At 35.3% G+C, this 55,815-nt stretch carries 65 protein-coding genes (2 of these 65 running past the window's edge); 40 read left to right on the top strand and 25 right to left on the bottom strand.

Translation table 11 applies throughout. The annotated features are described in order from the left end of the window. From FKR84_RS09515 to FKR84_RS09595, 17 genes are all read left to right on the top strand, one after another. Positions 1-440, top strand: partial view of a Na(+)-translocating NADH-quinone reductase subunit A gene (locus tag FKR84_RS09515; protein WP_141422076.1) — the end only. It extends 910 nt beyond the left edge of the window; the window shows 440 of its 1,350 coding nt (coding positions 911-1,350); its start codon lies off the left edge, out of view; its stop codon occupies positions 438-440. A gap of 10 nt (positions 441-450) precedes the next feature. After that, positions 451-1,620: an NADH:ubiquinone reductase (Na(+)-transporting) subunit B gene (locus FKR84_RS09520; RefSeq protein ID WP_141422077.1), complete on the top strand. Its 1,170-nt coding sequence runs from the start codon at positions 451-453 to the stop codon at positions 1,618-1,620. Beyond that, complete coding sequence (locus FKR84_RS09525) at positions 1,620-2,375, top strand: Na(+)-translocating NADH-quinone reductase subunit C (protein ID WP_141422078.1); 756 nt, start codon at positions 1,620-1,622, stop codon at positions 2,373-2,375. Before FKR84_RS09520 ends, FKR84_RS09525 begins: the two co-directional genes overlap by 1 nt. A gap of 81 nt (positions 2,376-2,456) precedes the next feature. After that, on the top strand, positions 2,457-3,149 hold the full coding sequence (locus FKR84_RS09530) for an NADH:ubiquinone reductase (Na(+)-transporting) subunit D (RefSeq protein ID WP_394348482.1): 693 nt from the start codon (positions 2,457-2,459) through the stop codon (positions 3,147-3,149). A gap of 24 nt (positions 3,150-3,173) precedes the next feature. Next, positions 3,174-3,791 carry an NADH:ubiquinone reductase (Na(+)-transporting) subunit E gene (gene nqrE, locus FKR84_RS09535; protein WP_141422080.1) on the top strand — a complete coding sequence of 206 codons (618 nt, stop codon included), beginning with the start codon at positions 3,174-3,176 and terminating at the stop codon, positions 3,789-3,791. A 16-nt stretch (positions 3,792-3,807) separates the two neighbouring features. Beyond that, positions 3,808-5,100, top strand: coding sequence for an NADH:ubiquinone reductase (Na(+)-transporting) subunit F (gene nqrF, locus FKR84_RS09540; protein ID WP_141422081.1), 1,293 nt, complete (start codon positions 3,808-3,810; stop codon positions 5,098-5,100). Between the two features lie 273 nt (positions 5,101-5,373). Then, a complete protein-coding gene (locus FKR84_RS09545) occupies positions 5,374-6,417 on the top strand; it encodes a 3-oxoacyl-ACP synthase III family protein (RefSeq protein ID WP_141422082.1) in 1,044 nt (347 codons plus the stop codon). Further along, complete coding sequence (locus tag FKR84_RS09550; protein WP_141422083.1) at positions 6,417-6,650, top strand: acyl carrier protein; 234 nt, start codon at positions 6,417-6,419, stop codon at positions 6,648-6,650. The genes FKR84_RS09545 and FKR84_RS09550 overlap by 1 nt, the downstream gene beginning before the upstream one ends. Then, positions 6,650-7,705 carry a ketoacyl-ACP synthase III gene (locus tag FKR84_RS09555; protein ID WP_141422084.1) on the top strand — a complete coding sequence of 352 codons (1,056 nt, stop codon included), beginning with the start codon at positions 6,650-6,652 and terminating at the stop codon, positions 7,703-7,705. Before FKR84_RS09550 ends, FKR84_RS09555 begins: the two co-directional genes overlap by 1 nt. Further along, a complete protein-coding gene (locus tag FKR84_RS09560; protein ID WP_141422085.1) occupies positions 7,702-8,448 on the top strand; it encodes an SDR family NAD(P)-dependent oxidoreductase in 747 nt (248 codons plus the stop codon). Before FKR84_RS09555 ends, FKR84_RS09560 begins: the two co-directional genes overlap by 4 nt. Position 8,449: 1 nt before the next feature. Further along, complete coding sequence (locus FKR84_RS09565) at positions 8,450-9,358, top strand: glycosyltransferase family 2 protein (RefSeq protein WP_141422086.1); 909 nt, start codon at positions 8,450-8,452, stop codon at positions 9,356-9,358. Next, positions 9,355-10,011: a hypothetical protein gene (locus tag FKR84_RS09570; protein WP_141422087.1), complete on the top strand. Its 657-nt coding sequence runs from the start codon at positions 9,355-9,357 to the stop codon at positions 10,009-10,011. The genes FKR84_RS09565 and FKR84_RS09570 overlap by 4 nt, the downstream gene beginning before the upstream one ends. Before the next feature lie 9 nt (positions 10,012-10,020). Continuing rightward, on the top strand, positions 10,021-10,563 hold the full coding sequence (locus tag FKR84_RS09575) for an SRPBCC family protein (RefSeq protein WP_141422088.1): 543 nt from the start codon (positions 10,021-10,023) through the stop codon (positions 10,561-10,563). An 11-nt stretch (positions 10,564-10,574) separates the two neighbouring features. After that, positions 10,575-11,669, top strand: a complete 1,095-nt coding sequence (locus FKR84_RS09580; protein ID WP_141422089.1) for a cupin-like domain-containing protein — start codon at positions 10,575-10,577, stop codon at positions 11,667-11,669. Positions 11,670-11,705: 36 nt separating this feature from the next. After that, positions 11,706-12,281 (top strand): chalcone isomerase family protein, encoded by a 576-nt coding sequence (locus FKR84_RS09585; protein WP_141422090.1) that lies wholly within the window; start codon positions 11,706-11,708, stop codon positions 12,279-12,281. A 53-nt stretch (positions 12,282-12,334) separates the two neighbouring features. After that, on the top strand, positions 12,335-12,646 hold the full coding sequence (locus FKR84_RS09590) for a hypothetical protein (RefSeq protein WP_141422091.1): 312 nt from the start codon (positions 12,335-12,337) through the stop codon (positions 12,644-12,646). Then, the gene (locus FKR84_RS09595) at positions 12,643-14,589 is read left to right on the top strand and encodes a tetratricopeptide repeat protein (RefSeq protein ID WP_141422092.1); all 1,947 of its coding nucleotides are present in this window, start codon (positions 12,643-12,645) and stop codon (positions 14,587-14,589) included. Before FKR84_RS09590 ends, FKR84_RS09595 begins: the two co-directional genes overlap by 4 nt. Here FKR84_RS09595 and FKR84_RS09600 read toward each other — a convergent pair. After that, entirely contained in the window at positions 14,586-15,581 is a 996-nt protein-coding gene (locus FKR84_RS09600; protein ID WP_141422093.1) for a sulfotransferase family protein, read from the bottom strand. The genes FKR84_RS09595 and FKR84_RS09600 overlap by 4 nt on opposite strands. A gap of 88 nt (positions 15,582-15,669) precedes the next feature. Here FKR84_RS09600 and FKR84_RS09605 point away from each other — a divergent pair, with 88 nt between their 5' ends. Together FKR84_RS09605 and FKR84_RS09610 are read left to right on the top strand one after the other, a co-directional pair. After that, entirely contained in the window at positions 15,670-16,026 is a 357-nt protein-coding gene (locus FKR84_RS09605) for a Na(+)-translocating NADH-quinone reductase subunit F (RefSeq protein ID WP_141422094.1), read from the top strand. 4 nt (positions 16,027-16,030) lie between these two features. Further along, the gene (locus FKR84_RS09610) at positions 16,031-17,032 is read left to right on the top strand and encodes an FAD:protein FMN transferase (RefSeq protein ID WP_233357728.1); all 1,002 of its coding nucleotides are present in this window, start codon (positions 16,031-16,033) and stop codon (positions 17,030-17,032) included. On the opposite strand, the gene FKR84_RS09615 is transcribed toward FKR84_RS09610, so the two are convergent. The 11 genes from FKR84_RS09615 to pepE all read right to left on the bottom strand — a co-directional run bounded on the left by FKR84_RS09615 (position 17,029) and on the right by pepE (position 24,985). Beyond that, a complete protein-coding gene (locus FKR84_RS09615; protein ID WP_141422146.1) occupies positions 17,029-17,799 on the bottom strand; it encodes a class I SAM-dependent methyltransferase in 771 nt (256 codons plus the stop codon). The two genes, FKR84_RS09610 and FKR84_RS09615, sit on opposite strands and share 4 nt — an antisense overlap. Continuing rightward, positions 17,799-18,377: an HNH endonuclease gene (locus FKR84_RS09620; RefSeq protein ID WP_141422096.1), complete on the bottom strand. Its 579-nt coding sequence runs from the start codon at positions 18,375-18,377 to the stop codon at positions 17,799-17,801. The genes FKR84_RS09615 and FKR84_RS09620 overlap by 1 nt, the downstream gene beginning before the upstream one ends. Then, the gene (map, locus tag FKR84_RS09625) at positions 18,358-19,164 is read right to left on the bottom strand and encodes a type I methionyl aminopeptidase (RefSeq protein WP_141422097.1); all 807 of its coding nucleotides are present in this window, start codon (positions 19,162-19,164) and stop codon (positions 18,358-18,360) included. The genes FKR84_RS09620 and map overlap by 20 nt, the downstream gene beginning before the upstream one ends. Continuing rightward, positions 19,145-19,585 (bottom strand): BT0820 family HAD-type phosphatase, encoded by a 441-nt coding sequence (locus tag FKR84_RS09630; protein ID WP_141422098.1) that lies wholly within the window; start codon positions 19,583-19,585, stop codon positions 19,145-19,147. Before FKR84_RS09630 ends, map begins: the two co-directional genes overlap by 20 nt. Positions 19,586-19,606: 21 nt before the next feature. Continuing rightward, the gene (locus tag FKR84_RS09635) at positions 19,607-20,140 is read right to left on the bottom strand and encodes a TlpA family protein disulfide reductase (protein WP_141422099.1); all 534 of its coding nucleotides are present in this window, start codon (positions 20,138-20,140) and stop codon (positions 19,607-19,609) included. Beyond that, positions 20,137-21,654: a 2,3-bisphosphoglycerate-independent phosphoglycerate mutase gene (gpmI, locus tag FKR84_RS09640; RefSeq protein WP_141422100.1), complete on the bottom strand. Its 1,518-nt coding sequence runs from the start codon at positions 21,652-21,654 to the stop codon at positions 20,137-20,139. The genes FKR84_RS09635 and gpmI overlap by 4 nt, the downstream gene beginning before the upstream one ends. 85 nt (positions 21,655-21,739) lie before the next feature. Continuing rightward, the gene (locus tag FKR84_RS09645; RefSeq protein ID WP_141422101.1) at positions 21,740-22,474 is read right to left on the bottom strand and encodes a M15 family metallopeptidase; all 735 of its coding nucleotides are present in this window, start codon (positions 22,472-22,474) and stop codon (positions 21,740-21,742) included. Next, positions 22,467-22,901, bottom strand: a complete 435-nt coding sequence (locus FKR84_RS09650; RefSeq protein WP_141422102.1) for a GNAT family N-acetyltransferase — start codon at positions 22,899-22,901, stop codon at positions 22,467-22,469. Before FKR84_RS09650 ends, FKR84_RS09645 begins: the two co-directional genes overlap by 8 nt. A 4-nt stretch (positions 22,902-22,905) precedes the next feature. Beyond that, positions 22,906-23,193: a GNAT family N-acetyltransferase gene (locus tag FKR84_RS09655; protein ID WP_141422103.1), complete on the bottom strand. Its 288-nt coding sequence runs from the start codon at positions 23,191-23,193 to the stop codon at positions 22,906-22,908. Between the two features lie 171 nt (positions 23,194-23,364). Beyond that, positions 23,365-24,279, bottom strand: coding sequence for a glutaminase (locus FKR84_RS09660; protein WP_141422104.1), 915 nt, complete (start codon positions 24,277-24,279; stop codon positions 23,365-23,367). 1 nt (position 24,280) lies between these two features. Continuing rightward, positions 24,281-24,985 carry a dipeptidase PepE gene (pepE, locus tag FKR84_RS09665; RefSeq protein WP_141422105.1) on the bottom strand — a complete coding sequence of 235 codons (705 nt, stop codon included), beginning with the start codon at positions 24,983-24,985 and terminating at the stop codon, positions 24,281-24,283. 113 nt (positions 24,986-25,098) lie between these two features. On the opposite strand from pepE, the gene FKR84_RS09670 reads away from it, so the two are divergent. The 6 genes from FKR84_RS09670 to FKR84_RS09695 all read left to right on the top strand — a co-directional run bounded on the left by FKR84_RS09670 (position 25,099) and on the right by FKR84_RS09695 (position 30,578). Continuing rightward, the gene (locus FKR84_RS09670) at positions 25,099-25,893 is read left to right on the top strand and encodes a carboxypeptidase-like regulatory domain-containing protein (protein WP_141422106.1); all 795 of its coding nucleotides are present in this window, start codon (positions 25,099-25,101) and stop codon (positions 25,891-25,893) included. A gap of 33 nt (positions 25,894-25,926) precedes the next feature. Next, on the top strand, positions 25,927-26,676 hold the full coding sequence (locus FKR84_RS09675) for a peptidase associated/transthyretin-like domain-containing protein (RefSeq protein ID WP_141422107.1): 750 nt from the start codon (positions 25,927-25,929) through the stop codon (positions 26,674-26,676). Positions 26,677-26,779: 103 nt separating this feature from the next. Then, entirely contained in the window at positions 26,780-27,277 is a 498-nt protein-coding gene (locus FKR84_RS09680; protein ID WP_141422108.1) for a DUF6702 family protein, read from the top strand. Positions 27,278-27,309: 32 nt separating this feature from the next. Continuing rightward, entirely contained in the window at positions 27,310-29,631 is a 2,322-nt protein-coding gene (locus FKR84_RS09685; protein WP_141422109.1) for a M1 family metallopeptidase, read from the top strand. 81 nt (positions 29,632-29,712) lie between these two features. Continuing rightward, positions 29,713-29,991 carry a Sec-independent protein translocase subunit TatA/TatB gene (locus FKR84_RS09690; protein ID WP_141422110.1) on the top strand — a complete coding sequence of 93 codons (279 nt, stop codon included), beginning with the start codon at positions 29,713-29,715 and terminating at the stop codon, positions 29,989-29,991. An 8-nt stretch (positions 29,992-29,999) separates the two neighbouring features. Beyond that, positions 30,000-30,578 carry a phosphatase PAP2 family protein gene (locus FKR84_RS09695; RefSeq protein WP_141422111.1) on the top strand — a complete coding sequence of 193 codons (579 nt, stop codon included), beginning with the start codon at positions 30,000-30,002 and terminating at the stop codon, positions 30,576-30,578. Between the two features lie 365 nt (positions 30,579-30,943). Here FKR84_RS09695 and FKR84_RS09700 read toward each other — a convergent pair whose 3' ends face one another. The 5 genes from FKR84_RS09700 to FKR84_RS09725 form a co-directional block, all read right to left on the bottom strand. Then, positions 30,944-31,585 (bottom strand): O-methyltransferase, encoded by a 642-nt coding sequence (locus FKR84_RS09700; RefSeq protein ID WP_141422112.1) that lies wholly within the window; start codon positions 31,583-31,585, stop codon positions 30,944-30,946. A gap of 5 nt (positions 31,586-31,590) precedes the next feature. Beyond that, complete coding sequence (locus FKR84_RS09705) at positions 31,591-32,673, bottom strand: amidohydrolase family protein (RefSeq protein WP_141422113.1); 1,083 nt, start codon at positions 32,671-32,673, stop codon at positions 31,591-31,593. A gap of 329 nt (positions 32,674-33,002) precedes the next feature. Then, a complete protein-coding gene (locus FKR84_RS09710) occupies positions 33,003-33,644 on the bottom strand; it encodes a DUF4230 domain-containing protein (RefSeq protein ID WP_141422114.1) in 642 nt (213 codons plus the stop codon). A 12-nt stretch (positions 33,645-33,656) separates the two neighbouring features. Beyond that, on the bottom strand, positions 33,657-34,409 hold the full coding sequence (locus tag FKR84_RS09715) for a cyclase family protein (RefSeq protein WP_141422115.1): 753 nt from the start codon (positions 34,407-34,409) through the stop codon (positions 33,657-33,659). A 339-nt stretch (positions 34,410-34,748) separates the two neighbouring features. Then, positions 34,749-35,822, bottom strand: a complete 1,074-nt coding sequence (locus tag FKR84_RS09725) for a branched-chain amino acid aminotransferase (RefSeq protein ID WP_141422117.1) — start codon at positions 35,820-35,822, stop codon at positions 34,749-34,751. A gap of 108 nt (positions 35,823-35,930) precedes the next feature. Here FKR84_RS09725 and FKR84_RS09730 point away from each other — a divergent pair, with 108 nt between their 5' ends. The 4 genes from FKR84_RS09730 to FKR84_RS09745 all read left to right on the top strand — a co-directional run bounded on the left by FKR84_RS09730 (position 35,931) and on the right by FKR84_RS09745 (position 38,590). After that, on the top strand, positions 35,931-36,452 hold the full coding sequence (locus FKR84_RS09730; RefSeq protein WP_141422118.1) for a DUF4920 domain-containing protein: 522 nt from the start codon (positions 35,931-35,933) through the stop codon (positions 36,450-36,452). Then, positions 36,452-36,907, top strand: coding sequence for a hypothetical protein (locus FKR84_RS09735; protein WP_141422119.1), 456 nt, complete (start codon positions 36,452-36,454; stop codon positions 36,905-36,907). Before FKR84_RS09730 ends, FKR84_RS09735 begins: the two co-directional genes overlap by 1 nt. Positions 36,908-36,912: 5 nt before the next feature. Further along, on the top strand, positions 36,913-37,590 hold the full coding sequence (gene mnmD, locus FKR84_RS09740; RefSeq protein WP_141422120.1) for a tRNA (5-methylaminomethyl-2-thiouridine)(34)-methyltransferase MnmD: 678 nt from the start codon (positions 36,913-36,915) through the stop codon (positions 37,588-37,590). A gap of 97 nt (positions 37,591-37,687) precedes the next feature. After that, complete coding sequence (locus FKR84_RS09745) at positions 37,688-38,590, top strand: TIGR01777 family oxidoreductase (RefSeq protein ID WP_141422121.1); 903 nt, start codon at positions 37,688-37,690, stop codon at positions 38,588-38,590. A gap of 55 nt (positions 38,591-38,645) precedes the next feature. Here the strand turns inward: FKR84_RS09745 and FKR84_RS09750 are convergent, their stop codons facing one another. Beyond that, complete coding sequence (locus FKR84_RS09750; protein ID WP_141422122.1) at positions 38,646-39,329, bottom strand: YceI family protein; 684 nt, start codon at positions 39,327-39,329, stop codon at positions 38,646-38,648. A 160-nt stretch (positions 39,330-39,489) separates the two neighbouring features. Here FKR84_RS09750 and FKR84_RS09755 point away from each other — a divergent pair, with 160 nt between their 5' ends. The 7 genes from FKR84_RS09755 (at position 39,490) to FKR84_RS09785 (ending at position 46,333) form a co-directional block, all read left to right on the top strand. Further along, the gene (locus FKR84_RS09755; protein ID WP_141422123.1) at positions 39,490-40,098 is read left to right on the top strand and encodes a nucleotide exchange factor GrpE; all 609 of its coding nucleotides are present in this window, start codon (positions 39,490-39,492) and stop codon (positions 40,096-40,098) included. A 32-nt stretch (positions 40,099-40,130) separates the two neighbouring features. Continuing rightward, positions 40,131-41,255, top strand: a complete 1,125-nt coding sequence (dnaJ, locus tag FKR84_RS09760; RefSeq protein ID WP_141422124.1) for a molecular chaperone DnaJ — start codon at positions 40,131-40,133, stop codon at positions 41,253-41,255. 179 nt (positions 41,256-41,434) lie between these two features. Beyond that, positions 41,435-42,364: an ABC transporter ATP-binding protein gene (locus FKR84_RS09765; RefSeq protein ID WP_141422125.1), complete on the top strand. Its 930-nt coding sequence runs from the start codon at positions 41,435-41,437 to the stop codon at positions 42,362-42,364. Continuing rightward, positions 42,357-43,652 (top strand): ABC transporter permease, encoded by a 1,296-nt coding sequence (locus tag FKR84_RS09770; protein ID WP_141422126.1) that lies wholly within the window; start codon positions 42,357-42,359, stop codon positions 43,650-43,652. The genes FKR84_RS09765 and FKR84_RS09770 overlap by 8 nt, the downstream gene beginning before the upstream one ends. 104 nt (positions 43,653-43,756) lie before the next feature. After that, on the top strand, positions 43,757-44,650 hold the full coding sequence (locus tag FKR84_RS09775) for a DUF6268 family outer membrane beta-barrel protein (protein WP_141422127.1): 894 nt from the start codon (positions 43,757-43,759) through the stop codon (positions 44,648-44,650). A 2-nt stretch (positions 44,651-44,652) separates the two neighbouring features. Next, entirely contained in the window at positions 44,653-45,816 is a 1,164-nt protein-coding gene (locus FKR84_RS09780) for a sigma-54-dependent transcriptional regulator (protein WP_141422128.1), read from the top strand. Position 45,817: 1 nt separating this feature from the next. Continuing rightward, a complete protein-coding gene (locus FKR84_RS09785; RefSeq protein WP_141422129.1) occupies positions 45,818-46,333 on the top strand; it encodes a hypothetical protein in 516 nt (171 codons plus the stop codon). Here FKR84_RS09785 and FKR84_RS09790 read toward each other — a convergent pair. Beyond that, positions 46,330-46,929 (bottom strand): hypothetical protein, encoded by a 600-nt coding sequence (locus FKR84_RS09790; protein ID WP_141422130.1) that lies wholly within the window; start codon positions 46,927-46,929, stop codon positions 46,330-46,332. The genes FKR84_RS09785 and FKR84_RS09790 overlap by 4 nt on opposite strands. Positions 46,930-47,169: 240 nt before the next feature. After that, positions 47,170-47,382, bottom strand: a complete 213-nt coding sequence (locus FKR84_RS09795) for a hypervirulence associated TUDOR domain-containing protein (RefSeq protein ID WP_141422131.1) — start codon at positions 47,380-47,382, stop codon at positions 47,170-47,172. A 621-nt stretch (positions 47,383-48,003) separates the two neighbouring features. On the opposite strand from FKR84_RS09795, the gene FKR84_RS09800 reads away from it, so the two are divergent. Then, positions 48,004-49,536, top strand: a complete 1,533-nt coding sequence (locus FKR84_RS09800; RefSeq protein WP_141422132.1) for a GH3 family domain-containing protein — start codon at positions 48,004-48,006, stop codon at positions 49,534-49,536. A gap of 61 nt (positions 49,537-49,597) precedes the next feature. Here the strand turns inward: FKR84_RS09800 and FKR84_RS09805 are convergent, their stop codons facing one another. Further along, positions 49,598-50,206 (bottom strand): hypothetical protein, encoded by a 609-nt coding sequence (locus FKR84_RS09805; RefSeq protein ID WP_141422133.1) that lies wholly within the window; start codon positions 50,204-50,206, stop codon positions 49,598-49,600. Between the two features lie 132 nt (positions 50,207-50,338). Here FKR84_RS09805 and FKR84_RS09810 point away from each other — a divergent pair, with 132 nt between their 5' ends. Genes FKR84_RS09810 through FKR84_RS09820 form a run of 3 tightly spaced genes read left to right on the top strand, consistent with a single transcriptional unit; the run spans position 50,339 to position 52,500 of the window. After that, positions 50,339-51,697: an MATE family efflux transporter gene (locus tag FKR84_RS09810; protein ID WP_141422147.1), complete on the top strand. Its 1,359-nt coding sequence runs from the start codon at positions 50,339-50,341 to the stop codon at positions 51,695-51,697. A gap of 11 nt (positions 51,698-51,708) precedes the next feature. Next, positions 51,709-51,936, top strand: a complete 228-nt coding sequence (locus FKR84_RS09815; RefSeq protein WP_141422134.1) for a hypothetical protein — start codon at positions 51,709-51,711, stop codon at positions 51,934-51,936. Positions 51,937-51,939: 3 nt separating this feature from the next. Continuing rightward, positions 51,940-52,500, top strand: coding sequence for a phosphatase PAP2 family protein (locus FKR84_RS09820; RefSeq protein WP_141422135.1), 561 nt, complete (start codon positions 51,940-51,942; stop codon positions 52,498-52,500). Here the strand turns inward: FKR84_RS09820 and FKR84_RS09825 are convergent. From FKR84_RS09825 to meaB, 4 genes are all read right to left on the bottom strand, one after another. After that, positions 52,497-54,026 carry an ArnT family glycosyltransferase gene (locus FKR84_RS09825; protein WP_141422136.1) on the bottom strand — a complete coding sequence of 510 codons (1,530 nt, stop codon included), beginning with the start codon at positions 54,024-54,026 and terminating at the stop codon, positions 52,497-52,499. The two genes, FKR84_RS09820 and FKR84_RS09825, sit on opposite strands and share 4 nt — an antisense overlap. A gap of 82 nt (positions 54,027-54,108) precedes the next feature. After that, positions 54,109-54,744 carry a lipid-A-disaccharide synthase N-terminal domain-containing protein gene (locus FKR84_RS09830; RefSeq protein WP_141422137.1) on the bottom strand — a complete coding sequence of 212 codons (636 nt, stop codon included), beginning with the start codon at positions 54,742-54,744 and terminating at the stop codon, positions 54,109-54,111. Next, positions 54,737-55,453, bottom strand: coding sequence for a glycosyltransferase family 2 protein (locus tag FKR84_RS09835; RefSeq protein WP_141422138.1), 717 nt, complete (start codon positions 55,451-55,453; stop codon positions 54,737-54,739). Before FKR84_RS09835 ends, FKR84_RS09830 begins: the two co-directional genes overlap by 8 nt. A 232-nt stretch (positions 55,454-55,685) precedes the next feature. After that, a protein-coding gene (meaB, locus tag FKR84_RS09840; protein ID WP_394348481.1) for a methylmalonyl Co-A mutase-associated GTPase MeaB crosses the window boundary here: on the bottom strand, positions 55,686-55,815 show its end. It continues 956 nt past the right edge of the window; the window shows 130 of its 1,086 coding nt (coding positions 957-1,086); its start codon lies beyond the right edge, outside the window; the stop codon is at positions 55,686-55,688.

The following is a 55,815-nucleotide window of genomic DNA, read 5'->3' on the forward strand; positions in this document are numbered from 1 at the left end:
ATGTATTGACAGGAGATCGTATTCAAAACGACCAGTATATTGGTTTTTACGATAATACGGTAACGGTTATTCCGGAAGGGAACAATTATAGAATGTTTGGTTGGGTGCCATTTACCTACAATAACATTCCTTCTATGTCTAAAACTTCGTTTTCTTGGCTATTCCCTAACAAGAAATACGAGGTGAACACCAATCTAAACGGAGAAGAACGTGCTTTGGTAGTAACCGGCGAGATGGAAAAAGTAATGCCGTTAGATGTTTACCCGATGGAGCTTCTTAAAGCTTGTATGGCTGGAGATATAGAGAAAATGGAGAACTTAGGAATTTATGAAGTAATTCCTGAAGACTTTGCTTTAATAGATTATGTAAACACTTCTAAACTAGAAGCACAAGAAGTAATTCGGCTTGGTTTAGATCTAATGATTACTGAAGTAGGATAAAAGTAATAATATGAGGTGGATTAGACAACGACTCGATAAAATTAAGGAGCCTTTTTCTAAAGGAAAAAAATTAGAAAAATACGCTCCGGCAGTAAATGCCTTAGATACTTTTTTGTTTGTACCTAACGAAACAACCAAAAAAGGAGCCCACATACGAGATGCGGTAGACTTAAAACGTGTAATGATAACTGTGGTGTTAGCTTTAATTCCAGCCCTTATTTTTGGGATGTGGAATGGCGGTTATCAATACTTGTCACAAATACAAGCTGAAGTAGGTTTTTGGGAAGCTTTAGGCCACGGCGCTAGTAAAATAATACCAATGATTTTGGTTTCTTATGGCGTAGGTTTAGGAATAGAGTTTGCCTTTGCTATCTTTAGAGGGCACGAAGTAAACGAAGGTTATTTGGTAACCGGTTTACTTATACCTATGATTATGCCAATAGACATCCCGTTATGGATGGTAGCAATTTCTGTAGTTTTTGCAGTATTTATAGGTAAAGAAGCATTTGGAGGTACGGGAATGAATATTTTAAATCCAGCATTAACCGCTAGAGCTTTTGCTTTTTTCGCTTATCCAACCTATATGTCCGGTACGACAGTTTGGGTTAGTAATGCAGATAAAGTAGATGCCGTTTCAGGAGAAACTATTTTAGGTTCTTTAGCAGCCGGTCATCCGGTAGAATATAGTTCTATAGATATGTTTTCAGGTTTAATTCCTGGGTCTATTGCAGAAACTTCAACAGCTCTGGTGCTATTGGGCGCCTTGCTGCTCATCTTTACAAAAGTTGGGAGCTGGCGTATAATTGTAAGCGGTTTTGTAGGTGCGGCAATAATGGCCTTAATTTTTAACGCCTTGCCATCTATGGGTATTCAAGGTAACGAGCTTACCAACTTCCCGTGGTATAATCATTTAATTATTGGTGGCTTGGCATTTGGTATTGTATTTATGGCAACAGATCCTGTTTCTGCAGCGCAAACTACAAGAGGTAAATGGATTTACGGATTTCTTATTGGATTATTTGCCGTTATGATTAGAATTTTTAATCCGGCGTATCCCGAAGGAATTATGTTGGCTATTCTGTTAATGAATGTTTTTGCACCAACTATAGATTATTACGTAGTGCAAGCCAACATTAAAAAGCGTAAAAAACGAGTAAGTCAAGTAAAAACTGTAGCGTAATGAATAAAAATAGTAATACATATACGTTTATTTTTGCCGTATTAATGGTGTTGGTAGTCGCATCGGTCTTAGCTTTTACAGCTACTTCTTTGCAACCAACCCAGGATAGAAACGTACGGCAGGAAACTATGCAAAATATCCTATTTACTGTCGGTGTAGACTCTGTAGAAGTTGATGGTAAATTAGAATATTTATCTCGCCCATTGGCAGAAAATAATTTTGATAAGTATATAAAAGAAACTATCGCTTTAAATCCTGATGGCTCTGTAAACGAAAGCGTAGATGCTTTTAATGTAGATCTTTCTAAAGAACTCAATAAGCCGGTAGATAAGCAGGTTTACCCTCTTTATATTGCAGAGGTTAAGCAAGAAAAATATTATATTGTCCCTTTACGGGGAACAGGACTCTGGGGGGCAATATGGGGATACATTTCATTAAAAGACGATGTTAATACTGTAAAAGGCGTTATTTTTGACCACAAATCAGAAACAGCCGGATTAGGTGGCGAAATCACCAAGATGTGGTTTAGACAACGTTTTGAAGACGAAAAAATCTTCGACTCTAATGGCGAGTTGGTTGGTGTTTCTGTAGTAAAAGGCTACAGTGGCGGTGGCGACAAAGATGATAATAAAATTGATGCTATTTCTGGTGCAACTATTACTGGAGATGGCGTTTCCGATATGATTTCAGAACGATTAAAACATTATCTACCTTATTTCAAAGAGCAAACTGAAATGAAAGTAGCAACAAAGTAAAGTTTTATGGCTAAAGATAAATTACATAAAGAAGTAGAGAATTCTTCAACACAAGAAGAATTGGATGCAAAGAAAAAAGAAATGATTCTTTTCTTATCTAGTTCAGAAGAAAAAGAACATTTTCTTTCTAAAGCAAATAGGAAGCTATTAACAGATCCGCTTGATGACGATAACCCTATTACTGTGCAGGTATTAGGTATATGTTCTGCATTGGCAATTACGGTGCAGTTACAACCAGCAATAGTAATGACCTTAGCTGTTATTGTTGTAATGGCATTTAGTAATATGATTGTTTCTATGTTGCGTAACTTGATACCAAGTCGTATTCGTATTATCGTGCAATTGGTAGTGGTAGCAGCCTTGGTAATTTTGGTAGACCAAATTTTAAAAGCCTACGCCTACGATGTTAGTAAGCAATTATCGGTTTTTGTTGGTTTAATTATTACCAACTGTATAGTAATGGGTCGCTTAGAAGCTTTTGCTTTAGGAAATGGGGTTTATAAATCTTTCTTAGATGGGGTTGGTAACGCTGCCGGTTACGGTGTTATCTTAATTATAGTTGCCTTTTTTAGAGAGCTCTTAGGTTCTGGAAAATTATTTGGATATGAAGTTCTGGGCCATAAAGGATTAACCATAGAAGATTCTACCGGACTATACGCCTTAGGTTACCAAGATAACGGGCTTATGCTTTTAGCGCCAATGGCACTTATTGTGGTTGGGGTTATTATTTGGGTACAGCGTTCTAGAAACAGAAAATTAATTGAAGAAGCATAAAGAAACTGCTTAAAAATTTAAATTATGCAAGAGTATCTAAACTTATTTGTAAGAAGTATTTTTATAGAAAATATGGTTTTTGCCTACTTCCTAGGCATGTGTTCTTATTTAGCAGTTTCTAAAACTGTAAAAACTGCTGTTGGTTTGGGAGCAGCCGTAATCTTTGTATTGACAATTACAGTGCCTATTAACTATTTAATGGACGAGTATTTGCTAAGACCCGGTGCTTTAGAGTGGTTGGACCCATCTTATGCTGGCGTAGATTTGAGCTTCCTTAGCTTTATTATGTTTATTGCCGTAATTGCATCTATGGTGCAATTGGTAGAAATGATTGTAGAAAAATTTGCTCCTGCGCTTTACGGAGCTTTGGGTATATTTTTACCGCTTATTGCTGTAAACTGTGCCATTTTAGGTGGTTCATTATTTATGCAACAAAAGAATTTTAGCGGCGTAGATTATGCCGTAGTTTATGGATTAGGAAGTGGTGTTGGTTGGTTTTTAGCAATTCTTGCCATCGCAGCCATTAGAGAAAAAATAGCATATTCTAACGTTCCGGCTCCTTTAAAAGGATTGGGTATTACCTTTATTATTACCGGATTGATGGCTATTGGTTTTATGAGTTTTATGGGTATTAAATTATAGTTGAAAACACAGCACTATGACAGTTATAATTGCAAGTATTATAGTATTTTTAGCATTAATCCTATTGTTGGTTGGGGTTTTATTAGGGGCAAAAGCAAAGCTTATCCCTTCCGGACCGGTAAAGATAAATATTAATGCAGAAAAAGATTTAGAAGTAGGCTCCGGAGGTACTCTTCTTTCTACTTTGGGAGATAATAAACTCTTTTTGCCCTCGGCATGTGGCGGAGGCGGAACCTGTATACAATGTAAGTGTATTGTAAAAGAAGGAGGAGGAAGTATCTTACCTACAGAAGAACCACACTTTACAAGAAAAGAAATTGCTGAAGGTTGGCGATTGAGCTGTCAAGTAAAGGTAAAACAAGATATGGAAATCCAAATACCAGAAGAAGTATTTGGTATTAAAAAATGGGAAGCTACTGTAGTGCGTAATTACAATGTTGCTTCTTTCATTAAAGAATTTGTGGTAGAAATTCCGGAAGATATGGATTATAAAGCCGGAGGTTATATACAAATTGAAGTTCCTAAGTGTGAAGTGAAGTTTGAAGATATGGATATTACCGCACACCCTGAAGAGCATCCCGGCGAGAAAGATAAATTCCAGAAAGAATGGGATAACTTTAAATTATGGCCTTTAGTGATGAAAAACCCGGAAACAGAAGAAAGAGCTTATTCTATGGCTTCTTACCCGGCAGAAGGTCGTGAAATTATGTTGAATGTTCGTATTGCAACGCCTCCTTTTGATCGTGATAAAGGCGGATGGATGGATGTAAATCCTGGTATCGCCTCTTCTTACATTTTTGCTAGAAAACCCGGCGATAAAGTTATAATCTCAGGTCCTTATGGAGAGTTCTTTATAAATCATAGCGAGGCAGAAATGCTATATGTTGGTGGTGGAGCAGGAATGGCGCCAATGCGTTCTCACTTATATCACCTTTTCAAAACACTACAAACCGGTAGAAAAGTTACGTATTGGTATGGGGGTAGATCCAAACGCGAGCTATTCTATCTAGAGCATTTTAAAGAATTAGAAAGGGAATTTGATAATTTTAGCTTTTACCTTGTGCTTTCAGAGCCTTTAGAGGAAGACAACTGGAAAGTGAAAAAAGATGTAAACGATAAAGAAGGCGACGGCTTTGTAGGTTTTGTGCATAATGCCGTTATAGACGAATATCTAAATAAACATGACGAGCCGGAAGAAATAGAACTTTATTTCTGTGGTCCGCCATTAATGAACAAAGCTGTACAAAAAATGGGAGAAGACTTCGGAATTCCTGACGAAAACATTCGTTTTGACGATTTTGGAGGATAGGATAATCCCTTATATTACAAGAAAGCCGGTAATTTTTTACCGGCTTTTTTTATTTATTCTGTAGAAAAAAATTAGCGTAAAATAATCTTTTTATATAATTTCCGTAAAGTAGATTCTTTACGTTTTTACGGAAATAATACTAAGTTAAGACCTGATACTCTTTAAAATTTTATTTTTGAGCTAAAGCGGTTTTATAAGCCTTATATTTTTAAAATATTCTTAAAATTGTTTATACTTGTATAGAAGTCTAACCTAAGCTTGTTTTTCATTTCTATGGTATATCTCAATGCAATAAGTTATCACATGCCATCTACGGCATTAAGCAATGAGCAGCTAATTGCCGAATATTTGCCGTACAAGAAAAAAGAAGACAAAACAATTACCGCAGAAGAATTATTTAATCAAAACTGGATTAAAACCAGGCATCAAGTTGCTTTAACAGATACGGCCAAAGATTTAGGCAATCGCGCCGCAGAAAATTTATTTGAGCAGTGGAATATCCGTAAAGAAGAGATTCAATATCTCGTTTTTGTTTCCGATGCTTTAGATTATAAAGGACCTACAACGGCTTGTGTAATGCAAAACGATTTAGGTTTAAGTAAAAGCATTGGTGCAATAGACGTTTTACATGGTTGCACGGGTTTTGTCTACGGTCTCAGTTTAATTTCGGCTTTAATAGAATCTGGACAGATAGATAACGCTTTACTAATAACCGCAGACATACCTACCAAAGTTATACATCCGGCAGATATCGAGTTGCGTGCTATTTTTAGCGATGCCGGTGCGGCTACATTTTTAAGTAAAGAAAAAATTAAAAATGGTATAAATGCAGAAGTTGGTAAATTTGTATTTGGTACAGATGGCTCTGGAGAAAATGCACTAAAAGTAGAACGATCCGGTAGCAGAAATCCTGCAGATGTAAAATGGTTAAAGCAGTTTGAAGAAGTTCCGCACGGCAATACCGGCGGGAAATTATATATGAAAAGCTCGGCTATATTTTTATTTGCCTTGCGGACCGTACCAAAATTGGTAAAGCAAATCCTGCAAAAAGAAGGCTGGAATAAAGAAGATATAGATTTTTATGTTTTTCACCAAGCCAACGGTCAAATGCTCGATTTTATTGGTAAGCGTATGAAACTGCCAAAAGAAAAAGTGATTATCAATATAGAAAATATTGGCAATACAGTTTCGGCTTCAATTCCCATTGCTTTGTACCAAGAGTATAAAAAAAATACATTTAGCGCTCAACAAAAAGCTTTATTGGCCGGTTTTGGTATTGGCTTGTCTTGGGGAGCAACAACCTTAAAATTTACCTGATGAATATAGAAAACTTTATACATAAATTAGAAGCAGAATTTGACGAGCTAGACCCGGGAACTTTGCAAGAAGATACAAGCTTTAAAGACTTAGACGAGTGGAGCTCTATGCACGCCCTAATAATTATTGCTTTGATAGACACCGAGTATGATGTGGTGCTAACCGGCGAAGATTTATCGCAAATTTCTACCGTAGAAGAGCTTTACGGAATTGTAAAAGCACGAAAAGAATAATGGCATTTTTTACTACCCAAAACACCAAAATAGCCGGCATAGCTGCTGCAGTGCCAAAAACACAAGAATCTAATTGGGATTACGAATTACTTTCGGAAACCGAAAAGAAATTATTGGTCAAAACTACCGGGGTAGAAACCCGGCGGGTAGCTAAAAAAGGACAAGCAACATCAGATTTTTGTTTGGCTGCTGCCGAAAAACTTCTTGCAGAATTAAACTGGAAAAAAGACGAAATAGACGTAGTTATATTTCTCTCACAATCTAGAGATTATTATTTGCCGGCAACAGCGGTTATTTTACAAGACAGACTTGGTTTGCCAAAAAGTACAATGGCTTTTGATGTTGGGTTAGGCTGTTCTGGTTTTCCTTACGGACTTTCGGTTATAAATAGCTTATTAAGCAATGCCGGTTTAGAAAAAGGTTTACTTATGATGGGCGATATTTCTTCGGCAACTTGTGCTAAAGAAGATAAAAGCACGTATCCGCTTTTTGGCGATGCAGGAACGGTAATAGCAGTAGAAAGAGATACCAATGCAAATTCTATGCAGTTTCAATTAAATAGCGATGGCGCCGGCCACGAAGCTATTATAATTAGAGATGGCGGGATACGAAATTTAGTTTCGGAAGAATCTTTCCGTAAAGAAAATATTGAAAAAGGTATTACGCGTTCAAGATTAAATTTAACTTTAAACGGCTTAGATGTGTTTAATTTTTCTATCACGCAAGTGCCAAAAAGTTTAAGAGCATTTTTAGAAAAAACAGATACAAATGCCGAAGATTATGATTATTTTGTGATGCACCAAGCCAATAAGTTGATGAATGAAAGCATTCGGAAAAAGTTAAAATTTCCGGTAGAAAAAGTTCCTTATTCCATCAAAGAATTAGGCAATACAAGTTCTGCTTCCATTCCTTTAACCATGGTAACGCAAATGCGTGAAAAACTACAAGAAGAAAATTTGCAGCTTTTGTTAAGTGGCTTTGGTGTCGGTTTGTCTTGGGGCGTGGTTGCTTTAAATACCAATAAAATAATTTGTCCCGAACTTCTAGAAATATGAACAACTTTAGCTTAGAAAATAAAACGATATTAATAAGCGGTGCTTCTTCTGGAATTGGCGCGCAAACGGCTATAACTTTATCACAAGCAGGGGCAAAACTCATATTAACGGCTAGAAATACAGAGCGGTTAGAAAATGTTTTTAACCAACTAGATGGAGACAAGCACCAATTTATTACAGCCGATTTAACCCAAGCAGAAGATTTTGAAAAGCTATTGAATAAAGTACCAGCATTAGACGGAATTGTGCATAGCGCCGGAATGGTAAGACCTTTTCCGGTAAAATTTATTGGCGAGAAGCAAATAGATCAAATGTTTGGCGTAAATTATAAAGCCACCATTTTATTAACCAGCAGACTTTTTAAAGCAAAGAAAATAAACAAACAAGCTTCGTTGGTGTTTATGTCTTCTATTTCCAGTCATTTTGCGCATAAAGGAGGCGCATTATATTCTGGGAGCAAAGCGGCGGTAAATGCATACAGCAAGACTATTGCTTTAGAGTATGCGCCACAAAAAATTAGGTCTAATGTAATAAGTGCGGCAATGGTAAAAACGCCAATTTTTGACGAAGCGGAAAAAGCGGTAAGCAAAGAAATGATGGATAAGCACGGCGAGCATTATCCGTTGGGTTTTGGAAAACCCGAAGACGTTGCCAATGCTATTTTATTTTTATTGTCTAATGCCGCAAAATGGATTACCGGTACAGAGTTGGTAATGGATGGCGGTCTAACAGCCGGGCATTAAGATGGAAGAAATTTCTATAGTTGTTCCCGTTTATAATAGTGAGAAATCGTTAGCAAATCTCTTTAACGAACTTAAAAAAGCGCTACAAAATTATGAATGGGAAGTTGTTTTTGTAGATGATTTTTCTCTAGACAAAAGTTGGAAGGTTTTAAGCAAATTAAAAGAAGAAAATCCGCAGCACGTAAAAGCCATTAGGTTGGCAAAAAATTACGGACAACACAATGCTACTTTCTGCGGTTTTAATTTTGCTACCGCAGACTACGTGGTTACTATAGACGATGATTTACAATACTTACCTGTAGAAATTCCGCTATTACTAAAAACCCTAAAAAAAGAAAATGCAGATTTGGTTTACGGTATAGGCAATCAGCAACAAGCTGCTTACCGCAAACTTGGTAGTAAAATTTTTAAATTTGGCACTAAAGCGCTCGAAGATGGCATAGGGCAGGGTTCTTCGTTTAGATTATTTACCAAAGATTTGCTTGAAAAAGTGGTAAAACACAACCAACACTTTATTTATCTAGATGAGTTGTTGTATTGGTACACAGAAAATATTGGCTTTGTAAAAGTAACACACCAAAAGCGACAAGCGGGAAAATCTAATTATAACGCTTTTAAGATTTTTAATGTACTTAAAAATACCACGCTAGCATACGGTAAATGGCCTTTAAAATTTATGGTTTACGGTGGTAGTTTCTTTTCGTTTGTGAGTTTTATGACCGGTCTATATTTTATTGCAAAGAAACTTATTTTTGGTATAGCTGTGCCCGGTTTTACCGCCTTAATGGTTAGCATTTTGTTTTCTACCAGTTTAATCTTGCTATGTTTTGGTATTTTAGGCAAATATTTAATGAATGTTTATGTTCTGCTTAACCAAAAGCCGGCCTATTCTATAAAAGAAATGCGATGAAAATAGAAAAATACGGCATTGTTTTAAAACGTCTTACCATTGGTGATATTGAGCTATTGCGTAAAAAACGAAACCAGAAAAGCATTAAAAGCAAGATGTTTTTTCAGAAAGAAATCAGTAAAGCAGAGCAGCAAGAGTGGTTTCAGAGCATAAACAACAAACATCATTATTATTTTATAATCTATTATAAAAACAAAGAAATTGGTTTAATTCACGGCAAAATCTTGTCTTTTGAAAAACGCTTGGCAGAAGGCGGTATGTTTATTTGGGAAGAAGAGTTGTTGCAATCACATATTCCTGTTTTGGCTTCTATAATCTTGGCAGATATGACTTTTTTAATAATGAAAATGAAAACTACTTTGGCAGAAGTGCGCAGTGATAACCCTACGGCTTTGTCTTATAATTTAAAATTAGGTTATAAAATTACCGAAAGTATTTCTGCAAAAAATAAAACTAAAATGAGTTTGCAAAAGAAAGATTATTTCGAAAAGGCAAAACCTTTGCGCGATATGATTAAGAGAATAAGTAAAGATTCTACAGATATTTCTTGGGCAGATGTGCATCTAGAAAATTCGGTGCCAGATAGTCTTTATACCGGTCTGCCAGACTATCTGCAAGAAGAAATAGAAAAGAAGCGCAGTAATTTTGCATAAGTATAAATTATGGCAATCAACTACAAAACAGTAATACGTTCTAGAACAAATTTTGAGATTGTCGGTAGTATTCTTGTTAACGCTTCCGCGGAAGCTATATGGCAGATATTCACGACCCCGGGGCATTTAAAATTGTTTCATCCCTTCTGTAAATCTCATCAAAAAGTAAAAAGCTGGCGAGAAATAGGAGATGTAGATACTGCAGAATTTTATAACGGAAAAATGATGCAACGCCGGCTTATTGGTTTCTCTCCGTTAAAAAGTTATACCATTCAAATGGAAAATAAAGATGGTAAAAACACACAAGTTTGTTTCCGTATAAAAAAAATAGATACTAATACAGCAAGAGCAAGCATTCACATAAAAACAGATGCTTACCGCAAAATTCCCCGACCGTTTTGGCCAGTTTTTGTCCGTCTTTATTTGAGGAAATCTTATAAAAATTACTTAAATTCGATACTTAACGGACTAAAATATTATAGCGAAACCGGAAAACCCGTATCTCGCAACCAATTTGGAAGTCACAAAAAGTTTTCTCCGGAAATCAATTAAGCCTCTGTATTATGAAATTAAAAGAAAATCTCAAATTTTCTCAACGATTTGAATATGGTTTTTACCAAGTGTTAGACCATTTTCTAAGCAGAAAAGTAGGTTTTGCATTAACCGCAAAAACCAGGCGTTACCTTTATAAACGCATTAGAAAAACCTTAGAAAAATCTGGCGAAGGAAGGGTTTTAGACATAGAAAGAAGAAAAGATTTATCGTTAGACGAATTAAAAAATCATTATATAAAAAAAGGTATTCCCGTTGTTATAGAAGGTGGTGCCAAAGATTGGGATTGCGTAAAAAAATGGTCACTAGATTATTTTAAAGAATTGCATGGCAAAGACGAAATTTTAGTAGTAGATAGCAAGCATATTGATGCACCATACGAAAAAATGAGCTTGGCAGATTTGATAGACAATATACAAGCCGGCGGCTCTAAATATTACAGATTTTACCCGCTTTTGTCTGAACATCCGGAGCATTTAGAAGATTTTGACTATAAATGGCTGCAAAAAGCCAGACACGAAAATCCGTTTTTCGAGTCGTTTCAAGCTTTTATAGGTGGTAAAAATACAGAGAGTCCGTTGCATAATGCAATGGCTTGCAACTTGTTTGTTCAGGTGTATGGCGAGAAACGCTGGTCGTTAATTTCGCCACGTTATACGGCGGTTGTAGATCCAGATCCTATCAGAAATATTTATCGTGGCGCCCCTTTTAGAAAAGATAACTATCCGTTTAATCCGTTTGATCCTAGTTATGAAAAGCCTTACGAATTGTTTAAATATGTAGATAGGTACGATTTTGTCTTAAAACCCGGTGATATTTTATGGAATCCGCCTTTTTGGTGGCACGCCGTAACCAACCAAACCGACTCGATTGGCGTGGGTTATCGTTGGGTGCCAAGAAGCTATAGTTTTAAGCAAAACCCGCTGTATACAACTTTAGATCATTTGGCTACCAACCCACCAATCTGGAAAGGTTATAAGCTTTCTAAAAAAGATACCAATTTGGTGCATTTGGCCGAAGATGGACGTTTACAAGAGTTTTTAAAGAAGAAACGTGCCAAAGAAGAAAAGATAGAACAAAAGCAAACGGAAAAAGAAAACGCGTAATTATTTAGTCAAAACATAACCCACTAAGCATTTTAAATGAAAAATAAACTACCAGTTGCAGTTATATTACTATGTTTTTTATCAATAATTTCAGTCTCTTGTAAGTCTTCTAAAAATGCAAAAAATGATGCTGGCGTAAATTCAGAATTCAATCAACAATATATTGATAGTCGCGGCGCACTTACCGGAACGCTTATAGATGCAGAGTATAAGCTTTTTAAAGACCAATTAGAAAAAGAGTTAGATATAACTATTCCAGAAGGCAAGTCTATTCTTATCAATTATAGGCAAAAATCTAATAATTGTTTGGGAGTAGGCTTTAAAAAATCTGATGTTATTGGACACATAGAGAATGCTAAAGAAATATCTGGCAGGCTAAGTGCCACTTATAATATGGCAAATTATTTTGTATTTACCGAAGATGCTCATTACGCAGACTTATACAGTAAACGAGTAAACTATAAAAAAGACCCAGGATATTTTAAGGATAGAATATTTACATCCAATCAAAATTGCTCTGCTTTTTTACTTGTAAAACCAAACGGTAAATTTATGAAATATTACGGCGAAGATTATTTCACTTTTGTGAAAAACTTCTTACTTAAAGACTAGTTCTATTTTTAAACCTTTAATAGCTATAGATTAAAATTTTAAAATTCCATTTAATGAAAAAAATCATACTATTCAGTTTTTTGTTACTTACCCTGATTTTTATCGCTTGTAAAACAGACACAAATTCTTCTACGGCAGAAACCGAAGAAGGCATTTCTAAAGAATGGCCTTATTTTGCGCAAGAAGATAAAATAAGAAACTATTTAACCGTAGATGAAATTCCCGAAGACTTTCCAAAACACTACGAAAACGAAAATTATGAAGAGTATTTTACTCGTTGCGCAGAATGGGCAAAAAATAATCTGGAAAAAATAAAGCCAGAATTTAAAGATAAAGTAACCAATTATCAAGGCAATAAAAAATGAAACCACTCTACCAGCCCGATAAGAAACTTATCTATTTGATACTGTTTATATTGCCGTTTCTTTTATATTGGAACGCTATTAATAATGAGTACGCGATAGATGATAATATCGTGGTAGAAAAGGTAGAAAAAGTGGCAAAAGGAATAGCCGGCATTCCAGAAATTTTTACTTCGCATTACAGCATAGACCAGAAACAGTCTTATGGTTACCGGCCTTTGGTGCAAACTACATTTGCTATAGAGAAAGAGTTTTTTAGCGGTTTACCCGAAAAGCAAAGTCTAGAAGAAAAACAAACAAACGATAAACTTACCCAAGCTAACATAAGTCATTTTATAAACTTAATAATATATGCCCTTACGGGGATTTTATTGTTTTATTTTTTAACCCAGGTTTTCCCCAAAAAAAACATTCTGTTGCCGGCTCTGGCAAGCATCATTTTTTTGCTGTTGCCTATTCATACAGAGCCCGTAAACAATATTAAAAGTCGGGATGAGCTTTTGTTACTGTTCTTTATTTTAGGAGCTTTAACCATGGCAGTAAAATATGTAAGACAGTCTAACTGGCTTTATATTGTTGCAATGTTACTTTTTAGTCTTGGTGCAATCTTCTCTAAAGAATCTGCTTTAGCCTTGCTAGGCTTGGTGCCGGTTGTGGTATATTTTGTAAAAGCAAACAAGAAAACTTTGCTCGTGCTTAGCGGAACTGTATTAGCTTTATTTATTGGTTTTTGGCTGATTAAAAATAATTTTTTAATAGAAACTAGCGTTCGCGATTTAAAATATTTCGAAAACCCTTTATTTATAGAAAGCAGTTGGTCTGCGAGACTTGCAACAGGATTTTATTCGGCGTTTTATTATTTAAAGCTGTTGCTTTATCCTTCAGAATTTTCTTTTTACTATGGCTTTTCTAAAATTCCGCTTATAAATTGGAGCTTTTATGAAGTATGGTTGGGCTTGCTTATTTTTATACCCTTAGGACTTTACGGATTTAAAAAATGGTTGCAAAGAGATGCCTTAGGCTTAGGAATTGCTTTATGGCTTGGACCAATGCTTGGTGTTATCAATGTTTTTTATCCTGCCGTTGGGGTTATAGCAGACCGTTTTACGTATCTTTTTTCGGTGGGGTTTGCGCTGGTTATCGCCGTTGTCTTGTTGCGTTTGTTTAATGTAGAAAATAAAGAATATCCCAAGAAAAAAACTTGGTTACCAAAAGCTTTGGTATTGATGGTAGTTGGGGTAGGCTTAGTTTATTCCGTAAAGATAATAGACCGCAACCAAGATTGGGAGAATTATTTGGTGCTGTATAGAACCGATATTCTGCATTTACAAAATTCCGCGAAAGCAAATGTTATGCTCGCAGGAAGGTTGTATCCCTTAATTGCTTTAGAAACCAATAAATACAAGCAAAAACAATTATTAAAAGAAACGATTATTGCTTACAAAAATGCGTTAAGGGTTTATCCAGATTATGGGGCCGCCAATAATAATTTAGCCAGTTTATACATTAAATACCAAAGCAATTATGAGGCAGCTTTACCATTATTGCTAAAAATTGAAGATTACGGAGGTGCAATTTCCAGTTTTAATATTGCTGTAACATATTATAATACAGGAGAATACGAAAATGCGGTGGCATATCTTAAAAAGGTAATTAGGGAGGATCCTAAAAAGGAAACTGCATTCAATTATTTGTATGAGATGTATAATCGCGAAATTCAAAAAGACCAAATAGAAAACGCATTGCAAGATTTAAAAGATGAGTTTAAAAACACCAAACCTGGGTTTTATATTAACCTAGGGAAGTTATATTACCGTGCAAAGGAATACGATATAGCTTTAAGAAACTACAAAACAGCACTAGAAATAATGCCGGAAAACAATAGATTGCAAACTTTTGTAGACCAATTAGAAATGCGAATTTTAAACAATAATTTACCCGATTAGGAAGAAGTTTTCTCTTGGATAATTTTCTTGCTTTCTTGCCAAAACTTAAAATTGGGCATAATAAATTTCCGTATTATTTTTACGCGAACCCGCAACGGAATTTTTTGAAATACTTTAATAAAAGGCACATAAGCTAGCCCTAAAAACAAACCTTTAAAATCTATTGGTGGATTTATTTTTTGGAATGTTTTTTCGTAACCAAATTTCTTTCCAAATTTTCCGGCATATCGCTCACAAATCGCTATTTCTTCTTTGCTCAATTCTTCTTTCCAAGAGCTAACAGCGTTTGTATTAAGCGCTTTTTGTAGGCTTTTGTGATGTTCTGGTATAAATTGTTGTTGGTGGTTATGGTTTATGGTCAGGTTTTCCAAAAATTCAATACCCAAAAAAGCACTTATTTCTTTTAATTTTTTTGAAGGTATGCTAACCAAATCTTCGTACCTAACTAAACATACATTTGCAGGATTTTTTTTATAAATTTTATAAATTTCTTGGTTATATTTTTTCCAACGTATGCTTAAAGAAGTGCAATTTTTTTGCTCAAAATTTACTTTTAGCATAGAGTTTACCTGCGCCCGATAATCTCTTACCAACCATATGAATTTTGCCTCCGGAAAGTTTTTTTGTAGCTGTCTCGCAAAAACACTGTGCGTAGGATTTTTGTCGCCTACGCAAGCAGAATTTTTGTTGGTTTTGGCTTGCAATACAATTTTACAAAAGCTCGTAAAATCTGGTTTCAATGCTTTTTTTAAGGAAGCAAGTAAGTCTTCTTTATCTACTTTCCATAAGTTAAAATAAGGCTCTTTATACAGGTCTTCAATAAATTCTTTGGCAGAAATAGTTTTTTTACCGGCATATTTGTTGGCCAGAAAACTTATAAAAGGCGATTCTGGCGGGACAAAAACCTCGGGATGGTTATTGAGTAAATTGCAAAGCAAAGTAGTGCCCGAGCGCTCTCTTCCTAAAATAAAAAATAATTGCTGTTGTGGCATATTGCAAGATACAATTATAAAAGCATTCCTTAATAAAGCTAGCTTGTTAAAAGCTTTACGGAACAAAATTATATAGTATTTTTGTGCTATGGCAAATTTAAGTAAACAAGAGTTACACAATCTCGCAATGAATATTGTAGGAAAAGACCTGGAAGACAAAGGTTACGAATTTCTTGGTGTAAACAGTGCTTTTAAAAAAGATCCGCAATTTGTAGCGCTAAAAGACAAAAAATTGCATTTTGTAATCGTACGTGCTATTACGTATCCCGACAATCCGACGGATTACGATGTTATTTTTATGGAAAGTATTAAAACACACGCCGAAAAATTTAATGCCAAAACTTTTTATGCCGGTGTTGGTATTGCAAATTCAACAGATTATGAAAAACCGGTAAGTAAAGAAGAAGATTACGTGATTAATTATAAAGGTTTTAAACAAATTTAATAAAATGCGTTACCTACTTTATACTCTAGGATTTTTTCTGTTAATAGGCTGCGATAAAGAGCCCGAAGCTACTTATATAGAAGGTAATGCGCTCGGCACTACCTATCATATAATCGCGTACGACAAGCAAAGCATTCGGGATTTTACTAAAAGAGTAGACTCTGTTTTTAATGCGGTAAATCAATCTATTAGCACTTACGTGGAAAGTTCAGGCATTAGCAAAATTAACCGTGGCGATACCAGCGTGGTGATAGATAAAATGTTTAGGGATAATCTTAAATTTTCGAAAGAAATTCATAGTAAAACTAAAGGTTATTTTGATCCTACTGTAGGAAATATTGTAAACCTTTACGGATTTGGAGCAGAGAAGCTTACAAAAGAAATAGATAGTAGTGTAGTGGATTCTATGATGCAATATGTTGGAATTGAAAAAGTTACACTCGAGGATAATCGCATAAAAAAAGAAATTCCAAATATTTATTTAGAATTTAATGCCATAGGAAAGGGCTATGCGGTAGATAAAGTGGCTGCTTTTTTAAAAGCACAAAATATAGAAAATTTTCTAGTAGAAGTAGGAGGGGAGATCTATGCACAAGGCAAAAATATGGCTTCCAATAAAAAATGGCGTGTTGGTATTGATAATCCCTTGCAAAAAGATGATAAGCGAGAGATAAGTTCTGTTATTGCTTTGCAAAATAAAGCTATGGCAACTTCCGGTAATTACAGAAAATTTAGAATAGATTCTGTAACCGGTCAAAAATATGTGCATACCATAAATCCGAAAACGGGTTTCCCTAACAAAACAAAGATTTTAAGTGCAACGGTAATAGCTCAAAATTGTGCTTTAGCAGATGGTTATGCAACAGCTTTTATGGCTATGGGTTTAGCCGAAGCTAAACAAATTATAAAAGATATAAACGCTATAGAAGTTTTGCTTATTTATGATGACAACGGCGAATTAAAAAACTTTTCTACCAAAGGTTTTGAAACTTTAAGTGTAGATTAAGAAGGTTTATAACAAACCGGTAAAATTTCATCTTTAGCCAAACGATAGCGGTCTACTTCTTTAGGCGAGAGTTGCTGTGTATAGTCTACTTCATCTACTTTAAAGCCAATTTTCCGTAATTTATCAAAATAATCTCTACCATAAATGCGTACGTGATCATATTGTCCAAAAATTTCAGCGCGCTCTTTTTTATCAGTAATACTATTATCCTCAAAAGTTTTGTCGCGTTCTAAATCTTGTGGAATTTGCAAAATTGCCATTCCGCCGGGTTTTAGAACTCTGAAAATTTCTCGCATAGCTTTAGTATCGTCCGAGATATGTTCTAAAACGTGGTTACAAAAAATAACGTCAAAATTATTACTTTCAAAAGGTAAATTACAGATATCTGCTTTCACATCGGCTAATGGCGAATTTAAATCTGTTGTGGTATAATCCAGATTCTTCATTTTCTTAAAGCGTTTGTAGAAAGCTTGTTCGGGAGCAAAATGAAGCATTTTAGCTTTTTTACTGAAGAAGTTGGTTTCCTTTGTCAGATAAAGCCATAAAAGTCTATGCCTTTCCAAAGATAGGGTAGAAGGAGAAAGCACATTGTCGCGCTGTTCTCCATACCCATAAGGTAAAAACTTAGAAAAGCTTTTGTTGTCTATCGGATCGGTATAAGTGTTTCCTTTTAAACTTTGGGCTAAAATGGGCTTAACCACATAGCTTAGTTTAATTAACAAAGGCCTGGGCAAGGTATTTAAAACCTTTTTAAATACCTTTTTTATCATACCTTTAAGTCGCCCCAGTTTTCACCGGTTTTAATGCGGTGCAATTGCATTTCAGAAACGCCAAATTGTTTTGCCAACACTTTTAATCGTGTTCTGCGGTTAGGGTCTAGCAGTTTACGTTTTAAGATAGTAGCTTCAGCAAAGCTTAATTTGGTATACGTTCGCTTTTTGCTTTTTCTTTTGGCAATAACTTTCGGGTTTTTGTCTTGGTGTTTTTCCCATTGCTTTCGGCTAACCCAAGCTAAATTTTGAAGGTTATTGTCTGTTTTCTCGTGGTTTTTGTGAATCACAAAAAGACCATCTTCCGGCTTTTCAAAAAAAGCTAGTGCCATAAGTTTATGCACGTAAAAGTTTTGTCTTTTTCCGGACTTTAAGCGCGTGTTAATTACTTTGTAGCCGTTAATATGGCTTCCTTTTAAGATAACGCCCTTTTTGTTGCGTACAAAGTTCATAACTCTTCCTTTGCTGGAAAGTGCTATCTCATAGCCTTTTTCCCAGTCGTCTTCAAAATAATAACGCCATTCTTCTACAAGATTGTTGTTGAGGTAAAACGACTCATTCTTTTCTAAATTCATGTTCTTCTTCGCTTTTAACTCCCAATGATTCATAAATATAATCAAAGGTGGATAGCAATTGGGGAATACCATCTACCAATGCAACATCGTGTTCAAAATGAGCGCTGGGTTTTCCATCTGCAGTTAGAATAGTCCAGCCGTCACGAAGTTGTTTTATTCGTTTTGTTCCTTGGTTTATCATTGGCTCTATGGCCACAACCATACCTTCTTTAAATTTTTTTCCGCTACCGCGTTTACCATAATTTGGCATTTCTGGGTCTTCATGCATTTTTGTACCAATGCCATGCCCAACCAATTCTCGTACAACACCATAGCCATTATCTTCGGCATGTTTTTGTATAGCGTAACCAACATCGCCTACGCGATTGCCTAATTTAAATTGGCGAATACCTTCATAGAGTGCTTCTTTGGTAACTTTTAAAAGTTCTTTTATATCTTCTTTTACTTCACCAACTTCAAAGGTATAAGCGTGATCACCATAATAACCGTTTTTTACCGCGCCGCAATCAATAGAAATTATATCACCTTCTTGCAAAGGTTCGTCGTTTGGTATGCCGTGCACCACTTGAGCGTTTGGACTCATGCAAAGACTGTTAGGAAAATCGTACAAGCCTAAAAAACCGGGTACTGCGCCTTGTTCTCTAATAAACTCTTCTGCTAGTTTATCTAATTGCAAGGTGGTAACGCCTGGTTTAACTTCGCTAGCAAGCATACCTAACGTTTTTGATACAATTAAAGCGCTCTCGCGCATAAGTTCTATTTCTTCCTTAGTCTTGGTTATTATCATTTAAAATATTTTTTAAAAAAGAAAACATTCCTTTTTTATTCTTTTTCACTTTTGGTTTTTCTGGTTTGGAGTGGGTTAGTTTATGGAAAATTTCTCCCCACCCGGGAAAACCGCCAACATTTCTGTCGTCTATAAAAATATCAGCATTTATTTTTCTACTTGTTTTTATATCGTATTCTTCTTCTGGAAAACTCTGGTTTACCGCATAAAATTGAATCCCGTGGCTTTCACAAAATTTAACGGCTTCTTCTAAATGTTTCCCACTTCTATACGTCCATAATATTAAGCGATGGCCTTCGCTTTGCAATTTTTTCAAAGTTTCAAAAGCAAACATCATTGGCTCTCCTATTTTGGGGTATTTATTTTTTACAATAGTACCATCAAAATCTACTGCTATAATAAGCGACTTATTAGAAATCATAATAATAAATTACCTATCAAATTACTCAGCATAAACATTTTTATAATCTTGCCCAGTAATAATTTTTAAAATATCAGTCTCTAAAGTTTCCTGCGGAAACTCTACAATTCTGTTTACCTCTTTACCATTTTTGTCAAAAAACAATATACTGGGCACAAACTGAATATTCAAACCTTTTTCGTAATTAGCCGCGGTGGTTTTATATTCATCCATCGTGTAAACTTCTAGGTTTTCTAAATCATAATTTGCCAGCTCTAATATTTTATATAAATGCGGTATTTCTCGTTGGCTATCGGAACACCAAGTGCCCATAAAAACTTTGATGTTATATTTGTTTATGTGTTCAGCAATTTTATTTATGGTCGCTTTTGAAGGTTTAAAAGCCGTATATGCTGGTGAAAACCAACTATAGTAATGATTTTTAAAATCTTCTTGATGTAAGATGCCGGTGTATGTCTCATCTCCCGGTTTTTCATTTGTTTGCTGTTGTGCAGCAGCTTGAAAACCTATCAGCATAACGAGACTAATACTATATAAATAAATTAATTTCCTCATTTAATTAAAGAATTTTGTGTCATAAGTTCGGGCTTTTCTATACCCATTAAATCTAGGATGGTTGGAGCAATATCTCCCAAAATGCCATTGCTTATAGTTGGTCGTTCTTTATCTATCAAAATTACAGGAACTGGATTGGTAGTATGCGCCGTATTTGGACTACCATCTTCATTAAGCATTTTTTCACTATTACCGTGGTCTGCCAAAATTAAAATACTGTAGTTTTCTTGGGCAGCTTCTACTATTTGTTTTACGCAAGAATCTACGGTTTCACAGGCTTTTATGGCGGCATCAAAATCTCCCGTATGGCCAACCATATCTGGATTAGCATAATTTATACAGAAAAAATCTGTTTTGGCATTTTCAATTTCCGGAAGTAACTTGTCAGTTAATTCGTTGGCGCTCATTTCGGGTTGTAAATCATAGGTAGCTACCTTGGGCGAATGCACCAGAATACGATGCTCGCCTGTAAAAGGTTTTTCTCTTCCGCCGGAAAAGAAAAAAGTAACGTGTGGGTATTTTTCTGTTTCTGCTGCTCTAATTTGTGTTTTTCCCATATACGATAATGTTTCTCCCAAGGTTGCTTTTAAATTGTCTTTTTTAAACACAACGTTTATGTTGGTAAAACTTTGATCGTAAGTGGTCATCGTTACATAATATAACTTTAGCTTTTTCATTTTTAATTCTTCAAAATCTTCCTGCGAAAGAGCCTGCGTTAGCTGCCTGCCACGATCTGTTCTAAAGTTAAAGAAAACCACCACATCGCCTTCTTGCAAAGTAGCGGTAGGTTCGTCTTTATTATTGGTAATAACGATAGGTTTTATAAACTCATCGGTAATATTGTTTTTATAACTGTTTTCTATAGCTTGTACCGGGTCGTTATTTTTGGCGCCTTTAGCATGTACAATTAAATCGTAAGCTTTTTTAGTGCGTTCCCAACGTTTGTCTCTATCCATTGCATAATATCTACCGATAATGGAGGCTAATTTGGTATTGGTTTTAGGAAGTTCTTCTTGCATTTCTTTTATAAAACCCAAACCAGATTCGGGGTCTACATCGCGACCGTCTGTAAAAGCATGCACGTATTTTTGTTTTACGCCAAGTTTTTCTGCAGCATCTAAAAGGCCATACAAATGTTTGACGTGCGAATGTACTCCGCCATCGCTTGCCAATCCCATAAAATGCACGGGTTTGTCGTTTTGCACTGCATAGTCAAAAGCTTGTTTTAAAGCTGGTTCTTCCTGCAAACTATTGTTTTCTACTGCTTGCGATATTTTTGCTAGATCCTGGTATACAATTCTTCCGGCACCTAAATTCATATGGCCAACTTCACTATTGCCCATTTGCCCGTCAGGCAGACCAACATTTTGGCCATCTGTACGCAAGCTAGCATTGGGGTACTTTTGTAATAAGGAATCTATAAACGGAGTTTTTGCTTTATCTACTGCCGAAACTTCCGGATTTTGTGCAATTCCCCATCCGTCCAAGATAAGGAGAACAACTTTTTTAGACATAGTATTGCTTTGGAGTAAAATTACTATTTTTTAGCAGTGCTAAAATATAATTTTCTTCTAAAATCTAAATAACTTTAACCTATATTTAAGGTATTAAACGAGGATGTATCCCTAAGAGATAATCTTGATTGTATCTATTAAGAAATGTTGAGGTTAAATTAGAATTTCCTTTTATGTTTTCATTTTGGAGATATTTTGCTAAGTCTATTTCTAAGAATTTCTGTAAATAATTTATAGAAAGTTCTTTATAGCTATAATGCCAAGGCTCGTAATGAAATCCAGTTCTTTTAGGGTTATTGGTATATACTAGATTAAACCCATAATTAGCCGCGTTTTTAGCCATCCATTTCTGTAAGGGACAAAACACTCCGTTTCGTGTATAATGTTTTGGATGCAGAACATTTTTTGGTAATTCTACTGCTGTATCAATCAAATCTATTTCTGTGCCCCAATGGTGGCGTGAAGTTCCTGGAATGGTAGAATAACGCATAATTTGTTCTATGCATTGTTGTGCAGACAAACCTTTTTTACTGTAAGTTTTATATTTTTTGTTCCAGATATGTTGTTGGGTTTTAAAACTTCGGTAACCCGAAACTATATAGAGGTTAATACCTTCGCGAGAAGCATCTATTTGCATATCTTTAAATGCTTCGTTTGCTTCCTTGCGCAGAGCATAATCTTTTCCGTAAAGCTGTGGTTTGCCTTTACCCAATAATTCTTGGGTTGAAATTTCTGTACTAAAATCTAAATTTATAGGAAAAGGTGCCAAAGCTGCCATAGAAGCAATCGAACTTATTTTTAGAAAATGCTTTCTATTCATATTTTTGGAACATTAAAATATGTAAACCTACGCCAGGAATTTCGAATTCTTCTCCTTGCGGAAGAAAACCTTGTTTTTTATAAAACCCAACTGCTTTTAAACGGGCGTTAAACCATACAAGATTTCTTGATGGAAGTTTTTTCAAGCTTTCGTTTAATAATTTTTTACCGAAAGATTTTCCGTGATATTCTGGTAAAACCGCCATTCCGCGTAAGCGATATTGTTTTTCTTCTTGAAATTCTGGATGCCTTTCTTTAAAATAACTGGCTATTGCAATTTCAAGATTGTCTTTTAATAACATAAAATGATGACTGGAAGCAAGTGGGTCTGGTTCAAAAACACACGCACTTAACGGTTTGCCTGGTCGTAACACCTCTTGTCTAATGGGCAAAACCGTTTCTGCCAAAACTTCTTGTACTTGCAGCATTTTTTTACACTTGAACTTTTTTATATTCTTTATTTTGATCAAATTTCACTTCTGCAAACGGGCAGAGCGGATCTATTTTATAGTTGTTTTCTTTGGCGTAAATCACCGCCTGCTCCAATAATCTGGAGGCCAAACCTTGGCCTTCTAAGTGTCTTTTGGTTTGGGTGTCGTCAATTACCAAAACCTTGTTGTCCAATTTTCTATAACTCAACTCAGATAAAACGCCTGTTGTATCTTCTATAAAAAATGTTCCGTTAGTAAGATTTTCTTTATGTTTAATTGTATATTCCATTACTGTAGCTTTTACATTGGCAACTTAAAAATAATTTATATTTTACTGAAATAAAAGTCTTTTTTGGGCTTTTTACAATTCCGTAAAGAACCAGAAAATTACTTTTTTTACAAACGATTTTTCTTGCGTTTTAGTGTACAGTTTAAAGCTAAAAAAGTAGAAGACTTTACTTTAGAAAATAGATAAGCCTGTAAAAGTGGTGAGTTCTTCTAAAGCGCGCATGCCTTTTGCCGAGTTGCCGTTAGCATTAAGTAACGGGCTCCAAACTGCTACGGCATATTCTTTGGGATGAACGGCCACAATACCACCTCCAACGCCACTTTTACCCGGTAAACCAACCCGAAAGCTAAACTCGCCAGCTTCATCATAAAATCCGCAGGTTTGCATAATAGCGTTGATGCGTTTTACATTAATACGCTCTAAAATCTGCTCACCGGTTTCTATAATTTGACCTTGATTAGCAAATATTATAAAGGCACGCGAAAGTTGCTCACAAGACATGCGAATGGAGCATTGGTAAAAATAGAAATCTAAAATCTCTTCTACAGAGTTATTAATATTACCTAAAGATTTCATGTAATTTACCAATGCAGCATTACGATAACCATGATTTTTTTCGCTCTCTAGTACATTTTCGTCAAAATCTATGCGATTGTCATTTGTAATGCGCCGTACAAATTCTAAGAGTTCTTTTTTTGGGTTGCGCAAATGGGTAATTAAGATATCTGCTACCACTAGCGCGCCAGCATTAATAAACGGATTTCTAGGGATGCCATCTTCGGCATCTAACTGCATAAGTGAGTTAAACGGGCTTCCCGATGGTTCTACATCTACACGTTCCCAAACTTTTTTTCCATAAATCGTTGCCATTGCTAAAGTAAAAACCTTAGAAATACTCTGTATGGAAAATGGTTCGTGACTATCGCCAATGGAAAAATGCTTACCACTTATTCCATGAATATTCATTCCAAATTTATCTGGCGAAACATTTTTTAACTCCGGTATATAATCCGGTACTTTGCCTTCGCTTTCAAAATTTTTTAATTCTTTTTCAATTATGTTTAGTATGGCTTGGTAATCGTGCATTTTAACGTAAATTTTTTAAGGAAGCTCCCGGCTCCATTTCATAAGGTTCTTGTGAGGTGCGAAATATACGCGCGCTTAAATCTCCTTTTAAGATAATATTGTTTTTAGAAACTTGCAACCAGCTGCCTTCGCGTAAACCAACTACGGCGGTTTGGTTATAGGTATGAAATTCTTCTATACGTGTTTGGCGGGTTTCTCCTTTATGTTTGGAAGTAGGGTCGGGGTCTAAATAATGCGGATTGATATTAAAATCTAAAATACCTAAAGTTTCAAAACCGGGAGGGTAAACTATTGGCATGTCGTTGGTGGTATGCATTGTTTTGCCGCAAATATTACTGCCGGCACTGGTTCCTAAATAAGCCACATCATCTTTTATGCGATTGTGTAAAACGTGCAATAAATCGTTTTTGTAAAGTTGGTTTACCAAAACAAACGTATTGCCACCGCCGGTAAAAATAGCTTTTGCGTTTTTAATAGCTTCTTTATAATTTTCTGTTTGGTGCAGACCAACTACTTCTTTATTTAAAAAAGCCAATCCTTCGCGTGCTTTTTGGGTGTATACTTCGTGGGTTATTCCGCCGGGACGGGCAAAAGGAATAAAAAGTATTTGCTGGGCATCTCTAAAAAGCTCTTTTAAAGGCGCTTGTAAATATTCTAAATAATCGCTTCCGTAAACGGTAGAAGTACTTGCAATAATACAATTCATTTCTCTAATTGTTTTTTGTAAATTTATTGTAAAACTCGTCCTTAACAAAAGTTTAGACGGGTTTTAGGTTTTTTATAAGATAACTTATTGTTACCTTAACTAAAAATTAAACCATGAAAAAACAATTACCAATTTTACTCGGTATTATAGCTTTCTTAAATGTCTTTTTTATTGTTGCGCAAGAGCGCGAGCTGATTAAAGGGCAAATAAATGTGCCGGAAGATATAGAAGTTTCCGGTATTAGCATCTATAACATGAACAGTCTAGAAGGTACGATTACAGGCAATAAAGGGGAGTTTATGCTGCCGGTAAAACTAAACGACAAACTTTCTTTTTCTTCACCACAATACCAAGATTTTCAGGTAATTGTAGATAAAGGCGTTATGCAAACCAAAAAGATAAATATAACTATAAGCGAGGCTATTACAGAGTTAGAAGAAGTTGTGGTGCGGCCGTATAATTTGTCTGGAGATGTTGAGGTAGATTTAAAACGCATTAAAACCAAAGAAGCAAACTTGGCAGAATTTAACTCGGCAGATGTGGTAGCCGGTTACGAACATACTTTTAGGCCAGATGAGCAAAGTAAAGTAGAAAATATAGCGATGGATAAAAGCTATCTTACGCACGGAATAAATTTCGCCAATATTTTTAAAGTAATTTTTAAGTCTTACAAAAAGAGCGATGATTCTCTTAAAAATAAAATTAGCGAAGAAAAAGTACGCGAGATGGCAAACGATACTTTTTTTAAGGAAAGATTGGGGATAGAACCCGAAAACATAAACGCTTTTCTTTATTATGCAGAAAGTAATGGTTTAGATAATGAAATGATAGAAAATTCTAACAACTTAGATTTAATACAGTTTTTAATTGAGCAAAGTAAAAGTTTTAAAGCGCAACAAGACAATTAATTTACAGTCTTTACGGAAAAACACGCTCTTTATATGAGGCACTTTTACTGTATTTTTATTTTACTGTTTACCGGTTTTTCTGTTTGGTCGCAAAATAATTTTAAAGGTTATATCATAGCAGATTCCATTGCTTATACCCAAGTAAATATTGTAAACCTTAACCAAAAAACCGGCGTGGTAAATAATAAGAAAGGCAAATTTTCTATTCAGGCACGGGCTGGCGATAGTTTAGTTTTTTCTTCCGTACAGTACGAAGCGCACGCCATTAAAGTGCAGCCCAACCAACTTAACAAAACAAACTACATTTATTTATATCCGCTTGTAAATAAATTAGAAGAAGTGCAACTTAGCAATATTCAGCTTTCGGGAGATTTGACTCAAGATGCAAAGAAAATAGACACCTACGTTTTTGATCCCACAAAATTTGGTTTACCAGTTAATACAGGAAAAGTAAGAACAATAGAAGAAAAACGCTTGTATACCGCCCAAACCGGCGGTGCAATTGGGGTTTTGATAGATGTGATAAGTGGCAGAATGAAAATGTTAGAACGCCAGGTAGAATATCAAAAATTAGAAAATTTAATCCGTAAAGCCAGGCAGAAATTAGGCGATAATTTCTTTACCGAAAGTTTAGCGGTGAAGCCCGAAAAGATAGATGATTTTTTATACTTTCTAGAAAAAACAGATGCTACATTTGCGCATAAAACCAAAAATTTGAATAATTTAGAGTGGATAGAATATTTAAAAAGTAAGCTTACAGCTTTTCATAACTTTACTGAATAATACGGCTTTTCTTTTTATTGAATATTTTTTCGTAAAAAACCAAAGATTAAACCTTTTTAATAATACCTTGTCAAATAAATAGCACAAAAATCAGTTTTTAACTATGCTTCAAAAATCCTTTGTATTTTCTATGGTTTTGCCTTTAATGGCATTTATGGGGGTACATAAATTTTACCTTAGCGTAACCGAAATAGAATACATAAAAGAGCAAAAAACGCTTCAAGTTATCACGCGTTTATTTGCAGACGATTTTGAAGATGTATTGCAAGCACGATATGACCAATCTGTTAGATTAGGAAAAAATGTAGAAACAACAGAAGTAGATAAATTTATTGTGCGTTACTTTTCTGATAAGTTACAAATTCGTCTTTCCGACGAAAGTCTGCATTTAAATTTTATTGGAAGACGCTATGAAGACGATTTAATAATTTGTTATTTTGAAATTGAAGAAGTGCCAAATTTCAAGAAACTAAGCATTACCAACGATTTACTAATAGAGCTTTTTCCTGATCAAAAAAACTTAGTGCACTTTACGAAAGATAAAGAAACCGAAAGCTTAATGCTTTTAAAAGACCGGACTTCCGGTACTATACACTTTTAATTTATACAAGATAATTTAAAAACAACCACCCGATGAAGATTAGACATATTTTTTTAAGCTTTTTTTTAATTGCTTTTAGTGTGAGCCTTTCCGCACAAGAAGAACAGGAGCAAAAATCGCAAAAGGAAGAGCGTCAAGAAGGTCATACAAATCAAAATAAATTTAGGCAACTGTACCAAGAATTTGCTACACCAAATCAATACAGAACTGCCTCTGGTGCACCCGGTCCTGCTTATTATCAAAATACGGCAGATTATGAAATGGACATTATTTTAGACGATGAAAACCAGAAAATTTATGGCGAAGAAACCATTACCTATACCAATAATTCGCCAGAAGAGTTAACCTATTTATGGGTACAATTAGACCAAAATGTACGTGCAAAAGATAGCAAATCTCCGTTACGGAATGGCGACGGCATGCAACCGGTAAACCGCACGGGAAGTATCATTTCTAAATATGTAGAAGAGCCTTTTGATGGCGGTTTTAAAATACAGGAAGTAAAAAGAGATGGGAAAGATTTGCCTTATAAAATAAACCAGACTATGATGCGCGTAGATTTGGCAGAACCTTTAGAAAGTGGCGATAGTTATGAGTTTTCTATAAAATGGTGGTATAATATAAACGATCACGTAGTAAATCGGGGTCGCTCGGGTTATGAATATTTTAAGGAAAACGACAATTACAGTTATGTAATTGCGCAGTTTTTTCCTAGAATGGCGGTTTATAACGACGTAGAAGGTTGGCAAAACTATCAATTTTGGGGAAGCGGTGAGTTTGCCCTTCCGTTTGGTAACTATAAAGTAAATATTACGGTACCGGCAGATCATATTTTAGACGGGACCGGAAAACTGCAAAACAGGAAAAAAGTTTTCAGTAAAAAAATGTTGCAACGCTATGAAAGAGCACAAAAAAATTATGACAAACCAACTTTTCTAGTTACCGAAGAGGAAGCGATAAAAAACGAGAAATCCAAATCTAAAAAAACCAAAACTTGGGAGTTTGAGGCTAATATGGTTCGTGATTTTGCCTTTACTAGCTCTAGAAAATATATTTGGGAAATGCAGCCGGTAAAAATGGGCGATCGCGATATAATGGCAGTTTCTATTTATTCTAAAGAAGGCAATCCGTTATGGGAAGAATATTCTACCAAAGCAGTTGTTGCTACTTTAGAAAATTACAGCAAGCATACTTTTGATTATCCTTACCATAAAGCAATATCTGTACACGCCAAAAATCAAGGTATGGAATATCCTATGATTTGTTGGAATTACGGTAGACCAAATCCTGATGGCTCGTATAGCGAACGTACTAAATTTGGAATGATAAGTGTAATTATTCACGAGATTGGGCATAACTATTTCCCAATGATTGTAAACAGTGATGAACGCCAATGGGGCTGGATGGACGAAGGTTTAAATACCTTTATGCAATATCTAACAGAACAGAAATTTGGCGAAAAACATCCCGAAGCTATCGCGCCATTAGATAAATATCCGTCTCGTCGTGGCGAACCCAGCAAAATTACCAGCTATATGAAAGGCGAACAAGATTTTATTGCGCCTATTATGAGCAATCCCGAGCAAGTACACCAATTGGGTAACAATGCTTATGGTAAACCCGCTACCGCTTTAAATATATTGCGCGAGACCGTAATGGGAGAAGAGTTGTTTGATTATGCTTTTAAAACCTTTTCCAGACGTTGGATGTTTAAACACCCAACACCCGAAGACTTCTTCAGAACTATGGAAGACGCTTCTGCAGTAGATTTAGATTGGTATTGGAGGGGTTGGTTTTATACTACAGATTATGTAGACATAGGTGTAGAAAACGTGAAAAGCTATTTTCTTACGGATAAGCCTACCCAAAAAGGTAAAGAAATGTTAGCAGGTTATGGTATTTCAGATCCTAGTAAATTAGATGCTATTTATGTTGTAGAAGAAGATAGCGAAGAGTTTAACGCAACAATGAAAAAACAATCAGCACTTGAAAACGCTCCAACTTTAAAAGAGTATATGCTCGATAATTTTACGCCGCAAGAGCGCAGAAATATGGAAGTGCCAAAGCATTTCTATCAAATAACTTTTACCAAACCGGGTGGTTTGGTAATGCCGCTTATTGTAAAATATGAATATAAAGATGGCAGCTCTGAGCAAATTACCTATCCCGCTCAAATTTGGCGAAAAAACGACCAAAAAGTTAGTCGGGTTTTGGCAACAGATAAAGAACTAAAAAGCGTGGTTGTAGATCCAAATATGGAAACTGCAGATATAGATGTTAGTAATAATTCTTGGCCTAAAAAAGAACAGGACAGCGAGTTTGAGCGTTTTAAAAAACAACAAAATAAAAATTAAGGTTTAGATTTATTTAAATTTTTAAGCTGACTTTAACAAGTCAGCTTTTTTTATGGTATTTTTGCTATTTATATTTACAATATGATAATGTTACCATTGTTTATTAGCGGCGCAGAAATTGCTTTTATCATTTTTATTTTGGTAATGGTTTTTGGCGCAGATAAAATTCCTGAAATAGCAAAAGGTTTAGGCAAGGGTATGCGCACTATAAAAGATGCTACCAACGACATTAAATCTGAAATTACCAACAGTGCAGAAAAGCATTTGGACGATAGTGGTGGTAAAAACATTCAAAAAGAGATAGAAGAAGTAAAAGACGATATAGAAAATATTACCGGTTCCATCAAGCGCAAGCTTTAACTTTAATTATGATTGAGCAGCTTAAGACTTGGGATCGTGAACTTTTTGTCTACTTAAACGGGTTGGGAGCAAAAGGTTTCGATTTGTTTTGGATAGGCGTTACGCAAGAAGAAATTTGGATACCTTTATACCTGCTTTTTATCGTGCTCATTTTTCTTTTTTTTAAAATTAAGCGAAATAAAATTGTTGCCTATGCTGGCTTTTTTGCCAGTTTTATTGTTGCTTTTGGACTTACCCGACTTATTAAAGCCACTATAAAACGCTTGCGCCCCAATAATGTAGAAAGCTTGCAAGATATTATACGTATTTTACAAGAACCTACTTATTATAGTTTTGTAAGCGGTCATACCTCAACTTCTGTGGCACTTTCTACTTTTATGGTGTTACTTTTGCGAGACAGGTTTAAATGGATTTATCTGGTTTATATCTGGCCACTCTTGTTTGCTTATAGTCGTATTTATGTTGGTGTGCATTATCCTTCAGATATTGCTGCCGGGGCCCTTTTAGGTTTTGTCTGTGGACTAACAATCTATAAAATTTGTCAGCGCTATTTTACGGAAGAAGAAAAAGTGTATTCTACAAATTAAATTAAATCATTTTTTAGCAATTTAAATTGAAGTTTGAGAAAAATTCTAAATAAATTTCCTTACCAATATAGTATGGCTCTTTAGTTTAAATCATTAGCTATTGCACACTGCTTTTTCTATAAATAACGCTAGAAGTTCTAATTATTTACTTAGTGATTTTACTGAATTATCTAGGGAGTATCTATGAAGTATCTATGGAGTATCTACGAGATATGCTACAAATAAAATTTTTAGAAAAGTAACGCTTAACGTTCTAGGCATTAAGTTATAGAGACTAACTTTTTTCGGGTTACAGAAAACTTAAATCCATCCACAATATTCGAGAAGTCAAGCATCTTAATAAACTTTCTCTTTACTAACCCAACTCAAACCACCCGCGTAATACTCAAACCATCCCGTATTGGCAATAAAACCGTTTCTACACGTTTATCGGTTGCCAAAAGTTTGTTGTAAGCTAATAACGCCTGGGTGTCTATATCATTGGGAGTTGGTTTTTCGGTTACTTTTCCGCTCCATAAAACGTTGTCTGATAAGATTACGCCGCCTTGGTTCATTTTTGACACTACCAACTCAAAATAATTTACGTAATTGGCTTTATCGGCATCTATAAAAACCAAGTCGAAATTTTCTTCTAAATTTTTTATAACTTTTGTAGCATCGCCAGTATGTTGTTTAATTTGATTGCCCCACGCGGAAGCATCAAAATATTTACGTTGAAAATCGTGCAACTCTTCGTTTTTATCTATGGTGTGAAGAGTGCCGTTTTTTTGAACACCTTCCATCAAGCACAAAGCAGAATAACCGGTATAAGTGCCAATTTCTAAAATAGTTTTTGGTCGTATAAGTTTAGACAACATACTCAAAACCCTGCCTTGGTAATGCCCGCTAAGCATTCTGGGTTGCATTATTTTTAAATGTGTTTCCCTGTTTAGTTTAGCCAAAAGTTCAGGTTCTTTTTCAGAATGTTCTTCGGCGTAAGCTTCTATATTTGGTGGTAAAAAATCCATAGCAATTAACCTAAAATTCGTTTATACAATTTATCTGCAGCAACTTTATCATCGCCGCAGAGCCAGGTAATAATATTATCTTCCCAAATGGCATCACATTGCTTTTGCGTTAAAATATCTCTTTCTACTGCCAAATCTAAAATCTTACCGGGATACGAAGATTGTTTATCGCTTTCCATTTCTCCCAGCGGATACGGGTCATCTAACCCCATAATAATTTGTTGAGGTTTTTGGTTTTCTACCAACAGCTGTAAAGAGCCGGTATCGTGTACCAAGGTGTCAAAAAATATATTTTTATGTCCAACAGATTTCCGCGGATGCGTTTTACCCTCAAACAAATCCGGTCTGCCGTCAAAACCTTGTATTCTTCGGCCCAAGTTTATTTGCGCCAACTGTCCGCCGTGTGCAAAACAAACGCGCATATTTGGGTATTTATCCGGGTAACCGTTTAAAGTTAAAAAGTGGTAAGCATCTGCACATTGCGCCAACATCCAGATTAGGTGAAACCGCCAAGCGGTATTTTCTAATTTAATAAATTTCTCCCCATCATACGGATGTATTTCTACGGCCAGATTATATTTATTGGCCATTTCAAAAATAGGCTCGTTTTCTTCGTCAAAAATACAGCGCCAAGTCCCAATCGTATCCATATAATGCGTTGGCAAACACAGCAAACGCATATCTAGCTCTTCTACACAACGCTCAATTTCCCACAAAGCGCTACGCACAAAACCGGGATGTACCACAAAACCACACGTAAATTTAGACGGATGCTCGTGTTGCACTTTGGCGTTAAAATCGTTTTGAAAACGCAAAGCTTTTTTCATTTCTTCCACGCGCAAACCATTTCCGTAAAGTTGGGATAAATTAAGCACCACCGCGTGATCCAGGTCGTTACGCTCCATCCATTCCAGTTTTTCATCCAAAAAGAAACTAGAATCGGTTACCGGGCGTTTCCAGTTTTTTTGCAACATATATTTACGGTCTTTATCTACCCAAAAAATACCTTTTTCTTTCATAAATTTAGGTATTTCTTCTGGGTAAGGCAGTAAATGCGAATGGCCGTTAATGCGTAGTTTAGGTTTCATAAAATGGGTTTAATCGGTTTACTATTTGGGGTTTGGACGCATTTTATTTTGCTAAAAAAGCAAAATAAAACCGGGCTTTCTGCTATATCTTTTTTTATTCAAAAAAAGGATGCCGCATCAATCCCTTGCGCAAAAACTAAAATACAAACTTTTGGTACAATCGCTTAAGATTTTAATGTAAAAAAAAATCATAGTTAGAAGCTTGACAAGAAGTAGGGGAAGCGTGATGCCTTTTAAAACGTAAAAAATGAGGAAAGCAACTTTCTACCGAATAAGAAATTTTAAATCAAACAGTTTTAGAATAATCAGTAACACTAGATAAATCTTTGTTACTGCTTTTTTAATTCTTTCCGTAAAGTTTCTGAAGGAATTTGCATGCCTTCATTTTCTACCTCTAAAGCAGTATAATCTAAGCGCCAATTTATGGTTTCTACCAGTTTTTGCATTAGCGTGATTGTCTCCATTGCTTGTCCGGAGGCTTCTTTTAGCAAGCCGCTGTTGGGTATTTTTTCTACAATATACTGTTTGGCTTCTTTATTAATATCTGTTAAATCTGAAGAAGTAAAGGGGTTTGCCCAACCTTCGCGTTTATCGTAATATTTAAAATCTGTTTCTATAGAAAGCAATTCCGGTTGCGGAAAATTGGTGAGGTAAATAGTTTTTTTATCTACATCTGCTCGCATTTTTACTTTGGTAAGATCAAAACCCACGTGCGCTTTGGCATCTATTAAAATAAGCGCTTTTTTACTGCCCAGCAATACGTTTAGCCATTTGTCTTTAAGATTTTTATAATGATAAATTTCAGAAAAATCACCTTCTACGGTAATAAACTTACATACCGCACGAATTTTTTCCATTAAAACAACAGATTGGTGTTTTTCTTTATCCTTCTTTCTAGATTTGTTGAAAAAGGTATACAGCAAATACGCTATAACCGCCCCAACTGCCAAACCAATAAACAATAATTCCATTCCGTAAAGGTATTAAAGATTTTTTATTTTATATAGGATAGGTTTGCTGGGTGTTGCATCGTTTTCTATTGCGGCAATTTGTAAATTGAGTAAGTAAAAGCCATCTTTTATGTGCGTAGCAACATAGATTAGCTCTGTTATAGTAGCATCTAAGCGCGGTTTTTTGGGGTAATTAAAAAAAGCTTTGTGTGCCAAAACCTTGCCGTCATCTTTTTCTTTATCTACAGATGGTAAATCTATAAGTAAATGTTTTATACCGCAATTTCGCAGATAAATAGCGGCTTCTTCCGTAAAGTAAGGCCAATTGCTATGGTTATAATTTTTTTGTTTTTTGGAAACAGAATTAGGCAAACTGCGTACAATAAGTGCTTCAGTTTCTTGCGATTTTATTTTTTCTTGTAGCATGTCTTTACTGAAAATGCTATCGCCATTTGTAGTTTCTTCTGGCTGTAAGCTAATTACTTTAGATAGAAAAAAGAATTTCTGCAAACATTGATTAATGCTGTAAAATTCTTTGGAAATATGCCCTACACATTCTGTATGCGTGCCGTGCGCGTGCGGATTAAACCAAATAGTATTAAAATTGATGCTTGCTCCTTCGCTAACTTTTGCAACCCAATTACCTTCTTTTACCGGCTGTATTTTGGGAGAATCTAGATACCAAGCTATCAAACGACTTTGATTTTTTATGGGTAAAGAAATATCTAAAGGTTTTGATAAATCTATCTCCAATTTTTTATTTTGGTGCGTAAGTGTTGCCGTCATTACACTAAAAAAATATTGGGTTAATGTGTAAATTTTTTAATTATAAATAAAGCTACAATAAATAGCAGAAAGCCAATTAAAATAAAAAGGCTGCCTTTATAATATTTTTTGTGTAAGTTGAGATCTTTGCGATAACTTATTACCATAACAATAGCAAAAACAATAACAAAAAAAACAGCAAAAAGAAGTTGACCTTGCGAAAACATACGGGGTGATTTTAATAACAGATAAAAAATAAAATTTTGTCTATATAAATATAAAACCTATTGGAAAAATAAATCTGCTTTTGCATATGTTTCTCTCCCGATAGGTTTTTGATTCTTTTATATAACGAAAATATTAGGTTGTTTTTACTTCGCGCGTCCACCCAAAAGTATCTTTGGCGCGGTTATATTGTATGTCTTGCAAGCTCTTTTTTAAATGAGTGCTGTAAGGTTTTTCTAAGTTGGGTAAATCGTAATAAGTACCATCGTATTCAAAACCAGAAATATAGGCGATGGTAGCCGCTGTACCTGAACCAAATATTTCTTTTAATTCACCTTGTTTATGGGCTTCTGTAATTTCATTAACTTTTATTCTGCGTACTTCTACTTCAATTTCCTCTCGTTTGGCAATCTCTATCAAACTTTTTCTAGTTACGCCATCTAAAATTCGATCGCTGGTAGGAGCGGTAATTAATTTATCGCCAATTCTAAAAAATACGTTCATAGTACCAGCTTCTTCCAAATACTCATGCGTGTTGGCATCTGTCCAAATTACTTGTTGATAGCCTTTTTCTTTGGCTAAATTGGTAGGGTAAAACTGTGCGCCATAATTTCCTGCCGCTTTAGCAAAACCAACACCACCATCTGCAGATCTGCTATATTCTTGCGCTATCAAAACTTTAACCGGTTTAGAATAATAAGCTTTTGCAGGACAGCAAATAATCATAAATCGGTAAGCATCAGAAGGGGAGGCAGAAACACCATTTTCTGTTGCAATTACAAATGGTCTAATGTATAAAGAGTTACCGTCGCCGTTTTTAACCCATTTACTATCTAGTTTTAACAAGGTTTCCAAGCCTTCAAAAAAGTAATTTTCCGGAAACTCTGGTATTCCCATACGTTTAGAAGAAATATTTATACGTTTAAAATTTTCTTCGGGTCTAAACAACCAAACTTTTTCGTTATCGTCTTTAAAGGCTTTCATACCTTCAAAAACGGCTTGCCCATAATGAAATACTTTGGCAGAAGGTTCCATTTGCATAGGGCCGTAAGGCATAATTTTAGGAGTTTGCCACGCGCCGTCTTTATAATCGCATAAAAACATATGGTCAGAGCAGTGCTTTCCAAAAGTAAGGTTATCAAAATCTACTTCGGGCAAGCGGCTGCTCTCGGCTTTGGTAATATCTAAATCTATATTTTTGGTGTTCATTTGTATAATTTTAGTTGTGCAAAGGTACTAAAATTTAAAAATTACAAAAAAGCTGCGAATTTTCTTAAAAAATACTTATTTTTCGGACTTAAAAATAAGGTTGAAAATATGAAATTAATTCTGATAATCCTAAGTGCAGGTTTGTTATTTGCTTGTACCGACAAGAAAAAGCAGACCAATGAAGAGATGTCTAATCCAAAAGAAGAAGTTGCAACCGTGCAAACCGTAGATTATGCGCAATTTGGAGAAAAGATAGAAGCAGAAGACGCATTAAGTGCGCAAGAAATGCAAGAAAAATTTAAAAACCTGCAAACAGGAGATACTTTAAATGTAAAGTTTGCAGCCAATGTAGAGAAAGTTTGCCAGAAGAAAGGTTGCTGGATGAGTTTAGATTTAGGCGATTCTATTGAGCCTTTTGTGCGTTTTAAAGACTATGGTTTTTTTGTGCCGTTAAATGCAGCAGAGCGTAAAACCGTTGTAAAAGGTAAAGCTTTTATACGCGAAACATCTGTAAACGAGTTAAGACATTATGCTGAAGATGCCGGAAAAAGTCAAGAAGAAATAGAGGCCATTATAGAACCTAAGCGAGAATACGCTTTTGTTGCCGATGGTGTTTTAATGGAGAAATAATGCATAGCAAGACCTTTTTAGTGTGTTTGTTTGTCGGTATCTTTTTTGCTTGTCAAGAAAATAAACCTACTGCAACAGCCAAAGAAAATTCCGTAAAGGAAAACCAAGAAAAAGACGCTTTTGAGATGTATCAAATGTCTGAAATGGCTGCCTTTATGGAAATTTTAGCGGCTGAGCACAGTAAAATGAAAAGTACTATTAAAGACGGAAATTCGCCGGATAGTCTTCGGTTTGCTATAGATAAGATTTTTACTGCCAATTTTACCAATCCCGAAGATAGAGATGCAAAATATCTGGAATGGGCAGAAGAGTTTAAAACCTATGAGCTAAAAATAGTTGCAGATCCGAAAAATGCAAAACAGCATTATAACAACGCCATAAATACCTGCATTAGTTGTCACGAATCTAAGTGCACAGGACCATTAACCCGTATCAAAAAACTGCAGATAAAGTAATTGCTTTGAAACGCAAAATAATTATAACGGCAGATGGTTCTACCAGTATTCATTTGCCGGAATGGGAAGAACAATACCACTCTAAACACGGCGCGATACAAGAAGCTAAACACGTTTTTTTAAAAAGTGGCTTAGATTATTTTGTAGAGAAAAATCCTACACAAACAGAAATCGCCATTTTAGAAATTGGTTTTGGTACCGGTTTAAATGCCTTGTTAACCGCTTTGGTAGCAGAGAAAAAAAACTTGCAGATAGACTATACAGGAGTAGAGGCCTATCCTGTAGAAATGGTAGAATTAGAAAAACTAAATTATACCAAGCAACTTTCTAATAGGAATGCCGAGCTTTATTTTTCTAAAATACACCAAGCTAATTGGGAAGCGAAACAAAACATTACAACCAATTTTGCTTTAACAAAACAGCAAAAATTCTTTAAAAATATTGCTGATTCTACTCTGCATAATCTTGTTTATTTTGATGCTTTTGGTGCCCGCGTACAACCCGAATTATGGGAAGAAAGCATTTTTGAAATTATGCACAACGCTTTACGGAAAAATGGAGTTTTGGTAACTTATTCTGCCAAAGGAAGTGCCCGGCGCGCAATGCAAAAAGTAGGCTTTGAAGTAGAAAGAATTCCGGGTCCACCGGGAAAAAGAGAAATGTTGCGTGCCACAAAACTATAGCCTTCTACAACTGATAAAATACTCTAAAGACGCTGTTAAACCTTTAATAAAGTAGGGGTGTTTGCCTATTTATTTACCTATTTTCATAGGAAAAAAGATGAGGGTTTTAATTACGGGTGCAACAGGATTGGTTGGTACGGAAATCATAAAACTTTGTGAAGAAGAGAATATAAAAGTCAATTACCTTACACGCAATAAAGATAAAATAGAAACTTCTGAAAATTATAAGGGTTTTTTATGGAATCCTGCCAAAAAAGAAATAGATGAAAAATGCTTAGAAGGCGTAGATAAAATTATAAATTTAGCCGGAGCAAGTGTTTCAAAGAGATGGACGAGTTCGTACAAAAAAAAAATTCTAAACAGCAGGTTAGATTCCGTAAATACTTTATACCAATTACTTTCTAAAAAAGAACATGAGGTTGGCCAAATTGTTTCTGCCAGTGCAATTGGTATTTATCCAGATTCCTTGCAAAAATTATATCACGAAGACGAGCCAGAAATAGCCGATAATTTCTTGGGAGAGGTGGTAGACAAATGGGAAAAAGCAGTAGATCAATTTGCGCAATTAGGCTTAGAGGTTGCCAAAATACGAATTGGGGTAGTTTTGTCCGATAAAGGCGGCGCATTAGAAAAAATAAAAGAACCAATAGAAAATTACGTTGGCGCACCGTTAGGGCGTGGTAAACAATGGCAATCGTGGATTCACATTAAAGACATTGCCGGCATTTTTGTGCACGCAATTAAGAATAATTGGGATGGTGTTTTTAACGGAGTAGCGCCAAACCCGGTAACCAATAAAGAGTTGACAAAAGCTATCGCTACAAAATTAAATAAACCACTTGTGTTGCCAAAAGTACCGTCTTTTGCACTAAAAATGTTGTTGGGAGAGATGGCTGTAATAGTTCTATCCAGCCAGTTGGTGAGCAATACCAAGGTAGATTCTACTAGCTATATGTATCAATTTACACATCTTAATCCCGCTTTAGACGACTTACTATAAAAAAACCGATCAAAACTTTTGACCGGTCTTAAAACTATAATAATCAATTTGATATTTATTGCTTTTTAGCTTTAATATGAATTTGAAGTCCAATTTCGTCGTTAATAATGTTATCGCCAACAAGATTGTCAAAAACAGATTTGGACCCGTAATTAACCCCCCATTTGGTACGATCTATCGCAAATTCTTCTGTAGTAAACTCAATAAAATCACCGTTTTTCTCTATATTTTTAACCGGCACTTCAATATTCTTGGTTTCTCCTTTCATTTGTAAGTTGCCAAGCATAAGCGTTTTATTATCGTCGGTTTTTTTAACTTCGGTAACTTCAAAAATAGCTTGTGGAAATTCCTGTACGTTAAAGAAATCTCCCTCTTTACCTTCTACAGTCCCTTTTAGGTGCGCTTCTAGTTTTGCTTTTTTATCTCCTTCTAAATCTTCTACATTAATACTCTCCATATTTATAACAAACTTTCCGCTCTCGATGCTGCCGTCTGTAAAAGTAAACATACCTTTTTCTATACTTATTTTACCATTGTGGCCGCTTCCGGTTTTTTTAAGTCCTTCCCACTTTATGTCTGATTCTGGCGCTAAAACACGAAATTCTTCTGCCATTTCAGACTTCTCTGCTGCTTTTTCAGCTTCTTTTGCTTCTGTTTTGTTTTTTGCATCTTGTTGGCAAGCAACGCTCCCTACTGCAACACTAGCAACTAATGCAAGGTTTAAAAATACTTTTTTCATTGTCTTTGGTTTTTTCATTTTTAATTTAATTTGCAAAGATAAACTTTCCGCAATGCAGAATTGCTAAATAATTATTAAAATATAAAAATGACATTTTGACATTTAAACGGAATTGGCAATACATTTGCCAACTATAAAGAAAATTTGAAGCAAAAAAGCTATGAGTAACAATAAAGCAAATCCAAATAAAGAAAACGAGTCTGTAAAAGACCAGATAGAAGAAACCTTAGAAGATGCTATAGATGAGGTAGAAACAGAGAAAGACCAAGCTACTAAAGATGCAGAAAAAGAAGAAACGGCTACTAATGAAGAGCAAGTTTCTGAGGTAGATAAGCTTAAAGCGGAAGTAGAAAAGGAAAAAGATAAATTTCTACGTCTTTTTGCCGAATTTGAAAACTATAAGCGTCGCACCAGCAAAGAACGTTTAGATTTGTTTAAAACTGCCGGTAGAGAAGTAATGGAAGCTATGTTGCCGGTTTTGGATGATTTTGATAGAGCTTTGGTAGAAATTAGTAAAACCAAAGAAAAAGACCTTTTAGAAGGTGTAGAATTGATTAGTAACAAATTGCGTGAAACCTTAAAAGCAAAAGGTCTAACGCCAATGAATGTAAAGAAGGGCGATACTTTTGATGCTGATTTACATGAAGCGGTTACTCAAATTCCTGCTCCGGAGAAAAAACTTAAAGGAAAAATTGTAGATGTAGTAGAATCCGGGTACACCTTGGGAGATCGTATAATTAGATATCCAAAAGTGGTAACCGGTAAGTAATTTTTCCTTAAATCCCCAAAAATCACAAGTAGATGAAAGAAGATTATTATGACATATTAGGCATTAGTAAAGATGCCAGCACAGCCGAAATTAAAAAAGCTTACCGCAAAAGAGCAATAAAATATCATCCAGACAAAAATCCCGATGATAAAGAAGCGGAAGAAATGTTTAAAAAATCGGCAGAAGCTTACGAAGTTTTAAGCAACCCTGACAAAAGGGCGCGTTATGACCAAATGGGGCATGCTGCTTTTGATGGTTCCGGCGGTTTTGGCGGCGGCGGCATGAATATGGACGATATCTTTAGCCAATTTGGTGATATTTTTGGCGGCGCTTTTGGTGGCGGCGGCGGATTCTCTGGTTTTGGTGGCGGCTTTGGCGGCGGCCAACGCCGTGCTAAAGGAAGCAACTTGCGCGTACGGGTTAAGCTAGATTTAGAAGAAATTGCTAATGGCGTGGAGAAAAAAATCCGCGTAAAGCGAAAAGTTCAAGCTCCCGGCACCAGTTATAAAACTTGTCCTACTTGTAAAGGAACCGGACAAGTAACCCGCGTTACCAATACGATTTTAGGTAGAATGCAAACCGCATCGCCTTGTACGCAATGTAGTGGTTCTGGTCAAATTATAGACAAAAAACCTTCTGATGCAGATGCGCAAGGTTTAAAGGTGCAAGAAGAAACCGTTTCTATAAAAATTCCGGCCGGAGTGGTAGAAGGTATGCAGCTTAAAGTTTCCGGAAAAGGAAACGAAGCTCCCGGAAACGGAATTGCAGGAGATTTATTGGTGGCTATTGAAGAAAAAGAGCACGAAAATTTACAACGCGAAGGCGATAATTTACATTACGACCTGTATATCAGCTTTTCGGAAGCAGCGCTTGGAGCGTCTAAAGAAATACAAACCGTTAACGGAAAGGTTCGCATAAAAATTGAACCCGGTGTGCAAAGTGGTAAGATTTTGCGCTTGCGCAACAAAGGTGTGCCAAGTTTAAACGGTTATGGAAAAGGAGACTTGCTCGTACACGTTAATGTTTGGACACCAAAAACCTTAAACAAAGAGCAAAAAGAATTCTTTGAAAGGATGCAAAACGACGAGAATTTTATACCTAATCCCGAGCGGGAAGACAAAAGTTTTTTCGAAAAAGTTAAAGATATGTTTTCGTAATTGACTTATTTAACAAAATTTTATATATATTTGAAATATCATCACAAGCTTGTGATGGTATTTTTCTTTTTCATAGCAATTTTTTTCCCATCCTTAAAACTTAAATTTTAAGGGTGGGTTTTGTTTTTTAAGACGCTTTTTATTTTTTTCTCATATTTGCACTTCTTAACACCTATTTTATGCAAAATCTTTTGGTAGCAGAAAACGTTTCAAAACATTATGGAAGTTACACTGCTTTAAACCGGTTTTCTTTGGCCATACCCAAGCAAAGTATTTTTGGTGTTTTAGGGCCAAACGGCGCCGGAAAAACAACTTTTATACGCATTGTGAACCAAATTACAATGCCAGATAGCGGTAAAATTTTTCTTAACGGAGAAGCGCTTGCCCCAAAACACATTGGGCAAATTGGTTACTTGCCAGAAGAGCGCGGTTTGTATAAATCTATGAAAGTAGGAGAGCAAATATTATATCTTGCGCAACTAAAGGGATTGAGCAAACAAGAAGCCAAAAGCAAAATTAACTATTGGTTTGAGCGGTTGGAGATTGGCGATTGGTGGAATAAAAAAATACAAGAGCTTTCTAAAGGAATGGCGCAAAAAATACAATTTATCGTTACGGTTTTACACGAGCCTAAATTGTTGATTTTTGACGAACCTTTTAGCGGTTTTGATCCTGTGAGCGCCAACTTAATCAAAGAAGAAATTTTAAAACTACGCGATAATGGCGCTACTATTTTGTTTTCTACTCATCGTATGGAAAGTGTAGAAGAGTTGTGCGATTATATGGCTTTGATTCACAAATCTAATAAATTGATAGATGGCAGGGTAAATGAGATTAAAAAAGAATTTAAAACCAATACATTTCAAGTTGCAATTGCCCCAAAAAATCAAAATGAATTAGAACAGCTTTTACAGCAGCATTTTGAGGTCTTACCCGCCAATTTTCTCAGTATTAATAACGATTATAGGTTTAATGTAAGATTGCAACCCCGGCAAAGTGCTAACGAGTTGCTTGCTTTTTTATTAAACCACGGCGAGTTAAATCATTTTGTAGAAGTTATTCCTTCGGTAAACGATATTTTTATAGATAAAGTCACTCAACATGCGTAATTTAAAATTAATTGTAGTTAGGGAGTATTTGGCAAGGGTGCGCAACAAAACCTTTATGATAATGACTTTTTTAAGTCCGTTGTTTATGGTTGCCATGGTTTTGCTCATTGCCTATCTAACCGGTTTAAACAACACCGAAGAAAAAGTGGTAGCCATTCACGATAAGGCAGAAATTTTTGAAAAAGTTTTTCCTTCAGATCAAGAAGTTACTTATTTAGATTACTCGCATTTAGAGTTGGGCGCAGCTATAGATTCTGTTGCAAAAAAAGAATTTAACGGCTTGTTATTTATTCCGCAGAACGAGAATCCGCAATACCTGGCAAAAAACATTCAGTTTTTTTCAGAAGAAGCTCCAAGTGCTTCTTTGCTTTCAGAAATAAACAAGAAACTAAGTAAGCAATTAACGCAAAAACAACTGCAAGCAAATGGTGTAGACTTGCAAAAATACGATAGTGCCAAAACCGAAGTTGCCTTGCAAATAGAAACATTTTCCGGTCAAAAAACTTCCAAAATGGCCTCGTATATTAAAATGTTTTTTGGTGGCGCAGCGGGTTATTTGCTTATGATGTTTATCATAATTTACGGCAATATGGTAATGCGCAGCGTTATAGAAGAAAAAACCAACAGAATTGTAGAAATTATTATCTCTTCGGTTAAACCGATGCAATTAATGCTGGGTAAAATTTTGGGTACTAGTTTTGCGGGGATCACGCAGTTTCTTATCTGGATTATTTTTGGTGGTATTCTCCTTTTCAGCGTAAGCGGAATTTTTGATATATCGCCACAAAGCATGCAAGGCATGAGTGGTGTAGAGTTGCAAAGCCAAACCACACAAATGCAAAGTATTTTACTGGATATTGTGAATTTACCTTTATTGAGTATAAGTCTTAATTTTCTTGTTTATTTTATTTTAGGTTATTTTTTATACAGCTCTATTTATGCTGCAATTGGCGCGGCTGTAGATTCTGAAACAGATACACAGCAGTTTATGTTTCCTATTTTAATACCTTTAATGTTAGGTATTTATGTAGGATTTTTCTCGGTTATCGAGAATCCGCATGGTTTGGTAGCGGTTATTTTTTCGTATATCCCGTTAACCTCGCCGGTGGTTATGCTTATGCGTATTCCGTTTGGAGTTGCTTGGTGGGAAGTGGCGCTATCTTTAGCAATTTTAGTTGCTACCGTTATTTTTACTGTTTTCTTGGCGGCCAAAATTTACCGCACGGGTATTTTAATGTACGGAAAGAAACCGAGCTATAAAGAATTATTTAAATGGTTACGGCATTAACAAGTTTTTTTGTTTTCAGTAAAAAAATACTAAAGCTTGCGTTAATAAATCAGTAAAAATTCAATTATATTTTTACCTTCGATAAAACAGGTAAAACTAACTATATGCGTCCTAAATTTTATTGTTTACTGCTTGCATTTTTTCTAATTCAAATGGTTTTTTCGCAGGCAACAGATTTAGCACGAATAGAATATATGCGTATTCCGTTTTCTAAAGGAGACCAGTCGCTTAACAGATTTAGAACGCATGTGCAAGTTCCTATTCCTATAAAAGAAGATTATTTTGTAATTGGAATGGGGTATAGAAAACTCGATCTAGATTTTCGAGAATCTGCACCTTTTGACCACGAACGTTTAGAGTCTACCCAACGTATAGAAGCTACATTGGGTTATGTAAAGAAAATAAAAAATACTAATTGGCGTTTTGCCGCTCGAGGCGGAATTAGAATCGCTTCTAATTTTGAGCATTCTATGCGCAACGACGATTTGTTATATATTGCAGCAGTTTACGCCATTAACGATGTAAAAGAACACGACGAAAACGGCGTAGCAATAGGAAAACCATACCGGTGGATTGTTGGTTTAATCTATACCACCACGCCCGGAAGAAATTATCCTTTACCGCTTATTAATTTTTTTAGAAAACCAAACGAGACCTGGTCCTATACCATTGGGGTGCCAAAAACGCTTTTGCGCTACACTTTCAATAAAAAACATCATTTACAAAGCTTTGCTACTTTAGATAATTTTTTTGCAAATATTCAAGATAATGTTATAATAGATAATGTAAGCCGTGTAGGCGAAAATATTTCTATGACCAACGTCGCATTAGGCTTGGGATATGAATTTTATTTTACAAAACATTTGCAGTATTATCTTTATGCGGGACACACGGTGTATAACGAATACAGAATAAGAAATAACGACCGGGAAGATGTGTATGTTATAGAAAACGATAACACTCTATACCTTAGGTCCGGTATAAAATTTAAATTATAAATATGGCTACAATATTAGTAATAGAAGATGAGGCGGCAATAAGACGCGTATTGGTTAAAATTTTAACCGAAGAAAATAAAAACTACGCGGTAGAAGAAGCAGAAGACGGTTTAGAAGGAATAGAGAAAATCAAGGAAAAGGATTATGATTTGGTGCTTTGCGATATTAAAATGCCAAAAATGGATGGCGTTGAGGTTTTGGAAGCTACAAAAAAAATAAAGGCAGAAACGCCCATAGTGATGATTTCCGGTCACGGCGATTTAGAAACCGCTGTAGATACCATGAAAAAAGGCGCGTTTGATTATATCTCCAAACCCCCAGATTTAAACCGTTTGCTAAATACCGTACGCATTGCTTTAGATAGAAATCAACTGGTTAGTGAAAACAAACGCTTAAAAAAGAAAGTAAGTAAAAATTACCAGATGATTGGCGAGTCGGAAGCTATTATCAACATTAAAGAAATTATAGAAAAAGTTGCCCCTACCGAAGCACGCGTGCTTATAACCGGAGAAAACGGTACCGGAAAAGAATTGGTAGCACATTGGTTACACCAAAAAAGCGAACGCTCTAAAGGACCAATGGTAGAAGTAAATTGTGCAGCCATTCCGTCTGAACTTATAGAAAGCGAACTTTTTGGGCACGTGAAAGGCGCATTTACTTCGGCTAATAAAGACCGTGCAGGAAAGTTTGAAGCTGCCAACGGCGGTACAATATTTTTAGACGAGGTAGGCGATATGAGCCTTTCGGCGCAAGCCAAAGTTTTACGCGCATTACAAGAAAAGAAGATTTCGCGTGTAGGTAGCGATAAAGATATTAAGGTAGATGTACGCGTTATTGCCGCTACCAATAAAAATTTGCAGAAAGAAATTACAGAAAAAAACTTTAGAGAAGACCTTTATCACCGCTTAGCTGTAATTTTAATAAAAGTGCCAAAACTTAGTGAACGCAAAGAAGACATTCCGCTTTTGGTAGAACATTTTACCGCCAAAATGGCTAAAGAGCAAGGTGTGCCACAGAAGGAATTTTCGGATACAGCTTTAAAGTTGCTAAAGGAATACGAATGGACCGGCAATATTAGAGAATTACGTAACGTGATAGAACGTTTAATTATTTTAGGTGGCGAAAAAATAGAAAAAAAAGACGTTGAACTTTTTGCAAGTAAATAAAATGAAACCAATTTTCTGGTCGCTATTATTATGCAGTCAATTACTCTCTGCCCAAGCTTTTGATTTTGGTGGCGGCGCTACCGTTAGCGTAGGTTTGCAAGACGAATGGGGGGTAAATATGCGCGCGCAATACCATCAAGAAAGCGATTGGAGTTACCTGACGGCCTATAATTTGTTTTTTAGGCGAGATGTCACCACACAAAATACAGAAACTTTTTCTGAGTTTGGCGCTAGTATAAATTATAAACTTCTATCAATTGATCAAATAACAATTTTAGGCGGATTGGGTTATACGCTCAATAATTTTGAAATGCGCAAAAACCATCCCGATACTTCTAATAATTTGTTTTTTCAGACCGGTGATTTTAACCACGGAGCAGAATTAAAATTTATCGGGTTTTTACCTTTGGGAGAATCCTTTCGGCTTTTTGCAGAATTTAATTTAAAAAGTTTTGGCAGGCGTTACGATAGTTTTACGTTTGGTTTGGTTTATCGCATACAAGCCTCGGGAACTTAATTTGCGTTCTTTTCAGGATGTTTTTTGGGGTCGTATTTTAAAAAATACATGGTTTTGCCATCATCGCGGTTCCAGGTATGAAAAAGGTCAAAACCAAACTTTTGGTAAACAATTGTATTGCGGCGCATTTGGGTTTCTGCAAACAGCGGAATATCGTATTTATGCGCCAAACGTAAAAACTCGTCCTTCATCTCTTTTGCTACCTGTGTACCCGCGCCACGGTTGTCTTTAGAAATTCCCCAAAACCAGCAGTATAAATAATCCTGATCTTTAGGACGCTGATTTTTTACATATTGCTGATTTTTTAAAATTTTCGGGATGTTTTTAAATCCGGTAACATTCCACACCAATTTTAAATCTTCCCAAGTATCCTTTAAAAAATTAGCTTTATCGCGACTGTTTCTAATAACGATGCTTATACCCATTTGATTTTCAGAGAGGATAAGGGCGTCTTTTTCAATAGCTTTATCAACCATATATTTTGCAAGATAGTGAAACCTTGCATCTCGGTTTTTTCCTTTTTTTACGATTTCCATAGAGGTAGGCGTTTCTTTCAAAATTTCGGCTACCCTATCTATAATTACCTCTTTATTCAAGCTATATTAATTTAAAAAGCAAAGATAGAAAATTAAGACTTAAATGCTGCTTTTTTTTGCTTTCTAAAATTTTTAAAAAGTACATTAAATTAAGCTAAAAAATTGCTTTGGTTGCTTTCCTATATTGGTTAATGCAGGTTTATTAATTATACCTAATTATACTTGGTAGATGCGTTAACCCAATTATTAATTTTAGCTTTACGGAAAAAACTCGGCTTAAAACCTTATTGATTTAAGACATTAATCAATTTTGGTTAAAGCAGAACCTTTGTGTGCGGCAATATGATCTGTTTTATTGCTTTTAATTTCGTATTGCGGATCGTCTTTTGTGGCGTGATGTGTATAGCCTTTGTAATCAAAATCTTGTGTATGTTTTTTGATTATAGTGCCGGAAACTTTTCCGACTTCGGAGTTCCAACTTACTTTGTCGCCTTTTTTAAAGTCTTTTTTCATGATAATTTATTTAAGAATGTTTAGGTTTTAAAATCTTCTTTTTCACAAATCATTATTGTCCGATTGAAAAAAACTTGCTCTTAAAATTAACAATAGTTATTTTCAATAGAATTTGTTTGTTCATTTTTTTCATTGACAAAAAAACGAACCAAAAAAGTCTAGGCTTAACCGAACTTTGCTAAAAATTTCCCTCGTTACGGCGCAAACTAAAGGTATTCGCTAGTTTTCATAAATTTTAAAGCTCAAAGTTTTGCTCGTGTCTATTTAATTTTTTGCGGCTGGCGCTAGTTTGCTTAACCCTCCACTCACATCATTTTATAACGCAAACTTCGCTTAGGCCATTGAAAAATAAAAACCCTTAAAACAAGGTGTCATACTATAAATATCCCAAAACCCTTGGCTATTATTGGCGTGTCATTCGTTTTAATTAATTTAATCAAGCAATAGTATTTTTAAATAAAAAAAAATTAAAATAAGCTCCCATTTTACTTTCCGTAAAGTTATTAAAAAGTGAAATAGTCTATAATTAAGAAAGTTTAAATTAACAAACATTTATTAAGCGAAAACCTCGTCAAGCGCACTTATATAGTATATTTGAGTGAATTTTTTAAAAATTTTCTAATGGCAATTATAGGCGGACTAATCAAAAAAGTTATAGATGTAACCGGCAGTTTTACCGGAGATATAAATCCGGTAGAGGAGCAACAAAAAGTGCTTAAAAACTTGTTGGAGAAAGCAAAAGATACGGCTTTTGGAAAATATTACGGTTTTGAAAAAATTTTAAAGAATAAAAATCTAGAAGAATCTTTCCGCGAAAGCGTACCTTATTTTGATTATCATAAAATGAATGAACAATGGTGGTACAAATTGCACGAAGGAATAGAAGATATAAGTTGGCCAGGCAAACCTTCTTATTACGCGATTAGTTCTGGTACGACGGGTAAAACCAGCAAAAAAATTCCGGTTAGCGATGCGATGTTAGATGCCATTAAACAAGCCGGTATTAAACAAGTCACTGCTTTGTCTAATTTTGATTTGCCATCAGATTTTTTTGAAAAAGAAATAATGATGTTGGGCAGCTCTACCAATTTACAAGAAAAAGATTCGCATTTAGAAGGAGAAATAAGCGGTATTAGCGCTAGCAATATTCCTTTTTGGTTTCGAGGATATTATAAACCCGGCGAAGAGATTGCCAAAATAGACGATTGGGACGAGCGTATAAAACACATTGCCCAAAATGCTAAAAATTGGGATATTGGCGCTTTGAGCGGCATCCCGTCTTGGATGGAGTTAATGCTAAAAGAGGTAATTGCGTACCATAATGTAGACAATATTCACGAGATTTGGCCTAACTTACAAGTGTATACTTCTGGGGGAGTTGCGTTTGAACCTTACGAAAAAAGTTTTAACGCCTTGTTAGAACATCCTATTACTATTATAGATACCTATTTAGCTTCCGAAGGATTTTTGGCTTGCCAAACCAGACCCGATACCACAGCAATGCAACTGATAACAGATAATGGTATTTATTTTGAATTTGTTCCTTTTAAACCAGAATACATTCAGGAAGATGGTTCGGTTAGCGATGATGCGCCGGTTATTGGGTTAGAAGATGTAGAAGAAAACCAAGATTACGTTTTATTGATTAGCACAGTTTCGGGCGCTTGGCGTTACTTAATTGGCGATACCATTGCTTTTACCAATAAAGAAAAAGCAGAAATAAAAATTACGGGACGTACCAAGTTTTTCTTGAATGTGGTTGGGTCGCAACTTTCGGTAAACAAAATGAATACCGCTATACAGGAAATAGAAGAAAAGTTTGATATACAATTACCGGAGTTTACGGTATCTGCAGTAAAGTTAGAAAACGAGTTTTACCACGTTTGGCATATAGGAACCGACCAAGATTTAAAAGTTGGCGAAACTGAATTGGCAGATGCTCTAGACGAAAGTTTAAAAAACGCCAATAAAAACTATAAAGTTGCTCGTGGGAAAGCGCTAAAAGGTGTAAAAGTAAATATGATTCCGTTAGATGCTTTTTACGAATGGAGTGGTGCCAATAAAAAGAAAGGCGGACAAGTAAAAATGGAAAAAGTAATGAACGAAGAAAAATACGCAGATTTTAAAGCTTTTCTTGAAGATTATTTAAAATAAGAGCTTAAAGTGAAATAGATGTGTAAAATTTTGTTCGATAGGCAAGTTCTAAACTTGCTTGTTAGAGGTTTAAACTTTCTTCGTTTTCAATCTCTTTGGCTACTTTATCTTCTACTTCTTTGGGAGGTAGGTTGTTTACAAGTTCCATTATTTCTTCGGGAGACATATATAAGCGCTTAATTCTATCTTTATATTCCGGACTGATACTAGTATGGTTTAAAATAAAATTTTTGGTAGCTAAAATATATTGATACATCCCGTGCTCTACGGCAAAAGTATCTGCCGCCCTTTCTACTTCTTTAATGTGCGCGCTAGAGAATAAATATTTTAGTCCAAAAATAAACATTCCTACTGTACCCCGGTTGCGGTAATCTACAACGTGGCCCAATTCGTGACCTATCCAGCCTATCATAATATCATCGTCTACATCTATTACTTTAAACTCTTCTCCTTCAATGTGAAATTTTTCGCTTATTAAAATGATATATCTTCTGTTATTACGCGATTTTAAAAAACTACTAAACAAGGGTTGGGCTTGCATAGTAGATTTTTTTATCTTTTTCTTAAACTTAAAAATTATGTGGGTGTCTTTTAACTCCGGATAATAGCTCAAAGCAGTTTCTACTTGTTGTTTAATTTCAGGCGGAATCACTTTGTTGGTAAATTTCATAAATAAAGAAATGTTAGAACCCGAAAGTTAATAGAAAGCTCTAGAAAAGCCTATTAAATAAGTCTTAAATCTTCTACTAACTTTGTGGCTATTTGCCGCGTAAATAAAATATCTTTGCCCAAAAAAATAGTCTTGCGTTTACACACCTATACCAAAGAATTTAAGAAAAACATGCATATTGCTTTTCCGGTTATGCTGGGGCAATTGGGGCATGTTTTGGTAGGCTTAGCAGATAATATTATGGTAGGCCAATTGGGCGCTGCGCCTTTAGCAGCGGTATCTTTAGGCAACAGTTTAATATTTATTGCCTTGTCTGTAGGAATAGGTTTTAGTTTTGCAATTACACCTTTGGTAGCCGAGGCAGATGGCGCTTCTGCCATTAAAAAAGGACGGTCCTATTTTCAGCATGGGGTTGTTATGTGTGTGCTCAACGGGTTATTTTTATTTGGTTTAGTCTGGATGGTAAAACCGCTGTTATATTATTTAGACCAACCCGTAGAAGTTGTAGATCTCTCTTTGCCCTATATAGATATCGTGGCATTTTCGCTTATCCCATTAATGGTTTTTCAAGCTTTTAAACAATTTGGCGACGGACTTTCGCAAACCAAATATGCTATGTATGCTACCATTGCCGCCAACGTAGTAAACGTGTTTTTTAATTATGTACTTATTTATGGCGTGTGGTTTTTTCCGCGTTTAGAATTAGAAGGAGCGGCAATTGGTACTTTAATTTCCCGCTTTTTTATGCTGGCTTTTATCTTTTTTATTTTAAAATCGAAGTCAAAATTTCAGCCTTATTTTGTTTTAATGAAAAAATCACTACAAAAAAAGGTGTTTAAACGTTTGTTTAACTTAGGTTTTCCTACTGCGCTGCAAATGTTGTTTGAAGTGGGTATTTTTACCGGTTCTGTATTTTTGGCCGGTACTTTGGGTACCAATCCGCAAGCCGCCAATCAAGTGGCTTTAAATTTGATTTCTATGACTTTTATGATTGCAGTTGGTATTGGCGTTACCGCTACCATTAGAGTAGGAAATCAAAAAGGAAAAAAAGATTATATAAGTTTACGCAACATTGCTTTTTCTACGCTTTTATTGGTTTTTCTAATAGAACTGGTCTTTGGCTTGGGCTTTATTCTGTTTAAAGATTTCCTGCCAACCCTTTATATAGACAATGCGGAGGTAATTACCATAGCCGCGCAACTATTAATAATTGCCGCTTTATTTCAACTTAGTGATGGTTTACAAGTTGTTATTTTAGGCGCTTTACGCGGATTGCAGGACGTAAAAATACCTACACTTATCTGCTTTATTGCCTATTGGGTTATAGGTTTTCCTATTTCTTACTTTACAGGGAAAGAAGAAGCGCTGGGTAGTATGGGCATTTGGTACGGTTTGTTGGCCGGCTTGTCTGCTTCGGCAATAATGTTATATATTAGATTTAATTATTTAAGTAAAAAATTAATTAACCAAGGACATATTCAAACCTCTTAAAAATAAACTTAATGGAATTTCCACGTTTTATATTAGGCGATAATACAGATTATCCTAACGCCATTTTTGTAATACATACACAATTTCCACGTTTTATAATAAATCTTGAAGACGATGAGATAGAATGGCTAGAAGATTTTGATAAAAACGACGAAAAAGAACTACAATCCGAAACCGGAAACCTTATAGAAGAAGCTTCCCGTTTTTATGACAGAGAAGTAGAACGATACCAAGACTAGCAGATGGAAAAAATTATAGAACTCGACCAAGAACTTTTTTTATATTTAAATAATCTCGGCACCGAAACCTGGGACTGGTTTTGGCTTTTTATTACCCACAAATTTGCCGCAATTCCGCTATACGCGTTTTTGCTGTATTTGCTAATAAAAAATTATAAATGGCAAGCCGTGGTAATTACTTTAGTGCTAATTGCCGGCTTGATAACCTGCACAGATCAGCTGGCCAACTTATCCAAAGATTATTTTGCCAGACCCAGGCCGTGTAACGAAGATTTTATTGCCCAAGGCAGGTTTTTTATGTCTTATTGTGGCAGTAACGGGTTTTATTCGGCGCACGCTGCCAGCTCTATGGCTGTAGCGCTTTTTCTTGGTAGTATTTTAAAAAAATGGTATAAATATGCGCTTCCTGGGTTGGTATTTTGGGCTTTGGTAGTTGGCTATAGCCGAATTTACTTAGGCAAACACTATCCTGGCGATGTTTTGGCGGGAATAGTTGTGGGCATTATATTTGGCTGGTTGTTTTATAAATTGCAACAATTTTTGGTGCGCAAATATGCTACTTAATCTATTTTCTTTATTAAATAAAAATCACGAACAAGACGTAATTTGTAGCCTGACTTTTCCGGGTTAACGTAGTTTAAATCGTAACGGGCGCGTTCTACAATTTTATATTTCCCTTCAATTTTTTCTAAAAAATCCTTGTTTTTAGGATGAACTAACACGCCAAATTTCTCTTTTTTAGGAAAGACATCTTCTCTGAGATGTATCTGTAGAATAGGTTTCCCAAATTCCCAAATTAACTCTGGCGTGGCCCCGCCGTACTCATAAACTGTAAAATTGTTGTCTTGGGCGCTGGTTTGAAGTTCTGCTATGTTTTTAAACTTCGGGTTATCTAAAAAACAATTGATAAGTGGCAAGCCTATCACTATAATCACACAAATAAAAGCTATACTCAAATAAAAAACTTTGCTGTACTCTTGGCGATTTAAATAAAAAAACTTTGCTATCCCAATTCCAAATAACAAAACAGAAGTGGCAATATAATATCCCCAAAAGCCTTCCAAATCTAATAAAAAATAGCCCAGAAAAGGAAAAGCTATTCCTATCAATGCAATTAGGCCGTTGTTAAAGTACACAATTGCTTTTTCTTTTAAAGGCATGCTGGAAAACTTTCGGAATAAGTAGTCTATATAAAACCCGGTATTAAAAGCCATTGGTATAAGAACGGGCAGTAAATACCTAGACTTTTTTTCGGGAATAATAGAAAGCAAAACCACCGATAAAATCGTCCATAAAAAGGAAAAAAGATAGGCTTTTTTATTACTTACTCTATGTTTTAAATAAGGATATAAGAGACCAACAAAGGTAGGAATGGTCCAAATACCACTTTGGGTAAAAAAGCTCCAATAGTAATAAAATGGCCGAATGTTATAACTACCCCAACGCGAAGTTTCTTGGCTCGTAATCTCTATAAAAGCCACCGGATCGGCCAATCGAACGTAAACAAACCACCAAGCGCTAATTACAATGGAAAGCAGTATAAATAAGATAAATGCCTTGCTCTTTTTTTTAAAATTCTTGTATTTGTAAACAATTCCATAAGCGAGTAAAAAAGGCAATAAGAGGGCGTAGAGCGAAACCGGCCCTTTACTCATAAACGAAAACCCGAAAAATAAAGCTGCTAAAATCGCATTTTCATATAGCTGTTTCGATCTACTAAAAAAGTTCCATAAATAATTAATTGAAACCAGCATAAATGCGTGGGTGAAAATGTCCCACTGGCCATTTCTGCCAGAAAAAATAATATAGAAAGAGGTTGCCAGCACCAAACTGCTTAAAAAACTTTGCTTAAATGAAATTTTAAATTTAGGTAAAAATTTGTAAAAGCAAATAAGCAATAAAATGCTGCTCAAGGCGGCAGGCAAACGCATGGCAAACAGATTTTTAATGCCAAATAAATATGCACTAATAGCAGTAAGCCAAGTTGGTAAGGGGGGTTTTTCATAACGCGGTAAATTATTCATAGTGGTCAATAGCCAACTATTTTGGTTAAGCATTTCCCGCGCAGTGATAAAGTTTCGTGCTTCCATAATATTAACATAGATAGCTTCTAAGTTAAATAGGAAAACTAGGACACACACTCCTAGTAAAATAAAGAAGTAGTAGTTTTTGTCAGGAATTGATTTTTGCATGGTTTTTTTTGCTTAGCATAATGTTTCGAATGTAAATAAAACTGCCAGTAATATGGCCAATAAATAAAACCGGATCTTGACGAATGATGGCGTATAGTAAAATTAGCAAGGCGCCAATTAAACTCAACACCCAAAAACCAAGTGGCAATACAGATTGGTTTAGTTTTTCGGAATAAATCCATTGGTAAAAAAATCGGAAATTAAATACGATTTGAGATACAGAACCCAAAACCAGTAACCAAAACGGAATTGCTTCGTTATAAAAAAGTTGGTTAAGATCGTAGGCATTGTTGTTATAAGAATAAATAACAATCAATACCGGAAAAAAGTATAGAAACAATTGTAGAACTTTTGGTGCTTTTTGCCATTCGCCTTGCAACTGTAAATTGCGTATATAAATAAAATATGTAATAGCTTGCCCAAGCATTATAGAAAAATCATCGCGTAAGTATCCATAAACAAACAATAAAAAGGAAGCAATTATACTAAGTTTCCAAAACAACGATGGTGTTAAAACTTTTTGATGTTTCTCAGATACAAGCCATTGTAGTAATAATCTTCCCGAAAAAAGAAGTTGAGCAATTAGACCAATACTGTAAATTTGCCAACTACTCATCGCGCTTGTTTACCGTATAATTGATGTATTTTTTCTTCATCCAGATATAGGCAAAACAGTCAATTAAAGGGCCAATAAGGCGGTTGGTAAGATGAAATTTAGGTTTTCCGGCAACTCGCGGATAGTGGCGTACCGGGACTTGTAAAATTTTACCATTTTGCAACATTATCATAGCGGGCAAAAAGCGGTGTAAACCTTTAAACATTGGGATGCGCTTGGCATAATCGGTCTTAATAACTTTTAAAGGGCAACCAGTATCGTCCATGCCGTCTTGGGTAAAAGCCCTTCTAATACCATTGGCTATTTTAGATGACATATTTTTTTTAAAAGAATCTTTTCGGTCTGTTCTAAGTCCGGTAACCAAATCATACGGACCAATTTCTTGTAAAAGTAAATTGAAATCTTCTGGATTGGTTTGTAAATCAGAATCGATGTAACCGGTAAGTGGCGTAGAAGAATAATCGAAACCGGCTTTAATGGCAGCACTTAAACCTTGATTTTTTTTAAAAGCAATAAAATGAAAGGTCTTATTTCTACTGCAAATTTTTTCTACCAAATCTAAACTATTGTCTGTCGAACCGTCATCCACAAATAAAACACAGGTTTTTTTTATCGCGTTTTGCGAGTATAGAGCAAGTTCTTTTTCTACCCGTAGAAGATTTGCTTCTTCGTTAAACAAGGGGACAATGATAGTGAACTCGTATTGCATAAAAGCTATTTAATCTTCGCAAAATTATTAATATTTATAGAAAAAAGTTAAAACCAATTAAAAAATAATATTAACAAATTGTTTTAGGTTGTTTAAGAAGCTCTTAAATCCGTTTTTTTATACTTAATTTACCTGGTATTTTACCAGAATGTTCCTAAACAGGCTTGCGGCGCATAATTTGCTGTTCAATTAGAAAATTAAACAGGTTTAACTAATTTTAGTAACCAATACTTTATTTGCCTAAATCCAATAAATAATCGGCGGCTTCAAAAGGTGTGGTTTGGCTCTTTTCTATGGCTTGTAACTGTTCTTTTAAAGCCGTCTTTATTTTAGGTTGGGAATAAAAATCACTTTTTAATTGC

Source organism: Haloflavibacter putidus, from assembly GCF_006546625.1.
Taxonomy (GTDB): domain Bacteria; phylum Bacteroidota; class Bacteroidia; order Flavobacteriales; family Flavobacteriaceae; genus Mesonia; species Mesonia putida.

Coding starts and splice junctions, on each gene's coding strand:
- FKR84_RS09610 (WP_233357728.1), top strand. CDS start 16,031: ATGCGTTACCTACTTTATACTCTAGGATTTTTTCTGTTAATAGGCTGC.
- FKR84_RS09595 (WP_141422092.1), top strand. CDS start 12,643: ATGAAACCACTCTACCAGCCCGATAAGAAACTTATCTATTTGATACTG.
- FKR84_RS09690 (WP_141422110.1), top strand. CDS start 29,713: ATGATAATGTTACCATTGTTTATTAGCGGCGCAGAAATTGCTTTTATC.
- FKR84_RS09780 (WP_141422128.1), top strand. CDS start 44,653: ATGGCTACAATATTAGTAATAGAAGATGAGGCGGCAATAAGACGCGTA.
- FKR84_RS09660 (WP_141422104.1), bottom strand. CDS start 24,279: ATGCACGATTACCAAGCCATACTAAACATAATTGAAAAAGAATTAAAA.
- FKR84_RS09530 (WP_394348482.1), top strand. CDS start 2,457: ATGATTCTTTTCTTATCTAGTTCAGAAGAAAAAGAACATTTTCTTTCT.
- FKR84_RS09695 (WP_141422111.1), top strand. CDS start 30,000: ATGATTGAGCAGCTTAAGACTTGGGATCGTGAACTTTTTGTCTACTTA.
- FKR84_RS09635 (WP_141422099.1), bottom strand. CDS start 20,140: ATGAGGAAATTAATTTATTTATATAGTATTAGTCTCGTTATGCTGATA.
- FKR84_RS09800 (WP_141422132.1), top strand. CDS start 48,004: ATGGCAATTATAGGCGGACTAATCAAAAAAGTTATAGATGTAACCGGC.
- FKR84_RS09785 (WP_141422129.1), top strand. CDS start 45,818: ATGAAACCAATTTTCTGGTCGCTATTATTATGCAGTCAATTACTCTCT.
- FKR84_RS09520 (WP_141422077.1), top strand. CDS start 451: ATGAGGTGGATTAGACAACGACTCGATAAAATTAAGGAGCCTTTTTCT.
- dnaJ (WP_141422124.1), top strand. CDS start 40,131: ATGAAAGAAGATTATTATGACATATTAGGCATTAGTAAAGATGCCAGC.
- FKR84_RS09795 (WP_141422131.1), bottom strand. CDS start 47,382: ATGAAAAAAGACTTTAAAAAAGGCGACAAAGTAAGTTGGAACTCCGAA.
- FKR84_RS09775 (WP_141422127.1), top strand. CDS start 43,757: ATGCGTCCTAAATTTTATTGTTTACTGCTTGCATTTTTTCTAATTCAA.
- FKR84_RS09670 (WP_141422106.1), top strand. CDS start 25,099: ATGAAAAAACAATTACCAATTTTACTCGGTATTATAGCTTTCTTAAAT.
- FKR84_RS09745 (WP_141422121.1), top strand. CDS start 37,688: ATGAGGGTTTTAATTACGGGTGCAACAGGATTGGTTGGTACGGAAATC.
- pepE (WP_141422105.1), bottom strand. CDS start 24,985: ATGAATTGTATTATTGCAAGTACTTCTACCGTTTACGGAAGCGATTAT.
- FKR84_RS09755 (WP_141422123.1), top strand. CDS start 39,490: ATGAGTAACAATAAAGCAAATCCAAATAAAGAAAACGAGTCTGTAAAA.
- FKR84_RS09725 (WP_141422117.1), bottom strand. CDS start 35,822: ATGAACACCAAAAATATAGATTTAGATATTACCAAAGCCGAGAGCAGC.
- FKR84_RS09580 (WP_141422089.1), top strand. CDS start 10,575: ATGAAATTAAAAGAAAATCTCAAATTTTCTCAACGATTTGAATATGGT.
- nqrF (WP_141422081.1), top strand. CDS start 3,808: ATGACAGTTATAATTGCAAGTATTATAGTATTTTTAGCATTAATCCTA.
- FKR84_RS09815 (WP_141422134.1), top strand. CDS start 51,709: ATGGAATTTCCACGTTTTATATTAGGCGATAATACAGATTATCCTAAC.
- FKR84_RS09525 (WP_141422078.1), top strand. CDS start 1,620: ATGAATAAAAATAGTAATACATATACGTTTATTTTTGCCGTATTAATG.
- FKR84_RS09560 (WP_141422085.1), top strand. CDS start 7,702: ATGAACAACTTTAGCTTAGAAAATAAAACGATATTAATAAGCGGTGCT.
- FKR84_RS09705 (WP_141422113.1), bottom strand. CDS start 32,673: ATGAAACCTAAACTACGCATTAACGGCCATTCGCATTTACTGCCTTAC.
- FKR84_RS09575 (WP_141422088.1), top strand. CDS start 10,021: ATGGCAATCAACTACAAAACAGTAATACGTTCTAGAACAAATTTTGAG.
- FKR84_RS09715 (WP_141422115.1), bottom strand. CDS start 34,409: ATGACGGCAACACTTACGCACCAAAATAAAAAATTGGAGATAGATTTA.
- FKR84_RS09620 (WP_141422096.1), bottom strand. CDS start 18,377: ATGAATTTAGAAAAGAATGAGTCGTTTTACCTCAACAACAATCTTGTA.
- FKR84_RS09585 (WP_141422090.1), top strand. CDS start 11,706: ATGAAAAATAAACTACCAGTTGCAGTTATATTACTATGTTTTTTATCA.
- FKR84_RS09820 (WP_141422135.1), top strand. CDS start 51,940: ATGGAAAAAATTATAGAACTCGACCAAGAACTTTTTTTATATTTAAAT.
- FKR84_RS09685 (WP_141422109.1), top strand. CDS start 27,310: ATGAAGATTAGACATATTTTTTTAAGCTTTTTTTTAATTGCTTTTAGT.
- FKR84_RS09545 (WP_141422082.1), top strand. CDS start 5,374: ATGGTATATCTCAATGCAATAAGTTATCACATGCCATCTACGGCATTA.
- FKR84_RS09710 (WP_141422114.1), bottom strand. CDS start 33,644: ATGGAATTATTGTTTATTGGTTTGGCAGTTGGGGCGGTTATAGCGTAT.
- nqrE (WP_141422080.1), top strand. CDS start 3,174: ATGCAAGAGTATCTAAACTTATTTGTAAGAAGTATTTTTATAGAAAAT.
- FKR84_RS09805 (WP_141422133.1), bottom strand. CDS start 50,206: ATGAAATTTACCAACAAAGTGATTCCGCCTGAAATTAAACAACAAGTA.
- FKR84_RS09830 (WP_141422137.1), bottom strand. CDS start 54,744: ATGAGTAGTTGGCAAATTTACAGTATTGGTCTAATTGCTCAACTTCTT.
- FKR84_RS09765 (WP_141422125.1), top strand. CDS start 41,435: ATGCAAAATCTTTTGGTAGCAGAAAACGTTTCAAAACATTATGGAAGT.
- FKR84_RS09650 (WP_141422102.1), bottom strand. CDS start 22,901: ATGCTGCAAGTACAAGAAGTTTTGGCAGAAACGGTTTTGCCCATTAGA.
- FKR84_RS09565 (WP_141422086.1), top strand. CDS start 8,450: ATGGAAGAAATTTCTATAGTTGTTCCCGTTTATAATAGTGAGAAATCG.
- FKR84_RS09550 (WP_141422083.1), top strand. CDS start 6,417: ATGAATATAGAAAACTTTATACATAAATTAGAAGCAGAATTTGACGAG.
- FKR84_RS09605 (WP_141422094.1), top strand. CDS start 15,670: ATGGCAAATTTAAGTAAACAAGAGTTACACAATCTCGCAATGAATATT.
- map (WP_141422097.1), bottom strand. CDS start 19,164: ATGATAATAACCAAGACTAAGGAAGAAATAGAACTTATGCGCGAGAGC.
- FKR84_RS09590 (WP_141422091.1), top strand. CDS start 12,335: ATGAAAAAAATCATACTATTCAGTTTTTTGTTACTTACCCTGATTTTT.
- FKR84_RS09555 (WP_141422084.1), top strand. CDS start 6,650: ATGGCATTTTTTACTACCCAAAACACCAAAATAGCCGGCATAGCTGCT.
- FKR84_RS09730 (WP_141422118.1), top strand. CDS start 35,931: ATGAAATTAATTCTGATAATCCTAAGTGCAGGTTTGTTATTTGCTTGT.
- FKR84_RS09825 (WP_141422136.1), bottom strand. CDS start 54,026: ATGGAAGCACGAAACTTTATCACTGCGCGGGAAATGCTTAACCAAAAT.
- FKR84_RS09680 (WP_141422108.1), top strand. CDS start 26,780: ATGCTTCAAAAATCCTTTGTATTTTCTATGGTTTTGCCTTTAATGGCA.
- FKR84_RS09655 (WP_141422103.1), bottom strand. CDS start 23,193: ATGGAATATACAATTAAACATAAAGAAAATCTTACTAACGGAACATTT.
- gpmI (WP_141422100.1), bottom strand. CDS start 21,654: ATGTCTAAAAAAGTTGTTCTCCTTATCTTGGACGGATGGGGAATTGCA.
- FKR84_RS09770 (WP_141422126.1), top strand. CDS start 42,357: ATGCGTAATTTAAAATTAATTGTAGTTAGGGAGTATTTGGCAAGGGTG.
- FKR84_RS09750 (WP_141422122.1), bottom strand. CDS start 39,329: ATGAAAAAAGTATTTTTAAACCTTGCATTAGTTGCTAGTGTTGCAGTA.
- FKR84_RS09675 (WP_141422107.1), top strand. CDS start 25,927: ATGAGGCACTTTTACTGTATTTTTATTTTACTGTTTACCGGTTTTTCT.
- FKR84_RS09630 (WP_141422098.1), bottom strand. CDS start 19,585: ATGATTTCTAATAAGTCGCTTATTATAGCAGTAGATTTTGATGGTACT.
- FKR84_RS09600 (WP_141422093.1), bottom strand. CDS start 15,581: ATGCCACAACAGCAATTATTTTTTATTTTAGGAAGAGAGCGCTCGGGC.
- FKR84_RS09645 (WP_141422101.1), bottom strand. CDS start 22,474: ATGAATAGAAAGCATTTTCTAAAAATAAGTTCGATTGCTTCTATGGCA.
- FKR84_RS09835 (WP_141422138.1), bottom strand. CDS start 55,453: ATGCAATACGAGTTCACTATCATTGTCCCCTTGTTTAACGAAGAAGCA.
- FKR84_RS09570 (WP_141422087.1), top strand. CDS start 9,355: ATGAAAATAGAAAAATACGGCATTGTTTTAAAACGTCTTACCATTGGT.
- FKR84_RS09700 (WP_141422112.1), bottom strand. CDS start 31,585: ATGGATTTTTTACCACCAAATATAGAAGCTTACGCCGAAGAACATTCT.
- FKR84_RS09735 (WP_141422119.1), top strand. CDS start 36,452: ATGCATAGCAAGACCTTTTTAGTGTGTTTGTTTGTCGGTATCTTTTTT.